At 65.1% G+C, this 57,671-nt stretch carries 53 protein-coding genes and 4 tRNA genes (2 of these 57 cut by a window edge); 48 read left to right on the plus strand and 9 right to left on the minus strand.

Going from position 1 to position 57,671, the window contains the following annotated elements:
• On the plus strand, positions 1 to 38 hold the final stretch of the coding sequence (gene holA / locus ACU4IU_RS17370) for a DNA polymerase III subunit delta (RefSeq protein ID WP_446657442.1). 946 nt of this gene lie to the left of the window's left edge; the window shows 38 of its 984 coding nt (coding positions 947-984); its start codon lies beyond the left edge, outside the window; the stop codon is at positions 36 to 38.
• A 130-nt stretch (positions 39 to 168) separates the two neighbouring features.
• Here holA and rpsT read toward each other — a convergent pair whose 3' ends face one another.
• The 3 genes from rpsT to ACU4IU_RS17385 form a co-directional block, all read right to left on the minus strand.
• Positions 169 to 429 (minus strand): 30S ribosomal protein S20, encoded by a 261-nt coding sequence (gene rpsT, locus ACU4IU_RS17375; protein WP_139467376.1) that lies wholly within the window; start codon positions 427 to 429, stop codon positions 169 to 171.
• Between the two features lie 245 nt (positions 430 to 674).
• Positions 675 to 1,289, minus strand: coding sequence for a type II toxin-antitoxin system PemK/MazF family toxin (locus tag ACU4IU_RS17380; RefSeq protein WP_446657443.1), 615 nt, complete (start codon positions 1,287 to 1,289; stop codon positions 675 to 677).
• A 102-nt stretch (positions 1,290 to 1,391) separates the two neighbouring features.
• Positions 1,392 to 2,156, minus strand: a complete 765-nt coding sequence (locus tag ACU4IU_RS17385; RefSeq protein ID WP_446657444.1) for an endonuclease/exonuclease/phosphatase family protein — start codon at positions 2,154 to 2,156, stop codon at positions 1,392 to 1,394.
• Positions 2,157 to 2,318: 162 nt separating this feature from the next.
• Between ACU4IU_RS17385 and lepA the strand changes: the two genes are divergently transcribed.
• Both lepA and hemW read left to right on the plus strand, forming a co-directional pair.
• Positions 2,319 to 4,187 (plus strand): translation elongation factor 4, encoded by a 1,869-nt coding sequence (gene lepA / locus ACU4IU_RS17390; protein ID WP_101547210.1) that lies wholly within the window; start codon positions 2,319 to 2,321, stop codon positions 4,185 to 4,187.
• Positions 4,188 to 5,417 (plus strand): radical SAM family heme chaperone HemW, encoded by a 1,230-nt coding sequence (gene hemW / locus ACU4IU_RS17395; protein ID WP_446657445.1) that lies wholly within the window; start codon positions 4,188 to 4,190, stop codon positions 5,415 to 5,417.
• A gap of 87 nt (positions 5,418 to 5,504) precedes the next feature.
• On the opposite strand, the gene ACU4IU_RS17400 is transcribed toward hemW, so the two are convergent.
• From ACU4IU_RS17400 to ACU4IU_RS17410, 3 genes are all read right to left on the minus strand, one after another.
• Positions 5,505 to 6,362, minus strand: coding sequence for a DUF4870 domain-containing protein (locus ACU4IU_RS17400; protein ID WP_446657446.1), 858 nt, complete (start codon positions 6,360 to 6,362; stop codon positions 5,505 to 5,507).
• An 85-nt stretch (positions 6,363 to 6,447) separates the two neighbouring features.
• Positions 6,448 to 7,122 carry a DUF4870 domain-containing protein gene (locus ACU4IU_RS17405; protein ID WP_446657447.1) on the minus strand — a complete coding sequence of 225 codons (675 nt, stop codon included), beginning with the start codon at positions 7,120 to 7,122 and terminating at the stop codon, positions 6,448 to 6,450.
• A gap of 151 nt (positions 7,123 to 7,273) precedes the next feature.
• Positions 7,274 to 8,137, minus strand: a complete 864-nt coding sequence (locus ACU4IU_RS17410) for a DUF3097 family protein (RefSeq protein WP_446657448.1) — start codon at positions 8,135 to 8,137, stop codon at positions 7,274 to 7,276.
• A gap of 160 nt (positions 8,138 to 8,297) precedes the next feature.
• Between ACU4IU_RS17410 and hrcA the strand changes: the two genes are divergently transcribed.
• The 8 genes from hrcA (at position 8,298) to zapE (ending at position 16,369) form a co-directional block, all read left to right on the plus strand.
• Complete coding sequence (hrcA, locus tag ACU4IU_RS17415; RefSeq protein WP_139908138.1) at positions 8,298 to 9,338, plus strand: heat-inducible transcriptional repressor HrcA; 1,041 nt, start codon at positions 8,298 to 8,300, stop codon at positions 9,336 to 9,338.
• A 122-nt stretch (positions 9,339 to 9,460) separates the two neighbouring features.
• Positions 9,461 to 10,573, plus strand: coding sequence for a molecular chaperone DnaJ (gene dnaJ, locus ACU4IU_RS17420; protein WP_446657449.1), 1,113 nt, complete (start codon positions 9,461 to 9,463; stop codon positions 10,571 to 10,573).
• Positions 10,570 to 11,331, plus strand: coding sequence for a 16S rRNA (uracil(1498)-N(3))-methyltransferase (locus tag ACU4IU_RS17425; RefSeq protein ID WP_446657450.1), 762 nt, complete (start codon positions 10,570 to 10,572; stop codon positions 11,329 to 11,331). The genes dnaJ and ACU4IU_RS17425 overlap by 4 nt, the downstream gene beginning before the upstream one ends.
• 100 nt (positions 11,332 to 11,431) lie before the next feature.
• On the plus strand, positions 11,432 to 12,466 hold the full coding sequence (locus ACU4IU_RS17430) for a PhoH family protein (protein WP_446657451.1): 1,035 nt from the start codon (positions 11,432 to 11,434) through the stop codon (positions 12,464 to 12,466).
• Positions 12,463 to 12,951: an rRNA maturation RNase YbeY gene (ybeY, locus tag ACU4IU_RS17435; protein ID WP_446657452.1), complete on the plus strand. Its 489-nt coding sequence runs from the start codon at positions 12,463 to 12,465 to the stop codon at positions 12,949 to 12,951. The genes ACU4IU_RS17430 and ybeY overlap by 4 nt, the downstream gene beginning before the upstream one ends.
• Before the next feature lie 8 nt (positions 12,952 to 12,959).
• Positions 12,960 to 14,267: a hemolysin family protein gene (locus ACU4IU_RS17440; protein ID WP_248283853.1), complete on the plus strand. Its 1,308-nt coding sequence runs from the start codon at positions 12,960 to 12,962 to the stop codon at positions 14,265 to 14,267.
• 1 nt (position 14,268) lies between these two features.
• Positions 14,269 to 15,207: a GTPase Era gene (era, locus tag ACU4IU_RS17445; RefSeq protein WP_172169757.1), complete on the plus strand. Its 939-nt coding sequence runs from the start codon at positions 14,269 to 14,271 to the stop codon at positions 15,205 to 15,207.
• A 154-nt stretch (positions 15,208 to 15,361) separates the two neighbouring features.
• Positions 15,362 to 16,369, plus strand: coding sequence for a cell division protein ZapE (gene zapE / locus ACU4IU_RS17450; protein WP_446657453.1), 1,008 nt, complete (start codon positions 15,362 to 15,364; stop codon positions 16,367 to 16,369).
• A 62-nt stretch (positions 16,370 to 16,431) separates the two neighbouring features.
• Here zapE and ACU4IU_RS17455 read toward each other — a convergent pair whose 3' ends face one another.
• Positions 16,432 to 16,908, minus strand: a complete 477-nt coding sequence (locus ACU4IU_RS17455; RefSeq protein ID WP_446657454.1) for a TIGR02611 family protein — start codon at positions 16,906 to 16,908, stop codon at positions 16,432 to 16,434.
• A gap of 136 nt (positions 16,909 to 17,044) precedes the next feature.
• Here ACU4IU_RS17455 and ACU4IU_RS17460 point away from each other — a divergent pair.
• The 17 genes from ACU4IU_RS17460 to ACU4IU_RS17540 all read left to right on the plus strand — a co-directional run bounded on the left by ACU4IU_RS17460 (position 17,045) and on the right by ACU4IU_RS17540 (position 33,866).
• A tRNA-Gly gene (locus tag ACU4IU_RS17460) sits at positions 17,045 to 17,117 on the plus strand.
• 26 nt (positions 17,118 to 17,143) lie between these two features.
• Positions 17,144 to 17,214, plus strand: a tRNA-Cys gene (locus ACU4IU_RS17465).
• Between the two features lie 30 nt (positions 17,215 to 17,244).
• Positions 17,245 to 17,316, plus strand: a tRNA-Val gene (locus ACU4IU_RS17470).
• 37 nt (positions 17,317 to 17,353) lie between these two features.
• Positions 17,354 to 17,425 (plus strand) — tRNA-Val (locus tag ACU4IU_RS17475).
• 255 nt (positions 17,426 to 17,680) lie between these two features.
• Positions 17,681 to 18,994, plus strand: a complete 1,314-nt coding sequence (locus ACU4IU_RS17480; protein ID WP_446657455.1) for a DUF4352 domain-containing protein — start codon at positions 17,681 to 17,683, stop codon at positions 18,992 to 18,994.
• A gap of 196 nt (positions 18,995 to 19,190) precedes the next feature.
• A complete protein-coding gene (thrS, locus tag ACU4IU_RS17485) occupies positions 19,191 to 21,197 on the plus strand; it encodes a threonine--tRNA ligase (protein ID WP_446657456.1) in 2,007 nt (668 codons plus the stop codon).
• Complete coding sequence (locus tag ACU4IU_RS17490) at positions 21,194 to 21,799, plus strand: HIT family protein (protein WP_446657457.1); 606 nt, start codon at positions 21,194 to 21,196, stop codon at positions 21,797 to 21,799. Before thrS ends, ACU4IU_RS17490 begins: the two co-directional genes overlap by 4 nt.
• Complete coding sequence (locus ACU4IU_RS17495; protein ID WP_446657458.1) at positions 21,796 to 23,838, plus strand: alpha/beta hydrolase family protein; 2,043 nt, start codon at positions 21,796 to 21,798, stop codon at positions 23,836 to 23,838. Before ACU4IU_RS17490 ends, ACU4IU_RS17495 begins: the two co-directional genes overlap by 4 nt.
• 130 nt (positions 23,839 to 23,968) lie before the next feature.
• Entirely contained in the window at positions 23,969 to 24,448 is a 480-nt protein-coding gene (locus ACU4IU_RS17500) for an NUDIX hydrolase (protein ID WP_062242804.1), read from the plus strand.
• 137 nt (positions 24,449 to 24,585) lie between these two features.
• Positions 24,586 to 25,338, plus strand: a complete 753-nt coding sequence (locus ACU4IU_RS17505; RefSeq protein ID WP_139467356.1) for a YebC/PmpR family DNA-binding transcriptional regulator — start codon at positions 24,586 to 24,588, stop codon at positions 25,336 to 25,338.
• The gene (gene ruvC, locus ACU4IU_RS17510) at positions 25,338 to 25,934 is read left to right on the plus strand and encodes a crossover junction endodeoxyribonuclease RuvC (protein ID WP_139908129.1); all 597 of its coding nucleotides are present in this window, start codon (positions 25,338 to 25,340) and stop codon (positions 25,932 to 25,934) included. Before ACU4IU_RS17505 ends, ruvC begins: the two co-directional genes overlap by 1 nt.
• Before the next feature lie 65 nt (positions 25,935 to 25,999).
• Positions 26,000 to 26,596, plus strand: a complete 597-nt coding sequence (ruvA, locus tag ACU4IU_RS17515; RefSeq protein ID WP_420097236.1) for a Holliday junction branch migration protein RuvA — start codon at positions 26,000 to 26,002, stop codon at positions 26,594 to 26,596.
• On the plus strand, positions 26,593 to 27,669 hold the full coding sequence (gene ruvB, locus ACU4IU_RS17520; protein ID WP_139908128.1) for a Holliday junction branch migration DNA helicase RuvB: 1,077 nt from the start codon (positions 26,593 to 26,595) through the stop codon (positions 27,667 to 27,669). Before ruvA ends, ruvB begins: the two co-directional genes overlap by 4 nt.
• 80 nt (positions 27,670 to 27,749) lie before the next feature.
• On the plus strand, positions 27,750 to 28,322 hold the full coding sequence (gene yajC / locus ACU4IU_RS17525; RefSeq protein WP_446657459.1) for a preprotein translocase subunit YajC: 573 nt from the start codon (positions 27,750 to 27,752) through the stop codon (positions 28,320 to 28,322).
• A gap of 38 nt (positions 28,323 to 28,360) precedes the next feature.
• Positions 28,361 to 30,535 (plus strand): protein translocase subunit SecD, encoded by a 2,175-nt coding sequence (gene secD / locus ACU4IU_RS17530; protein WP_446657460.1) that lies wholly within the window; start codon positions 28,361 to 28,363, stop codon positions 30,533 to 30,535.
• Positions 30,532 to 31,548 (plus strand): protein translocase subunit SecF, encoded by a 1,017-nt coding sequence (secF, locus tag ACU4IU_RS17535; RefSeq protein WP_139908127.1) that lies wholly within the window; start codon positions 30,532 to 30,534, stop codon positions 31,546 to 31,548. The genes secD and secF overlap by 4 nt, the downstream gene beginning before the upstream one ends.
• 20 nt (positions 31,549 to 31,568) lie before the next feature.
• The gene (locus ACU4IU_RS17540) at positions 31,569 to 33,866 is read left to right on the plus strand and encodes a RelA/SpoT family protein (protein ID WP_446657461.1); all 2,298 of its coding nucleotides are present in this window, start codon (positions 31,569 to 31,571) and stop codon (positions 33,864 to 33,866) included.
• Here ACU4IU_RS17540 and ACU4IU_RS17545 read toward each other — a convergent pair.
• Complete coding sequence (locus tag ACU4IU_RS17545; RefSeq protein WP_446657462.1) at positions 33,845 to 34,399, minus strand: hypothetical protein; 555 nt, start codon at positions 34,397 to 34,399, stop codon at positions 33,845 to 33,847. The two genes, ACU4IU_RS17540 and ACU4IU_RS17545, sit on opposite strands and share 22 nt — an antisense overlap.
• Before the next feature lie 122 nt (positions 34,400 to 34,521).
• The gene (locus ACU4IU_RS17550; protein ID WP_139467349.1) at positions 34,522 to 35,874 is read right to left on the minus strand and encodes a DUF349 domain-containing protein; all 1,353 of its coding nucleotides are present in this window, start codon (positions 35,872 to 35,874) and stop codon (positions 34,522 to 34,524) included.
• A 119-nt stretch (positions 35,875 to 35,993) separates the two neighbouring features.
• Between ACU4IU_RS17550 and ACU4IU_RS17555 the strand changes: the two genes are divergently transcribed.
• The 20 genes from ACU4IU_RS17555 to ACU4IU_RS17650 form a co-directional block, all read left to right on the plus strand.
• Positions 35,994 to 36,638, plus strand: a complete 645-nt coding sequence (locus ACU4IU_RS17555) for an MBL fold metallo-hydrolase (RefSeq protein WP_446657463.1) — start codon at positions 35,994 to 35,996, stop codon at positions 36,636 to 36,638.
• 151 nt (positions 36,639 to 36,789) lie between these two features.
• Positions 36,790 to 38,124: a histidine--tRNA ligase gene (hisS, locus tag ACU4IU_RS17560; RefSeq protein WP_139467347.1), complete on the plus strand. Its 1,335-nt coding sequence runs from the start codon at positions 36,790 to 36,792 to the stop codon at positions 38,122 to 38,124.
• Between the two features lie 58 nt (positions 38,125 to 38,182).
• A complete protein-coding gene (gene aspS / locus ACU4IU_RS17565) occupies positions 38,183 to 39,964 on the plus strand; it encodes an aspartate--tRNA ligase (RefSeq protein WP_446657464.1) in 1,782 nt (593 codons plus the stop codon).
• On the plus strand, positions 39,964 to 41,367 hold the full coding sequence (locus ACU4IU_RS17570; protein WP_446657465.1) for a replication-associated recombination protein A: 1,404 nt from the start codon (positions 39,964 to 39,966) through the stop codon (positions 41,365 to 41,367). Before aspS ends, ACU4IU_RS17570 begins: the two co-directional genes overlap by 1 nt.
• Positions 41,368 to 41,432: 65 nt before the next feature.
• Positions 41,433 to 43,022, plus strand: coding sequence for a cation:proton antiporter domain-containing protein (locus ACU4IU_RS17575; RefSeq protein ID WP_446657466.1), 1,590 nt, complete (start codon positions 41,433 to 41,435; stop codon positions 43,020 to 43,022).
• Between the two features lie 274 nt (positions 43,023 to 43,296).
• The gene (rpsD, locus tag ACU4IU_RS17580; protein ID WP_373270422.1) at positions 43,297 to 43,938 is read left to right on the plus strand and encodes a 30S ribosomal protein S4; all 642 of its coding nucleotides are present in this window, start codon (positions 43,297 to 43,299) and stop codon (positions 43,936 to 43,938) included.
• A gap of 437 nt (positions 43,939 to 44,375) precedes the next feature.
• A complete protein-coding gene (alaS, locus tag ACU4IU_RS17585; RefSeq protein ID WP_446657467.1) occupies positions 44,376 to 47,030 on the plus strand; it encodes an alanine--tRNA ligase in 2,655 nt (884 codons plus the stop codon).
• On the plus strand, positions 47,027 to 47,503 hold the full coding sequence (gene ruvX, locus ACU4IU_RS17590) for a Holliday junction resolvase RuvX (RefSeq protein ID WP_101544406.1): 477 nt from the start codon (positions 47,027 to 47,029) through the stop codon (positions 47,501 to 47,503). Before alaS ends, ruvX begins: the two co-directional genes overlap by 4 nt.
• Complete coding sequence (mltG, locus tag ACU4IU_RS17595; protein WP_139467342.1) at positions 47,500 to 48,636, plus strand: endolytic transglycosylase MltG; 1,137 nt, start codon at positions 47,500 to 47,502, stop codon at positions 48,634 to 48,636. The genes ruvX and mltG overlap by 4 nt, the downstream gene beginning before the upstream one ends.
• A 3-nt stretch (positions 48,637 to 48,639) precedes the next feature.
• Complete coding sequence (locus ACU4IU_RS17600) at positions 48,640 to 49,560, plus strand: shikimate dehydrogenase family protein (protein ID WP_446657468.1); 921 nt, start codon at positions 48,640 to 48,642, stop codon at positions 49,558 to 49,560.
• Positions 49,561 to 49,573: 13 nt separating this feature from the next.
• Positions 49,574 to 50,353, plus strand: coding sequence for a prepilin peptidase (locus tag ACU4IU_RS17605; RefSeq protein ID WP_446657469.1), 780 nt, complete (start codon positions 49,574 to 49,576; stop codon positions 50,351 to 50,353).
• Positions 50,354 to 50,363: 10 nt separating this feature from the next.
• The gene (aroC, locus tag ACU4IU_RS17610; RefSeq protein WP_446657470.1) at positions 50,364 to 51,563 is read left to right on the plus strand and encodes a chorismate synthase; all 1,200 of its coding nucleotides are present in this window, start codon (positions 50,364 to 50,366) and stop codon (positions 51,561 to 51,563) included.
• On the plus strand, positions 51,560 to 52,198 hold the full coding sequence (locus ACU4IU_RS17615; RefSeq protein ID WP_139467338.1) for a shikimate kinase: 639 nt from the start codon (positions 51,560 to 51,562) through the stop codon (positions 52,196 to 52,198). The genes aroC and ACU4IU_RS17615 overlap by 4 nt, the downstream gene beginning before the upstream one ends.
• A gap of 171 nt (positions 52,199 to 52,369) precedes the next feature.
• Positions 52,370 to 53,491, plus strand: coding sequence for a 3-dehydroquinate synthase (aroB, locus tag ACU4IU_RS17620; RefSeq protein ID WP_264801811.1), 1,122 nt, complete (start codon positions 52,370 to 52,372; stop codon positions 53,489 to 53,491).
• 147 nt (positions 53,492 to 53,638) lie between these two features.
• Positions 53,639 to 54,199 (plus strand): elongation factor P, encoded by a 561-nt coding sequence (gene efp, locus ACU4IU_RS17625; RefSeq protein ID WP_101544394.1) that lies wholly within the window; start codon positions 53,639 to 53,641, stop codon positions 54,197 to 54,199.
• A complete protein-coding gene (gene nusB / locus ACU4IU_RS17630; protein ID WP_139467336.1) occupies positions 54,200 to 54,610 on the plus strand; it encodes a transcription antitermination factor NusB in 411 nt (136 codons plus the stop codon).
• Positions 54,611 to 54,720: 110 nt separating this feature from the next.
• Complete coding sequence (gene pyrR, locus ACU4IU_RS17635) at positions 54,721 to 55,272, plus strand: bifunctional pyr operon transcriptional regulator/uracil phosphoribosyltransferase PyrR (protein ID WP_139467335.1); 552 nt, start codon at positions 54,721 to 54,723, stop codon at positions 55,270 to 55,272.
• Positions 55,269 to 56,249: an aspartate carbamoyltransferase catalytic subunit gene (locus tag ACU4IU_RS17640; RefSeq protein ID WP_446657471.1), complete on the plus strand. Its 981-nt coding sequence runs from the start codon at positions 55,269 to 55,271 to the stop codon at positions 56,247 to 56,249. Before pyrR ends, ACU4IU_RS17640 begins: the two co-directional genes overlap by 4 nt.
• Complete coding sequence (locus ACU4IU_RS17645) at positions 56,242 to 57,555, plus strand: dihydroorotase (RefSeq protein ID WP_446657472.1); 1,314 nt, start codon at positions 56,242 to 56,244, stop codon at positions 57,553 to 57,555. Before ACU4IU_RS17640 ends, ACU4IU_RS17645 begins: the two co-directional genes overlap by 8 nt.
• A protein-coding gene (locus ACU4IU_RS17650) for a PH-like domain-containing protein (protein WP_139467332.1) crosses the window boundary here: on the plus strand, positions 57,540 to 57,671 show its beginning. Its footprint extends 363 nt past the window's final position; the window shows 132 of its 495 coding nt (coding positions 1-132); the start codon lies at positions 57,540 to 57,542; the stop codon falls past the right edge of the window. The genes ACU4IU_RS17645 and ACU4IU_RS17650 overlap by 16 nt, the downstream gene beginning before the upstream one ends.

The following is a 57,671-nucleotide window of genomic DNA, read 5'->3' on the forward strand; positions in this document are numbered from 1 at the left end:
TCGTCTCAGAGGTCGCCCGCCTAGCCAAAACCCGCTAATTACTACCTGACGGCGGCCCAGCAACCTCGCGCGAGGTTGCTGGGCCGCCGTCAGGTAGTAATAGGGGAAGAGAACGGGGTCCGAACCGTGTGGTTCGGACCCCGTGAAGCTATAGCCTCAGTCGTGCGCTCAGAGAGCGTTGATCTGCGTGGCCAGGCGCGACTTGCGGTTCGCAGCGTTGTTCTTGTGCAGAACACCCTTCGAAACAGCCTTGTCGAGCTTGCGGGCAGCCACAGCATAAGCCTGCTGTGCCTCTTCCTTGTTGCCGGCAGCAATGTTCTCGCGAACGACGCGGACGTAGGACCGAACCTCGGACCGGACAGCCTTGTTGCGCTGACGAGCCTTCTCGTTGGTCTTGATCCGCTTGATCTGGGACTTGATATTAGCCAATTTCAACACTCTTTCGTGTTAGTGGTACATGGTCGTGAGGGCGCATCGAACCGACATGATCATCTCCGCGGGGAAACACATCGACGACATCGAATCCGACGGCGTCTTCACCCGACCTCGGCGAGACACACGCCTTGATGAAGACACAATCACCTATGATACAGGCTCTGGTCCCGGGCTGGAAATCCCTGCGCGCCCAGCAGCGCAGGGAAGATGAAGGCTTCGCTCGGCCGGGCTGCCGGTGCTCAGCCGGAGATGTGCTCGGCCACCCGGTCGAAGACGTCGCGGGGCATGATCGCGCCTTCCCTGCGGATCGAATCGGGATCGAGCCGGATGATGCGATCGAGGCGGAGCTCCGACGGCCGCCCCTGCGAGTCCCAGTCCCCGGTGCCGATGTTCATCCACTTCGCGTGGCGGTCCTGCCGGACCTCGCCGACGCCGCCGGGGATGTGATCCTTGCTGGTGAGCATGAGCGCGAGCACCCATCGGCCGTCACGTCCGACGACGAGGGACGGTCGATCCTTGCCTTGCGAGTGGTCCTCCTCGAAGGGGACCCACCCCCAGACGACTTCGCCCGGATCGGCGTCGCCGTCGAGGTCGGGGGAGTAGCTGACCGTGATCGTGCCCGTGTAATCGCCGGGATATGCACCGGATCCGCCCTGGCCGTCCGAGTCGGAACGATCGGCAGAACCCGCCGAGGCGGCACCTCCACCGGCGGACCGTGCCGGATTCGGCCGGCTGGCATCCGTCGGCTGCGATGCGCCTCCTGAGTCCTTCTTCGACTGCGATTGGCGCAGATAGCGCAGCCCTTCGCGGACACCGATTCTCGCGGCCCGATTGACCAGTGATCTCCAATTCATATGTCCAGCCTAAACGAGCCGGCTGTCACAGGCTGCAGAGAACTGTGTGCCGACCCGGTCTGGCGAGCGAGCCGTCACGGTTCGGTGAACGAGCCGTCACGGTCACGAGAATTCGAGGACCGCCTCGACGGGGAAATGGTCGGAAGGATACGTCCCGTCGACCTCGAACGTGTCGATGCGCGTGGACAGCGTGCGCAGGCCCGGGGTTGTGAGGATCCAGTCGATGCGCGGCTCGCCTGCCTTCGGACCCTTGTAGCGGTGGAAGGTGCCGATGTCCTCACCGGGGACCTCGGCGGCGGTGTCGGTGAGGCCGAGCTCGGTGCAGAAGAAGTCGTAGACCGGGGATCCGGTGGCGACGTTGAAGTCACCGGTGACCACGCAGGGATGGGCCGCCTCGGCGATGGTCTCTGCCATGATCCGACCGGACTCGAGACGGGCGCGCTCGGACTTGTGATCGAGGTGGGTGTTGAGCACACGCAGACGCCGGTCGGATTCGAAGTCGCGGACATCGACTGTCGTCAGGGTGCGCGCATGCGAGACTCCCCACGATTCCGAGGCCACGGTGTCGGGCTGTTCGGACAGCCAGCTGATGTCCACGGCTTCCACATCGAAGCGCTTCGAATCGAGGATCACGGCTGTGAACTCGCCGGAGTTGCCGCCGGAGTGGCCCTCTCCGAGCCAGATGTACTCCTCGGGCAGCAGGCTGATGAGCGTCTCGAGCTGGTCGAGTTCACCCTCTTGGGTGCCGATGAGGTGCGGACGTGCGCGCCGGATGAGATCGGCGGCGATGGGCAGCCGCTCGGCCACCGGATGACCGTCCATCGCGGGATAGCGGAGGTTGAAGCTCATGACCCGGAATTCGCTCATGAGACCATCTTCCCCGATCGGCACCGTTCGGCGGGGGCGAATCGCGAAAGATCCGGACGATCACGACGTGCACGCCCGTGGATTCCAGGTCCGCGCGCAAGTCATGAAACAATGGGGGATCCGGTCTGTCTGGGGACCTGGTCTGTCAAAGAAAGGGCGTTCATGTCACCTCAGGTGAATAAGGAAGCTGCAAAGCGGATCTCACCGTCTGCCACCTCACCCGAGCTGATTCGCAATTTCTGCATCATCGCTCATATCGACCATGGCAAATCGACCCTGGCCGACCGCATGCTCCAGATGACCGGCGTCGTCGAGAACCGCGATATGCGTGCCCAGTACCTCGACCGGATGGACATCGAACGCGAACGCGGAATCACCATCAAATCCCAGGCTGTCCGCATGCCGTGGGAGCACGAGGACACCCCGTACGCGCTCAACATGATCGACACTCCCGGGCACGTCGACTTCAGCTACGAGGTCTCGCGGTCCCTGGCCGCCTGCGAGGGTGCCCTGCTGCTCGTCGACTCCGCTCAGGGCATCGAAGCCCAGACGCTGGCCAACCTGTACCTGGCCATGGAGAACGATCTGACGATCATCCCCGTGCTCAACAAGATCGACCTGCCGGCTGCACAGCCGGAGAAGTACGCGGAAGAGCTCGCCAACCTCATCGGCTGCGAACCCGAGGACTGCCTGCTCGTGTCCGGCAAGACGGGCGAAGGCGTCGAGGAGGTCCTCGACCGCATCATCACCGATATCCCCGCGCCCGTCGGCGATGCCGATGCCCCGGCCCGCGCGATGATCTTCGACTCCGTCTACGACACCTACCGCGGCGTGGTCACCTATGTCCGCGTCATCGACGGCTCTCTGTCCCCACGCGAGAAGATCGAGATGATGTCGACCGGCACCACCCACGAGCTGCTGGAGATCGGCGCCTCCATGCCCGAGCCCAAGGCGACGAAGGGACTGGGCGTCGGTGAGGTCGGCTACCTCATCACCGGTGTCAAGGATGTGCGTCTGTCGAAGGTCGGCGACACCGTCACCGCCGCTGCGGGGCCCGCGACAGAGGCCCTCGGCGGCTACCGCGAACCCAAACCGATGGTGTTCTCCGGACTCTTCCCGATCGACGGGTCCGACTACCCGGTGCTGCGCGACGCGCTGGACAAACTCAAACTCAACGACGCCTCTCTCGCCTACGAACCCGAGACCTCGACGGCGCTGGGCTTCGGCTTCCGCTGCGGATTCCTCGGTCTCCTCCACCTCGAAGTCCTGCGCGACCGCCTGGAACGGGAGTTCGATCTCGACCTCATCTCCACCGCCCCGTCCGTGATCTATGACGTGACCATGGAAGACGGTTCGGAGACCGTGGTGACGAACCCGAGCGAGTACCCGACGGGCAAGATCAAGGAAGTCCGGGAGCCGATGGTGCAGGCCACGATCCTCACCCCCAGCGACTACATCGGCGCGGTCATGGAACTGTGCCAGGATCGCCGCGGCAAACTCCAGGGCATGGACTATCTGTCCTCGGACCGTGTGGAGATCCGCTACCGGCTGCCCCTGGCCGAGATCGTCTTCGACTTCTTCGATCAGCTGAAGTCCCGGACCAAGGGCTACGCCTCCCTCGACTACTCCGATGACGGCCAGGACGCCTCCGACCTCGTCAAGGTCGACATCCTGCTGCACGGCGACCAGGTCGATGCGTTCTCCGCAATCGTCCACCGCGACAACGCCTACTCCTACGGTGTGGCGATGGCCGGAAAGCTGCGCAAGCTCATCCCGCGCCAGCAGTTCGAGGTGCCCATCCAGGCGGCCATCGGCTCACGCATCATCGCCCGCGAGACCATCCGCGCCATCCGCAAGGACGTCCTTTCGAAGTGCTACGGCGGTGACATCAGCCGTAAGCGCAAACTGCTCGAGAAGCAGAAGGAAGGCAAGAAGCGGATGAAGATGGTCGGCACCGTCGAGGTTCCGCAGGAAGCGTTCATCGCGGCCCTGTCCTCCGACGAGCCGGAGACGAAGGACAGCAAGAAGTAAGTGCCCGCACAACCGACCGGTGAGGTCCCTCCGCGCGACGGTTCGCTGCCGACATCGGTGGGGATCGGGGCCGCGGAGCGGGGACTGAGCCTCTACATCCACGTCCCGTACTGCCGGGTCCGCTGCGGCTACTGTGACTTCAACACCTATACCGCCGACGATCTCGGCCCGGGCGCGTCCCGCGAGGACTACCGCAGCAATCTCGCCCGTGAGCTCGATCTGTCCGTGGCCACCCTCGCCGAGGCGGGGGCCGGCGACCGTGAGGTCTCGACGATCTTCTTCGGCGGGGGCACCCCGACCTTGCTCGCAGCGGATGTGCTCGCCGGGGTGATGGACGATGTCCGCGCCCGCTTCCGCCTGGCCGAGAATGTCGAAGTCACCACCGAAGCCAACCCCGACACCTTGGCCCCCGCCTACATCGCGACCCTTGCCGGAGCCGGTTTCAACCGGATCTCCATGGGTATGCAGTCGGCCGTGCCGCACGTGCTTGCGACCTTGGACCGCACCCACGATCCGGAGAAGATCCCCGAGGTGGCCCGCTGGGTCAAGGACGCCGACCTCGAGCTCAGCCTCGACCTCATCTACGGCACTCCGGGGGAGTCGATCGACGATTGGCGTCGCTCTCTCGACGTGGCCCTGTCCAACGAGGTCGATCACATCTCGGCATATTCCCTCATCGTCGAACCGGGAACGAAGATGGGCGCGATGGTTCGCCGCGGCGAACTGCCGATGCCCGATGAAGACGACTTGGCCGACAAATACGAGATCGCCGACGCTGCGATCTCCGCTGCTGGTCTGCACTGGTACGAAGTGAGCAATTGGTCGACCGGACCTGAAACCCGCTGTGAGCACAATATGGCCTATTGGCGCAATGCCGACTGGTGGGGATTCGGGCCCGGGGCTCACTCACACGTCGGAGGTGTGCGGTTCTGGAATGCCAAGCACCCCCGTGCCTGGGCCGATCGGCTGTTGGCGGGGGAGTCTCCGTCGATCGGTCGTGAGGTCCTCGACGTTCAGACTCGGGAGATCGAACGGATCATGCTGGCGGCCAGGATCGACCGCGAGCTGCGTCTCGATTCTCTGGCTCCAGGCAGCGAACAGGCGATCAGAACTTTCGTCCGGCAAGGTCTGCTCGACGCCGATGGCGCCGCGGCCGGCTGGTTCCAGCCGACTCTGCAGGGACGTCTCATGGCCGACTACATGGTGCGCATCCTCACCGAATACGTGTGAATGAGTCTCGCCCCGCCATTCGGGAACGAGTGGCGGGGCGAGCTGTTCAGCCAATCTGCCAGGGTGAGGCTGTCACTGCGCGTCAGATCACTTGATCCAGTTCGGCGTCATCGGAATGCGGTAGCCCTCACCGCGGTTGGCTGCCATGCCGGCGATGATCTCGATGACGATCATGTAGATCGAGAGCACCGGCAGGAGCAGGAGGATGAGGAAGCCGATGCCGACGATCGTGAGGATTCCGCCGATCAGCCCGATGCCGAACGCTGCGATGACGCCGACGATCAGCAGATTCAGCGACTGTGCGCCATGATGGCGGAGGAACGGCGACTTGTCCTTATTGATGATGAAGAGGATGAGCGTGACGATCCAGCCGACACCGACGACGTAGGTGGCGGCGTGAGCGAGGTGCGACCACAGTGCGGTCGTCCGTTCACTCTGATCCGCGTTCCAGAAGCCGAGCGAAGTCGGGCCGTAGGCCGCACCCGGCAATTCGGCCCCCATGGGCACTCCGGCGGCAGCCGACTGCGCCGAGGATGCTCCCTGGAATCCGTAACCGGGCTGAGAGTGTCCCTGCGGAGCGATGTACGCCTGCTGAGATCCGTACGGCTGCTGGGCGCCGTCCGCCTGATGTGAACCGTAGCCCGGCTGCGAACCATACGACTGCTGAGGATTCTGCTGCTGGGAGCCGTAGGCCGGATTCTGCTGCTGGGAGCCGTACCCGGCTTGCGGCTGCGAGCCATAGCCCGACTGCGATCCCTGCTGAGGGGTCTGCGGCTGCGAGCCGTACTGGGCCTGACCATCCTGCTGGGCCTGACCACTCTGCTGTGGCTGCGAACCCTGCTGTGGCTGCTGGGTGTACGGCTGCTGCGAGCCCGACTGCGGGGAATAGTTCGGAGGCATCGGCTGTGACTGTTCGTTGTTCGGCTGCTGCGGGTTGTCCGACATGAGAGTCCCTTCAGAGTGTGCGATCACTCCACACTAACCCAGAGAGTCCGGGCAGCCCCAGAGAATCCGGGGTGAGCGGGAATGGTCACTTCACGAAATTGATGGTGAGCGGGAACTTATACCCCTCACCCTTGTTCGCTGCGACGGCCGCGATGATGTAGAAGACGCAGTAGACGAGCGGAACGATGAGCGCCGCATACATGACGATGATGCCGATCCCGAAGGTCACCAGTGCCAGGATGAAACCGACGAAGCCGAAGACGAAGAGCGCACCGAAGGTGACGATCGTGTTCGTGATCATCGCGTTGAGACCCTGACGTGAGTGCTCGCGGACGAACGGCGATTCGTCCTTCTTCACAAGGAACATGATGAGCGGCATGAAGCCGAAGATGAGCGAGCCGAGGTGGGTCCACAATGCCGTGGTCCGGTCGGGTTCGTGGGCCATCCAGAACTGCTCGGAGCCGGGTCCATAGGCCTGCTCAGGCAGGGAGCGGGAGTCGAACATCGCCGGGTTGTGCATCTGCGGCATACCGTAGCCCGGCTGTGCGCCGTATCCCGGCTGGCCCCCGTAGTTCGGCTGAGCGCCGTACGCCTGCTGCGAACCATACCCCGACTGCCCACCGTAGCCCGGCTGACCGCTGTGCGTCTGCGGCTGCGAATACTGCTGGCCCTGCGGCGCGTAGGGCTGCTGCGAACCGGAGGCCTGGGAGTAGTTCGGCGGCATCGGTCGGCTGCCCGGCTGCTCGGGGTGGTACGACATGGGGATCCTTTCGAAGAGTGCTTGCCATTCACCCTAGCCGAGCCAGGTGTCCCGAGGATGTCGGGAAAGCCTCACTCCTGTGACAGATTCGGCACACGCCGACAGCTCCGCGTGACCATGACGCTCCACCGCGCCGCACCACCGACGACTCTCACCCGACGGTGACGAAGTCGATGAGCTCCTCGACGCGACCCGACAGCGTCGGTTCGACGTCGGCGATGGTGCTCACCTTCCCGAGGATGCGCACCCACCCGCGGGCAACATCCCGATGGTCGGCGTGCGGCCATCCGATGCGACGCAGTATTCCCGTCTTCCAATCCTCACCGCGGGGGACGACCGGCCATTCGCGGATGCCGACGACATGGGGCTTCACCGCCTGCCAGATATCGACGTACGGGTGACCGATGATGTGGACGACATCGCGGTAGCGCGGATCGGCACGGACCGCCTCGGCGATCTTCGATTCCTTCGTCCCACTCACCAGATGGTCGGCGAGGACACCGACCCGATGGTCCCGATCCGGACCGAAGGCCTCGAGCTTGTCGGCGACATCATCGAGACCGCCCAGGGGTTCGACGACGACGCCTTCGATGCGCAGATCATCGCCCCAGATCTTCTCGACGAGTTCGGCGTCGTGCTTGCCCTCGACCCAGATCCGCGACCCACGAGCCACCCGAGCCTTCGCGCCGACCACGGCGCGAGACCCCGAGGCCGTCCGTCCGGGCTGCTGCGCCTTCTTCTTCGGCAGCTGCACATCGACGGGCTGACCCTCGAGGAAGAAGCCCGGCCCCAGGGGAAAGGCACGTACCTTGCCGACGCGATCCTCGAGCTTGACGACGACACCGGCCGTGGTCTTCTCTGCGCCGACGACAGCGCCGACATAGCCGCTCATCGCATCCTCGAGAACCATGCCCAGGCCGAGCTCGACCTGACGGGACTTCTTCGGGCGGTGCGACGACGGGGAGGAACCGGAGAGCACATCGGGGCCATATCGATCAAAAGCATTCACGGGCACCCACCATAATCAAGGACGGACCCGCAGGCGTGCAGACCCGCAGGCCACCCCAGAAATGAATTCCGGGAACGAGAGGCGTAGAATTGGCACTCAGACTCACAGAGTGCCAAGCGCAGGCACGGGACCGCGATGGATCGGCGAGACGGAGAGGAGATCCGCGATGAACGACAGCAGACGTGCACAGGTGCTGCGCGCCATCGTCGAGGACTTCGTCGCCACCAACGAACCCGTGGGATCGAAGGCGATCGTCCAGCGCCACACCCTCGGCGTCTCTCCCGCCACGATCCGCAACGATATGGCCGCGCTCGAACAAGAGGGCTATATCGCCCAGCCCCACACCTCTGCCGGACGGATCCCCACCGACCTCGGCTACCGGATGTTCGTCGACCGGATCGACGAGTTCAAACCGCTGACCACCGCCGAGCGGCGCGCGATCTTCCAACTCATCGACGGCGACGTCGACCTCGACGAGATGCTCGACCGCACCGTCCGCGTCCTCTCCGGCCTCACCCGACAGGTCGCGCTCATCCAATACCCGACGGTGTCGCGGGCGCGCATCAAGCACATCGAGATCGTCGGTCTCGGACCCGGCCGGATCCTCGTCGTCCTCATCACCGATGCCGGCCAGGTCGAGCAGAAGACCGTGATCACCCCGAGCCCGCTCGACGAAGACGCCGTCCGCGGACTGCGCGATCAGATCAACGCCGAATTCGCCGGACGCACACTCGCGCAGGTCTTCGGATCGGCCCCCGCCGCCGAGGCGACCGCCACCGAATCGAGTGAGCCGACCGCTCGTGACGACTCCGGGCTCAAACAGGTCAGAGCCGCCGTCGTCGACCTCGTGGCCGCGACGCGTGAAGAGCGCATCATCATGGCCGGCACCGCGAACCTCGCCCGCTCCGGAAGCGAATTCGGAGAGAAGATGGCCCCGATCCTCGAAGCCTTCGAAGAACAGGTCGTCCTGCTCAGGCTGCTCACCTCGATGGCAGAAGACCACGAGGAGATCAGCGTGCGCATCGGGCGTGAGAATACTCACGAATCATTCAGCTCGACTTCCGTCGTCGCCGCCGAATATGGTCATGACGCGGGTTCCTCGGCCAGACTGGCAGTGCTCGGCCCGACCCGAATGGACTATCCGACGACGATCTCGGCAGTCCGTGCCGTCGCCAAATACGTGTCCTCGATCCTCGATCGAGGGTAGGTCCCTTGACATCGACCAGGGGCACCCGCAGACGGGCAGCGCAGAACCGGTGAGCGCCGCGCAGCAGCGCAGCCACCACCACGAACAGAGAAGACCACTACGTCAGGGAGAGAGAAGTTTCTGTGGCCGATCACTATGAAACACTCGGAGTGTCCAAAGACGCTTCCGCGGCTGAGATCAAGTCGTCGTACCGGAAGCTGGCACGCAAATACCACCCGGACGTCAATCCCGGTCACGAAGACGAATTCAAAGCCATCTCACTGGCCTACGATGTGCTCTCCGACCCGGAGAAGCGCCGCAACTACGATATGGGCGGCGGCGAGAACGGCCAGGGCTTCCCAGCAGGCGGCGGTTTCGGCGGATTCGGCGACATCTTCGAGACCTTCTTCGGCGGCGGCGGTCAGGCCGGGGGCCCGATCCCACGCACCCAGCGCGGCAAGGATGCCCTCGTCGGAGTCAATATCGACCTGAAGACCGCGGCCTTCGGCGGCACCGTCGACCTCGACGTCACCACTGCAGTTGTCTGCGACACCTGTTCGGGCGCCGGCACGCAGGAAGGCACGAAGATCGAGACCTGCTCGCTGTGCCACGGAGCCGGCAGCGTTCAGCGCATGACCCGGACCCTGCTGGGTCAGATGGTCACGAACCAGACCTGCAACTCCTGCCACGGCTTCGGCACCGTCATCCCGAACCCCTGCCTCAACTGCCAAGGCGACGGACGCGTGCGCAAACAGCGGACCATGAAGATCCGGATCCCCGCCGGGGTCTCCGACGGCACCCGCATCCAGCTGAGCAGCCAGGGTGAAGTCGGCCCCGGAGGCGGACCCGCCGGTGACCTCTTCGTCGAGGTCATGGTCACCCGCCACGAGGTCTTCCAGCGCGACGGCGACAACCTCCGGGCCGCCGTCTCCGTGCCGATGACCGCAGCGACCCTGGGTGCGACCATCCCGTTCGAGACCTTCGACGGCACTCAGGACCTCACCATCGCCGCCGGCACCCAGTCCGGCACCATCGTCAAACTTCCCGGGCTCGGAGCCGCCCGCCTGCGTTCGGAGACCCGCGGCGACCTGCTCATCACCGTCGACGTCCTCACCCCGGACAAACTCGACGACGAACAGCGCGAACTGCTCGAGAAACTCGCCGAACTGCGCGGCGAAGAGACTCCGCGCGCCCAGATCTCGACCGAGAACCGCGGAATGTTCTCCCGCATGCGTGAGAGGTTCGCCGGTCGGTGAGTCTTCCCGTCTTCCGTTCCGCCACCGCCGCCGAGGCGGTCGTCGGGTCCGCCCTCACCCTCGGTGAGGACGTGGCCGGGCATGCGGTGCGGGTGCGTCGGATCGGTCCCGGCGAGGAAATCGACATCGTCGACGGGGAAGGCACACGTGCGCGCGGAACCGTCACGGCCGCCTCGGCGAATGAGCTGACGATCGATGTCACCGAGGTGACGGTCGAGGAGCGCACGGGCCCGCGCCTCGTCCTCGTCCAAGCCCTGGCCAAGGGCGACCGGGACCTGCAGGCCATCGAAACAGCCACGGAGATCGGCGTCGACGACGTCATTCCCTGGGCCGCTGAACGCTCGATCGCCGACTGGCCGGCCAAGAAGCGGGAGAAGATGGCCGCGAAATGGGAGAACCTCCTCGGAGCGGCCTCCCTGCAGGCCAGACGAGCACGATTTCCCATCCTCCACGACCTCCTCCGCGGAGCCGCCCTGGCCAAGACCCTCAACGACGCCGATGCGGTCTTCGTCCTCCACGAGACCGCTCAGCGCAGGCTCTCCGAAGCGCTGAACGACCTGATCGCGAACGACTTGGCACAGCTGCCGGAGCGCATCGTCTTCGTCGTCGGCCCCGAGGGCGGCATCAGCGACGGCGAACTCGATGCACTGACCGGCCGTGGAGCAACCCCGGTGCTGCTGGGACCGACGATCCTGCGCTCGTCATCGGCGGGACCCGCCGGTCTCGTCCTGGCCCAGAATTCATTGGGCCGTTGGTGAGGCATCGGACTAGGATGGAAGCACACTCAGGCGCTGCCGGTGACGGTGCGCTCACTTGCAAAGGAACATTCTGGACATCACCCCACCGAACTCGAACTCCATGAACCCCACCGACTCGGACACCGGCATCATCGGCGACGGTGCCGCAGCCGATGACGCCGTGACGGACACCCAAGGTGCCGATCGTGACACCGTGCGATTGGTCATCCCCGACTCCATCGACCTCGTCGCGTTCTTCGGTCCCGGGGAATCGAACCTGCGCGCCCTGGAGAAGACCTTCGCCGACCTCGACATCCACGTCCGGGCCAATCAGGTCCAGGTCACCGGCGACCCGAAACGCGTCGAAGCTTTCGTCAGCGTCATCGGGGAACTCAAGAAACTCCACGCGGCCGGCCATCGCATCAACGAAGAGACGATCGAGAGGGTTACGACGTTCTCCTCCGAGGGAGCGGCCGCCTCGGCGGTGCTGGGCACGAACATCCTCTCCACCAGGGGAAAGTCGATCCGTCCGAAGACGATGGGCCAGCACGACTACGTCAGGGCCATCCGCAACCACACGATCACCTTCGGCATCGGTCCGGCCGGAACCGGCAAGACGTACCTGGCGATGGCCATGGCCGTCAACGCCCTCCAGCACAAAGAGGTCTCACGGATCATCCTCACCCGGCCGGCCGTCGAAGCCGGGGAGTCCCTGGGCTACCTGCCGGGCACGCTCAACGACAAGATCGACCCGTATGTGCGTCCGCTCTATGACGCCCTGCACGACATGGTCGACCCCGAGTCGATTCCGCTGCTCATCGAGACCGGAACGATCGAGGTCGCGCCCCTGGCCTATATGCGCGGGCGCACCCTCAACGACGCGTTCATCATCCTCGACGAAGCACAGAACACGACGGCCGAGCAGATGAAGATGTTCCTCACCCGCCTCGGCTTCGGGTCACGCATGGTCGTCACCGGTGACATCTCCCAGATCGACCTGCCGGGCAAGACCCGCAGCGGACTCAAGGTCGTCCGCGACATCCTCGACGGGATCGAGGATCTGCAGTTCTGCGAACTGGGCAGCAAGGACGTCGTCCGGCATTCGCTGGTGACGAAGATCGTCGAAGCCTACGACCTGTGGGGGAATGCCGAATGAACTCCGAGATCCTCAACGAGACCGACGCCGAGGTGGACCTCGACGAAGTCGTGGCCCTGACCGAATATCTCGGTGAAGCCCTGCACATGCACCCCGGTGCGGAGCTGGCCGTGACCATGGTCGACTCAGCGGCCATGTCCGAACTCCACGTCACCTGGATGGACCTCGAAGGACCGACCGACGTGATGTCCTTTCCCATGGATCAGCTCCACCAGGGCGAGCCGGAGAAGCCGACCGAAGGTCAGATGGGCGACATCATCATCTGCCCCGAGGTAGCCGAGGCTCAGGCTCGGGCGGCCGGTCATTCGACGATGGACGAGGTCCTTCTGCTGACCGTCCACGGATTCCTGCACCTGCTCGGCTACGATCACGGTGAGCCCGAAGCGCGGGAAGAGATGTTCGCTCTCCAGCGGCATCTGCTGCTGACTTTCTTCGCGGCTCGCTACGACGGTCGCACCGACATTCCCACCCCCACCGAGGTCTGATCGTGTTCATGTTCTTCCTCGGGGCGGCACTGTGCCTCATCATCGCGGCCACCCTCTCCGCCGTGGATGCCGCGCTGCTCAACGTCTCCCACCATGCGGTCGAAGAGGCGAAGGAGGACGGCAAGCGCTCAGCGGTGCGTGTCGAGAGGATCCTCGCGGACCTGCCGACGAACATCAACGTCATCATCTTCGTCCGCAACTTCCTCGAAGCACTCGCCACGGTGTTCATCGCCCTGGCCTACGATTCCTACTACTCCGTGGGACCGCTCATGGTCTTCCTCACGGTGATCACCGCCTCGGTGGCGGTCTTCATCATCGCCGGAGTCTCCCCACGTACGATCGGCAAGCGCCGGTCGCTGGCCGTCAGCCTCAACCTCAGCTGGGTCGTGCGCATCGTCCTCGTCGCGCTCAAACCGCTCACCCGCATCCTCGTCGTGCTCGGCAATCTGCTCACACCGGACCAGGTGTACAAGGACGGTCCGTTCGTGACCTCCGAACAGCTGCGCGACCTGGTCGAGCGGGCGAGCGAATCCGACATCATCGAAGACGGCGAACGCGAGATGATCCAGTCGGTGTTCAACCTCTCAGACACCTCGGCGAACGAGGTCATGGTGCCGCGCACCGACCTCATCACCGTCGATGCGGACGTGAGCCTGCAGAAGGCGATGAACCTGTTCTTCCGCTCCGGCTTCTCCCGCATCCCCGTCTGCGGGGAGGACCTCGACGACGTCCGCGGAGTCGCCTACCTCAAGGACGTCGCCCGCCGCCTCCACCTCCACCCCGAGGAGGCCGACCGTCCCGTGGGCAACCTGGCCCGCACCGTCCTGTTCGTCCCGGAGACGAAGCCGGCAGATGACCTGCTGCGGCAGATGCAGCTGGATTCGACGCATCTGGCGATCCTCATCGATGAATACGGCGGCACCGCAGGGTTGGTGACCATCGAGGACATCGTCGAAGAGATCGTCGGCGAGATCGAAGACGAATACGACAACGGCGATGACGAACTCGTCGCCGCCGAAGACGGATCGTTCATCATCAGCACCCGCATGTCGATCTCCGACTTCGCCGAATACTTCGATGTGCGCATTGACGAAGACGATGTCAACAGCGTCGGCGGACTGCTCTCGAAGCTCATCGACCGCGTGCCCATCGACGGCTCGCATGCGTCGATCGAGGGCCTCGAGATCGAAGCCATGGAGGGCCAGGGCCGACGTCACCGAATCACGCACGTGCGGGTCACCCGCACCCACGAGAACAGCAGACACGCACAGCGCACCGCCGCAGCCGAAGGTTCGGGGACGAAGGAAGAGGACTGAGATGGAATTTCGCACGGACTACCCCGATGACTATCGGGCCGGTTTCGCCTGCTTCGTGGGTCGCCCCAATACGGGCAAGTCAACCCTGACGAACGCCCTGGTGGGGGAGAAGGTCGCGATCACCTCGGCCAAACCTCAGACGACCCGGCATACGATCCGCGGAATCGTCCACAAGGACGACCATCAGCTCATCCTCATCGATACCCCCGGACTGCACAAACCGCGCACCCTGCTCGGTTCCCGACTCAACGATCTGGTGGCATCCACGCTGGGTGAGGTCGACGTCATCGGCTTCTGCCTGCCCGCCGATGAGCCGATCGGTCCCGGCGACCGCTATATCGCCTCCCAGCTGGCGCTGCTGGACGGACGGACCCCGATCGTCGCGCTCGTGACGAAGGTCGACCGGGTGCCCAAGGACAAGATCGCCGAGGCGCTGCTGGCCGTCGGCGAGCTCGCCGACTTCGCCGATGTCGTCCCGGTCTCCGCAGTCGAGGACTTCCAGGTCGACACCGTCGATTCGGTGCTCGCGGCGCATCTGCCGAAATCTCCTCCGCTCTACCCCGACGGCGACCTCACGGACGAGCCGGAAGAGAAGATGATTGCCGAGCTCGTACGCGAAGCGGCCCTCGAGGGAGTGCGTGACGAACTGCCCCATTCGCTGGCTGTGCAGGTCGAGGAGATGTACCCGCGGGAAGGACGCAGCGAGGACAATCCGCTGTGGAACGTCCACGTCAACCTCTATGTCGAACGTCCCAGCCAGAAGGCCATCATCATCGGCAAGGGCGGCAGCCGGCTGAAGACCATCGGGTCGGAATCCCGGCAGGGCATCGAGCGGCTCCTCGGTACGAAGGTCTACCTCGACCTGCATGTCAAGGTGGCCAAGGACTGGCAGCGCGATCCCAAACAGCTCGGCCGCCTCGGCTTCGACTTCAACAACTGATCTGCCGGGTCGGTCGCCGCTGGTGATGCGAACAGCTCGCCGGCGGGGCAGTGGACGGACGGCGGAAGCGCCGCGGATGCGCTGCTTGTGACGGGTCTCACCCTGAGAGGCCCGAGTTGAACCGGGCACTCGAGCCTGCCTTAGACTAGGCCGAGTGAATGCCGAGCAGACTCTGGTCGCACTGAGCGACCGATCCCCACAGGTTGCCCCCGAAGAGCTCATCGCAGGTCTCGTGCCGCCGCCTCAGTTCGAGGACGTGTCCTTCGACAGCTACCGCACCGACCCCGCGGAGCCCTCGCAGGAAGAGGCACGGAACAAGCTGCGGGAATTCACCCAGCGCTCGACCGACAAGGGATTCTTCGGCAAGCTGTTCTCGAAGGGAAGATCCGGTGCCAAGGGCGTCTACCTCGACGGCGGCTACGGTGTCGGCAAGACTCACCTGTTGGCTTCGGCCTGGCATGCCAACGAGAAGCCGGCGACCTTCGGCACCTTCGTCGAATACACGAACCTCGTCGGGGCCTTGGGCTTCGCCCGGGCTCGCGACGACCTGTCGAAGATGAAGCTCGTCTGCGTCGACGAATTCGAACTCGACGATCCCGGCGACACCGTGCTCATGTCCCGGCTGATGCGTGAACTCACCGACGCCGGAGTGAAGATCATTGCGACATCGAACACTCTGCCCGGGTCTCTGGGGGAGGGGCGCTTCGCCGCTCAGGACTTCCTGCGTGAGATTCAGGCGCTGGCCGATCAGTTCGAGGTCTATCGCATCGACGGCAAGGACTATCGTGCCCGTGAGCTGACAGCTCCAGCCGACCCGTTGCCGGAATCCGAACTCGATTCGGCCGCGAGCCAGCTTGACGGAGTTGTGGCTCGTGATGACTTCTCCGCGCTGCTCAGCCACCTGTCCACCGTTCACCCTTCACGTTACGGGCGGATGGTCGACGGAATCGACGCGGCTGTGTGGGAGAACGTGCGCACGATCGACAACGAGAGCGTGGCTCTGCGCTTCGTGGCGCTCGTCGACCGGCTCTACGATCGCAATGTGCACATCATCAACTCCGGTGCCGCTCTCGACAAGGTCTTCACTGAAGAATCGTTGGCCGGCGGGTACAAGAAGAAGTACATGCGCTGCCTCTCGCGACTGACCGCTCTGTCGTCCTGAGCCGAGAAACCATCGACGCCCGTCGCACCTCTGATGAAGGTGGGGCGGGCGTCGGTCGTCTCTCAGTGCAGGCCGATCACGTCGAAGAGACGCAGGTCCGGGACCCAATCGGGCAGGCCGGTGAGTTTCAGGGTGAGCCACACGATGACAGCCACGAAGGCGGCCGTCACGGCCCCGATGGTCCACCGCACCCACAGCCGCTGAGCCATGATCCAGTGCGTCCAGCGTTCGACGTTCACGCGCACGAAGTGCAGAAGCCGCTGAGCCCAGTGGAACTCGCTGGAGATGATGAACAGGCCGATGATGACGATGAGCCAACCGGGGCCGGGCAGCGGAACGAGAACGAGGCCGATGAGCACGACGAGTGTGCCGAGGCCGCCGACGACGGTGCGATAGAGGCGTGCGGTGTGAGGGTTGGCCAACACTGTGCGTCGCCAGCGGAGGAACCCTAGACGCAGTTTCCGCCACGGTCGGGGACCTTGCCGGTGGTGGCGTGACAACCAGCCTTTCGGGCGGGTCTGCGGGCTCTCTGCATTCACCCAACCACTATAAGATGGTGACCCTGAAAGCTTGATCGATGCGTGTGACCACGATCACCCGATTCTGATTTTGCGTAAGCCGCCACCTGCGTATAGAGTTATATCTCGTTGCCAGGGAAACCGGGCAGCGAGAAATGCGGATGTGGCTCAGTTGGTAGAGCATCACCTTGCCAAGGTGAGGGTCGCGGGTTCGAGTCCCGTCATCCGCTCGGAGGCGTCATGGCACTGCCTTGGCGGTGGCGTGGCCGAGAGGCGAGGCAGCGGCCTGCAAAGCCGTATACACGGGTTCGAATCCCGTCGCCACCTCGGATGACCGGCAGGAATGTCGGTTGACCAGCGCGATTGGCGCAGCGGTAGCGCGCTTCCTTCACACGGAAGAGGTCACTGGTTCGATCCCAGTATCGCGCACAGGGACCCTCGGGTTCCGGTGCAACAAATGAATAGAGCGCGATTGGCGCAGCGGTAGCGCGCTTCCCTGACACGGAAGAGGTCACTGGTTCGATCCCAGTATCGCGCACAGAAGAAGCCCCGAGTGATCCACTCGGGGCTTCGTGCATTCACGCTTGAGCTTCCTTCGCAATAGCTCACTTTTGGGTGAATAGCCTATGTTTGAAACAGGGCTGTTCACTCTAAGCTGGGCTGAACCCGCGAAACTGGATTGTGTACGTTTAGTTCACCGTGTTCCAGGACTGAAACGCGGTCAGCATGCGGTATCAAAGGGGTTTGCTAGTACGCTAGGTGTTGTACTAAACGACGATGACTCGGAGCACCTATGTCTACTCCTCAGAACCCGTACGGTTCGGGTGACGGTTCGCCCAACAACCCCAACGGGCAGAACCCGAACAACCAGCCGCCGAATGCCCCCAACTACGGCAACGATCAGAACGCCGGTCAGCAGCCCGGTCAGTACGGTTCGGGGCAGCCCGGTCAGCAGTACGGATCATCGGGCGACCAGCCCAATGGTTCGCAGCCGAACTACGGTCAGGGCGGCAACGACGGCTCGCAGCAGTACGGACAGCAGGCTCCCCAGTACGGCTCCCAGCCGAACTACGGTGCGTCGAACGATCAGAATCAGTATGGCCAGAACCAGTACGGCCAGGACCCGAACAATCAGAACCAGTACGGTCAGGGCCAGCCTGACCAGAATCAGTACGGGGACAACCACTACGGACAGAACCCCTACGACGCCAACGCGCAGGGATACGACGCCAACCAGTACGGTCAGCAGCCGGCCTACGCCGGTGCCGACGGATCCTCGGATCAGTTCATCCCGGCCAACCCGAACTCCGGCTACGGCCAGTACCCATCCGGGTCGGGCGGCAACACCTCGAAGAACATCTGGGGCATCCTCGCCCTCATCGGCGGCATCGTCGGCGTCCTCGGCGCGTTCGTCTTCGGCGGCGGCGCTCTCTTCGGCATCGCAGCGGTGATCTTCGGCTTCGTCGGACTCTCCGCGGTCAAGAAGGGCTTGGCCAGCAACAAGGGCCTCAACATCACCGGCATCATCCTCGGCATTGTGTCGGTCGTCATCTCGATCGCCGTCGTCATCTTCACCATCCTCGGCATCGGCATGCTCGGCAAGGCCATCGACGAAGCTGCCAGCTCATCCGCCCCCGCCGACCCGAGCCAGGGTGCGGGCCAGGACCCGAGCCAGGGCTCCGGCAGCTCCGACGGCGGAGCCGGCGCACCTGCTCAGGCCGGCGAGGTCGAGATCGGCACCGACGTCACTGCCCAGATCAGTGTCCGCGAGGGCACCGCATCGTCGTCCGCCTCCGGAGCCGAATCGACCAATGGTGAGATCGCCATCGTGACGATGACCGTGAAGAACAACTCGAGCTCCGATGTCGAGATGACTCTCACAAACCTGACTGCCAACAACGGCGGCAGCACGGAATATGACGACGTCTTCGACGGCGGAAACTACAAGGGCTCTCTGGCCTTCACCGATCCGGTTCCTGCCGGCGGCGAAACGACCTATGAATTCGCCTACGCCGTCCCCAAGGCCGAAATCGATGGCATGCACCTCAAGCTCGAACTCATCGACGACCTCGGCAAGGGCACTGACTTCGAGTTCTACAAGCAGTGACACCCTGTTCCCCGAGGTGACCAGGCCTTTTCGGCCCTGACGCCTCGGGTGCAGGCTTCGGCAGACTCAGTGTGGGTGGCAGTCATTCGACTGCCACCCAACTGATTTGTCACAAGCGAATTGGTACTAGAATCTGAGGGTGACCAGCCCACCGAAAGGGCCGGTCGAATGAACACATGACGAACGGAGAAGATCAGTGGCAGACAGCATCGACTGCGCGGGCGAAAGCATTCCCTGGAAAGAGGGTCTGACCGGAACGGAGATCTTCTCCACCGACCGCACAGTCGTCGCCATGTGGCTGAACGGCGAACCCGCCGACCTCAGCCGCGAGCTGCAGTCAGGAGACCGGATCGCTCCGATCACCATCGACTCCGACGCCGGACTCGACATCCTGCGCCACTCCACCGGTCACGTCACCGCTCAGGCCGTCCAGGAGCTCTTCCCCGGAACCAAGCTCGGCATCGGGCCCTACATCACCGACGGCTACTACTTCGATTTCGACGCTGCCGAACCCTTCACCCCTGAGGACCTCAAGGCGATTCAGAAGAAGGCCGCCCAGATCGTCAAGTCCGGTCAGACCTTCAACCGCGTCGTCGTCTCCGAAGAGGAAGCCCGCGAGCGGATGGCCGACGAACCGTACAAGCTCGAACTCATCAACGACAAGGGCAAGGGCGGCGACGAGGAGACCTCTGTCGAGGTCGGCGCCGGTGAACTCACCGTCTACGAGAACGTCGACCGCAAGGGCGAGGTCGTCTGGCAGGACCTCTGCCGCGGCCCCCACCTGCCCAACACCAAGCTCATCGGCAACGGCTTCGCCATCACCCGATCCTCGGCGGCCTATTGGCGCGGCGACCAGGCGAATGCGAGCCTGCAGCGCGTCTACGGAACCGCCTGGGCGTCGAAGGACGACCTCAAGGCCTACCAAGACCGCATCGCCGAAGCCGAGCGTCGCGACCATCGCAAGCTCGGTGCCGAGATGGACCTGTTCTCGTTCCCCGAAGAGCTCGGCTCCGGCCTGCCCGTCTTCCACCCCAAGGGCGGGGTCATCAAACGCGAGATGGAGGACTACGTCCGCGCCCGTCATATCGACGAGGGCTTCGAATACGTCGGGACCCCGCACATCTCGAAAGAGGCGCTGTACTACACCTCCGGACACCTGCCCTACTACGGGGAGAACATGTTCCCGGCGATGTCCGTCGACGAGGTCCGCGACGAGTCCGGCGAAGTCGTCAAGGAGGGTACTCCCTACCGGCTCAAGGCCATGAACTGCCCCATGCACAACCTCATCTACCGCTCCAGGGGCCGGTCCTACCGCGACCTGCCGCTGCGGCTGTTCGAGTTCGGCACCGTCTACCGTGACGAGGCCTCCGGAGTCATCCATGGCCTCACGCGGGTCCGCGCCCTGACCCAGGATGACTCCCACTCCTATGTGGCTCAGGAAGACGCGGGCAAGGAGATCCGACACCTGCTGAACTTCGTGCTCAGCCTGCTGCGCGACTTCGGCCTCGACGACTTCTACCTCGAACTGTCCACCCGCGACGAGGACGGAAAGAAGGCCGACAAGTTCATCGGCTCCGACGAACAGTGGGCCGAAGCCACCAGCGTGCTCGAGGAGGTCGCTCAGGAGACCGGGCTCGAGCTCGTCCCCGACCCGGGCGGCGCCGCCTTCTACGGCCCGAAGATCTCCGTCCAGGCCCGCGACGCCATCGGCCGCACCTGGCAGATGTCGACCGTCCAGCTCGACTTCAACCAGCCCGAGCGCTTCGGACTCGAATACGTCGCCGCCGACGGCTCCCGCAGACAGCCGGTGATGATCCATTCGGCGAAGTTCGGTTCCATCGAACGCTTCCTCGGCGTGCTCACCGAGCACTATGCCGGTGCCTTCCCCGTGTGGCTGGCGCCCGTGCAGGTGACCTGCATCCCCGTGGCCGATGAGTTCAACGACTACCTCGCCGAGGTGGCCGACCAGCTGCGCAGGTCCGGGGTCCGCGTCGAGATCGACGACAGCGACGACCGATTCCCGAAGAAGATCCGCAACGCCTCGAAGTCGAAGGTGCCCTTCACCCTCATCGCCGGCGGAGAGGACCGCGACGCCGGTGCCGTGTCCTTCCGCTTCCGCAACGGCGAACAGGAGAACGGCGTCCCCGTCGCCGAGGCGGTGCGACGGATCCTCGACGCGATAGAGACCAAGGCCCAGGTATGAGCGGAGGCGACGACAGCCGAACCGCAGCAGAGAACTCGGACGGCCGCCTCGGCGAAGGGATTCCCTACCCCGAGGCTGCCGTCGGGTTCCCCGGGGAACCCGACGGATTCCAGCGTCTGTGGACCCCGCACCGGATGGTCTACATCGACGGACAGGACAAACCGAAGGACGACCGCGCCGAGGAGTGCCCGTTCTGCACTGCGCCGTCGAAGACCGACGAGGACGGACTCATCGTCGCCCGCGGCCAGCACGTGTACGCGGTGCTCAACCTCTACCCGTACAACCCGGGCCACCTGCTGATCTGCCCCTATCGTCACGTGGCCGACTACACGGATCTGACCCAAGAGGAGACCGTCGAACTCGCCGAGTTCACGCAGAAGGCGATGCGCGTCATCCGGGCGGTATCCGGTCCTCACGGATTCAACCTGGGCATGAACCAAGGACCCGTGGCCGGCGCAGGCATCGCCGCCCACCTGCACCAGCACGTCGTCCCACGCTGGGGCGGAGACGCGAACTTCCTGCCCGTGATCGCCCAGACCAAAGCCCTGCCGCAAGTGCACGCCGATGTGCAGGCACGGCTCAAAAAGGAATGGAACAGATGAATCCTGAAGACCTCGGCACTCTTGCCGAGTACTCCTCACCCGTGCTGCGCGGCGACGACGCCGTCATCACGATCCGACGACCCGACCTCGAGTCCAACAGCTACCTCTCCCAGCTGTTCTCCTTGAGCGACGACAACTCCAGACGGCTGTCTCACTCATGGTCGGACTCGAATCCAGAGTGCGGCCTGAATTGGTCCGGTTATCTGAGCGCGGAGAAGAAAGCCGCCCCGCAGCTCTTCGTCGGCGACAGCCTGGAGACGGCACACCAGATCACGGACAACCACCTCGGCGTGTCCGAATTCGCCCTCGACGACACCCGTTCCAGGGCCCTCTACGTCGCCCGCGTCGCCGAACCCGGACGCTACGGGCTCGACGATGCCATTCCGGCGGCCGAAGAAGCTCCACGCCGGATCACCACGGCCTCCTACCTGGCCAACGGCCTCGGCTATACGAACGACCGTCCGGCCCGCGCCTTCCTCGTCGACCTCGCCGAACCCGGTCTCGGCACCGTGGGCCTGCGCGGGGCCTCCGAAGTTCCGCTGTCGACTCTGCTGACGACCCCGGACAGCGACGTCCACGATCCGCAGTTCTCCCCGGACGGCACGCGAGTGTCCGTGGTCTCCGCGCTTCACCCCGACCAGGGGCAGCCCGATCTGCGCTCGACGGTCTGGCTGCTCGGGGGAGAGGCGCCGACACCACTCGAGCTGCCGTCCATGGGCGTCGGTCTGCACCGGTGGCTCGACGAAGACACCGTTGTGCTGATCGGCAATGCGCTGACCCGTGACGAACTCGACTTCGTCGGCCAGATGCCCGGGCTCTTCATCCACACCGTATCGACCGGCTCCACGAGGCGGCTGACCGACCCGGAGACCGTGGCGCTGGCGCCGATCCCGCTGCAGATCCACGGGGGAGCGGTCATCGCCGCCGTCGACACAGACGGGGCCACCCGGATCGTTCGCATCGGCCTCGACGCCGCAGAGATCGGCGTGGATGACCTCGAGTTCCTCACCGACGACATCACTGTCGTCAACGGCTTCGACGCCGACGAGGAAACGCTCGTCTTCACCGGATCGACCCCGCACTCTCCGGCCGTGCTCGGCCGCATCGCCTTCGGCGGGCCCACTGAGTCCGGGGCCGCCTCGGCGCTGGGGTCCTCTGTCATCGTCAAGGAGCATCCGGCGCCGGCGAACTCCGTCCTGCCCCAGGTGCTGCGGGTGCCCGGCGTTTCGGGGACGATCACCGGCTGGCTGGCCAAACCGCACGGAGACGGGCCGTTCCCCGTCATCCTCAACATCCACGGCGGGCCCTTCGCCCAGTACACGCATTCGTGGTTCGACGAGACCCAGGTGCTCACGTCCGCAGGTTACGCCGTCGTGTTCTCGAACCCGCGCGGATCCGGTGGCCGCACCCGCAGCTGGGGGACCGCCGTCCAAGGTGACATGGCGGCACCGGCGATGGCCGATGTGCTCGCCGTCCTCGACCATGCCCTCGACCTCGATCCCTCCCTCGATCGCAGCCGTCTGGGCATCCAGGGCGGATCGTATGGGGGATATCTCACAGCCATGACGATCGCCGCGGACCATCGCTTCCGCGCCGCCATCGTCGAACGCGGCTACCTCGACCCCGACAGCTTCGTCGGGACCTCCGACATCGGCCGCTTCTTCACCGAGGAGTACACGAGCCGCAGCAGTGAGGCGATCGCGGCCCAATCACCTCTGGCCCACGCTCCACAGGTCGGCACACCGACCTTGGTGATGCACTCGGAACTCGATCTGCGCTGCCCGCTGGAGCAGGCACAGCAGTACTATGCGGCCCTCCAGAGAGCCGGGGTCGACACCGAGATGCTCATCTTCCCCGGGGAGAACCACGAGCTCTCCCGGGCCGGGCAGCCCCGCCACCGCAGGCAGCGCTTCGAAGCCATCCTCGATTGGTGGGATCGCCGTCTGGGCGGCGAAGATCGGGAACAGTCACAGGATGGCCGACATCGTCCTGAGGCAGCTGATCCCGCTGTGGCCGCAGCGGCCGACTCCGCGTCATGAGCGCCGAGTTGGCCGGGACCGCGCAGAGCCGATATCGTTCTCTGGGCCGCTGTCGCGCTCTTGCCGAAATCCCCCAGCGTCATTATTCTGCAAACACTTGCCTCCCTTCGCCGCCGACCACTGGAGAAACATGAAACCTCGTAAAGCCTCACGGGTCGTATTACTCAATGAGCGCGACGAGGTTCTCCTGATCCGTGCCCAGGATCTGCTGACCCCCAGCCACCAATGGTGGATGACCTGCGGAGGCGGTTCCGAACTCGGCGAGTCGGCCGCGCAGACGGCGGCCCGGGAACTGGCCGAGGAGACCGGGATCGAATGCGAACCTCACGAACTCATCGGTCCCTTGGCCACGCGCGACGAGGTCTTCGAATTCACGGAGAAGTCGCTGCGCCAGGTCGAAACCTACTTCGCGTTCCGCACCAGCGAGGACATCGAGCTCGAAGACGCGGTCTGGACGGACATCGAGAAGCGCAGCCTGCTCGAATTCCGCTGGTGGACCCGGGAGGAGCTTCTGGCCACGACGGAGACGATCTATCCGAAGAACCTCCTCGGCCTCATCGACCTGGCCACCGCCGGGTCCGTTCCCGACGTGCCGCTGGTCATCGACTGAGCGCACGATCGCGCTCCGTAACAGGTCCGCAGTGCGGTCCGGTGGGAGTGCGCACGGAATCGCGAACGGGAAGTCTGCACGAGTCGGCGCGGTCAGCGTATAGACTTGAGAGGCTGTAACTACAGGAAGGAACACCAGTGTCAGGTCATTCCAAATGGGCAACGACTAAACACAAGAAGGCTGCCATCGATGCCAAGCGCGGCAAGCTCTTTGCCAAGCTGATCAAGAACATCGAGGTGGCCGCACGCAACGGTGGACCCGACCCCGACGGCAACCCGACGCTGTTCGATGCGATCCAGAAGGCGAAGAAGAACTCGGTTCCCGCGGACAACATCACCCGTGCGGTCAAGCGCGGCGGCGGTCTCGACGGCTCCGGAGTCAACTACGAGACGATCATGTACGAAGGCTACGCCGCCGGCGGTGTGGCACTGCTCATCGAATGTCTCACCGACAACCGCAACCGCGCCGCCTCCGAGGTGCGCGTGGCCGTGACCCGCAACGGCGGTTCGATGGCCGATCCCGGTTCGGTGACGTACAACTTCAACCGCAAGGGCGTCATCACCGTGGGCGCCGAGGAGACCGACGAAGAGGCCATTCTGCTGGCGACCATGGACGCCGGAGCCGAAGAGGTCAAGGAAGTCGGCGAGAAGTTCGAGATCATCTGCGAGGCCACCGACCTCGTGGCCGTGCGTACGGCCCTCGTCGACGCCGGCATCGACTACGACTCGGCCGAGGCCTCCTTCGTGCCCGAACTCGAGGTCAGCCTCGACGCGGAGACAGCGAGCAAGGTCTTCTCCCTCATCGATGCGCTCGAAGACAGCGACGAGGTGCAGAACGTCTACTCGAACGCCGATGTCAGCGATGAGGTCCTCGCCGAACTCGATGCCTGATGCGCATCCTCGGCGTTGATCCCGGACTGACCCGGTGCGGGCTCGGTGTCATCGACACCCTGCCCGCCCGGAAGGCGAAGATGGTCGCCGTCGACGTTCTGCGGACTCCTTCCGCCGATTCCGTCGACCTTCGTCTCGGCGCCATCGCCGAGGCGTTCGACAGCTGGTTGGACACGTACCGTCCCGATGTCGTGGCCATCGAACGCGTCTTCGCCCGCAACGATGTGTCCACGATCATGGGCACCGCCCAGGCATCGGGACTGACCATGGGATTGGCTGCCCGACGCGGGCTGCCCGTGGCCATGCACACCCCATCCGAGGTCAAAGCTGCGATCACCGGTTCGGGCCGTGCGGACAAGAAGCAGGTCACCTCGATGGTGACGCGGATCCTCGGACTCGACGCACCGCCGAAGCCCGCCGACGCCGCCGACGCCCTCGCGATCGCGATCTGCCATTCCTGGCGCGGGGCGCTGTCGGCCCAATCGACGCCGGGGGCAAATAAGGATCTGACCGAACGCAAGGCCGGCGGGAGGCAGGGAAGCGGACTGACGAAGGCCCAGCAGCAGTGGGCCGAGGCCATGCGGCGCGCCAAGTGAGCATGGGGGAGCGGGTGCCTGCTAACCTGGATTCGTACACGTGTTCCCCTTAAGAAAGGCTGTCCGTGATCAGTTTCCTCAGCGGTACGGTGCATCGGATCGCAGCTGACCACCTCGTCGTTCTCACCCACGGTGTCGGCCGGAAGGTCCACGTCACCCCCGATACTCTGGCTGGGACTCGGCACGGCGCCGAGATCGAACTGGTCACCAGCCTCGTGGTGCGCGAAGACTCGATGACGCTCTACGGCTTCGGCACCGAAGACGAGAACCACACCTTCGAGGTGCTGCTGTCGATCTCCGGAATCGGTCCGCGTCTGGCGATGGCGATCCTCTCGGTGATGGGACCTGACGAACTTGCCGCCGCGATCACGAATCAGGATGCCAACGCGCTCACCCGTGTCCCCGGAATCGGGAAGAAGGGCGCCTCGCGCATCATCCTCGAGCTGGAGAACAAACTGCCGAAGCTCACCGCTGCCTCTCCCGGACCCACTCTGTCCTTCGGCGGCGGCAACCAGCAGGTCGTCGACGCTCTTGTGGGTCTCGGGTGGAAGGAAGCGCAGGCTGAGGACGTCGTCGCCGACGTCGTCAAGGAGACCGGTGCTGATGCCGGCACCTCCGCGGTCCTCAAGGCCGCTCTGAAGGTTCTGGGTGCGAAGAGATGACAGGCTCGTTCGACCCCGACTCCTATGAGGTGGACTTCGGTGATCAGGACCTGACCGGAGCCGAACAGGAGAGACTCGTCTCCGGTCGTGCCGAGACGGCCGAACGCGATGCCGAGGCGGCGCTGCGTCCGAAGGGCCTGGCCGACTTCATCGGCCAGCCGCAGGTGCGTGAGCAGCTCTCCCTCGTCCTCGACGCGGCGAAGGCCAGACAGAAGGCACCCGACCATGTGCTGCTCTCCGGTCCTCCCGGGCTCGGCAAGACCACGCTGGCGATGATCATCGCCCACGAGATGAACTCGAGCCTGCGAGTGACGTCCGGCCCGGCCGTCCAGCACGCCGGTGACCTCGCAGCCATCCTGTCCTCCCTCGAAGAAGGCGAAGTCCTCTTCATCGACGAGATCCACCGCATGGCCCGGGCCGCCGAGGAGATGCTGTACGTGGCGATGGAGGACTTCCGAGTCGACGTCATCGTCGGCAAAGGACCAGGTGCCACCGCCATCCCGCTCGACCTCCCGCAATTCACCCTCGTCGGGGCGACCACCCGATCCGGTCTGCTGCCCGCGCCGCTGCGTGACCGCTTCGGCTTCACCGCCCTGCTCGACTTCTATTCGAGCGCCGATCTGCTCACGGTTCTCAAGCGTTCGGCCAGGATGCTCGGCATCGAATCCGAACTCGCCGGGCTCGAAGAGATCTCCACACGTTCCCGCGGAACACCGCGAATCGCAAACCGACTGCTGCGCCGCGTCCGCGACTGGGCCCAGGTGCGGGGGAGCGGAATCATCGACGAGGAGGCCGCCACCAACGCCCTGCGCGTCTACGAAGTCGACGAGCTCGGTCTCGACCGCCTCGACCGGTCGGTTCTGCAGGTTCTGTGCAAGCGCTTCGGCGGAGGCCCGGTGGGATTGGGAACCCTCGCCGTCTCCGTCGGCGAAGAAGCGGATACAGTCGAAACCGTGTCCGAGCCCTACCTCGTCCGAGAGGGACTGATCAGTCGCACCCCACGCGGCCGCGTGGCCACCACGGCGGCCTGGAAGCACCTGAAAATGCAGATCCCAGCAAACTATGAGTTCTGACCGTGCCTTTGAGTTCGCTATGAGAGGTGAGGACGAACTAAGCTGGTTCACTGATTCATTCATATGAAAGGCTGATATCTGTGGATTTGCTGATCCCTCTTGCGCTTGCCGCGCTGCTGATCTTTTTCCTGTTCAATTCTCGGCGTAAGCAGAAGGCGCGTGCGGAGCAGATCAAATCGGGCCTCGTGCCCGGCGCGACCGTGATGACGACCTTCGGTGTCTTCGGCACCGTGCTCTCCATCGACGAAGAGAACAACCAGGTGACCATCGAGTCGGGCCCCGGCACGGTTCTGCGCGTCCACCGCCAGGCCATCGGTCAGATCGAGAACAACCAGGCCGCGGCTCCCGTCGACGCTCCCGGTGCCGCAGTTCCCGCCGCCGATGCCGATGTCGACGCAGACGAGAAGCCGGCCATCACCGACGCCGAGCTCGATGCCATGAACGAACGCAAACGCGCCGAGAAGGACACCCCGGACGACCCATCCGATGACGTCATCGCCGATGAGTCCCCTGCGAAGACCGAGGACGCCGACGCCGAGGCAGTCTCTGAGACCGAGGACGTCGATGCCGAGGCCGCCGCTGAGACCGATGCCGACTCCGCCGCTGCGGAGTCCACGGACCCGACTGATTCGGATTCCGACAAGAAGAACTGAACCGTTCTCGCACTCTTCTCCCGACTGAAAGCTGAAACGTGTCCGATATCGAAGAAAAACCACGCCCTGGTTTGCGCTTCCTGTGGCTGACCATCATCACTCTGGTGCTGGCCGCAATCATCGCCGGCGGTGTCATCTGGTCGAATGCCACGACGACTCCGAAGCTCGCGCTCGACCTCGAGGGTGGAACGTCGATCATTCTGGAACCGCAGGTGTCCAAGGGCACGGACATCAGCAAGGAGCAACTCGATCAGGCCGTGGCGATCATCCGCCAGCGCGTCGACTCGACCGGTGTCTCCGAAGCCGAGATCACGACGCAGGGCGATCGCAACATCGTCGTGAATCTGCCGGGCAACCCCGACGAGGAGACCCGAAACCTCGTCCGCTCGTCTGCTCAGCTGGTCTTCCGTCGTGTGGCGCTGGTCGGTGACCCGCGTTCACAGGAACAGATCCAGAAGGAACAGGAGAAGAGCGGCGAGGAATCGGGTGGCGATGACGGGCTGAGCGACGAAGAGCGCAAACGTCTCGAGGACCTCACCGGCGCCGACTCGCAGGGCGATGGACAGAGCGAGGACCAGGCCCCGTCCGGCGGCGGCGAAGTCGTCAATGCCGGCGGCGAGACGAAGAAGACGGCCGAGTCCTCCGAGGAGACGAAGTCGTCGGAGTCGGAGAGCCAGGACGCGGAGAAGTCCGGAGAAGGCAGCGGATCGAGCGACAGCACGAAGGTCACCGACTCGACTCCTCGGCCCCTCTTCGATCCGGAGAAGGACGCCTCCGAATGGCAGTCCGACAAGATCATCAAGGAGTACACCGAGCTCGACTGCACGAACAAGAAGAACCGGACGGGCGGCCAACAGCAGCCCTCGGACGAACCGGTCGTCTCGTGCTCCGAAGACGGACAGGCGAAGTACATCCTCGGGCCCGTCGAACTCTCCGGCGATCACCTCGCCGATGCCAGTGCCGGCTATGCCGCAGGAGCCAATGGCGTGCAGACCAACAACCCTGCCGTCAACCTCTCCTTCGACTCCACCGGTCGTGAGATCTTCAAGCAGATCACCTCGGACATCACCGGCAAACAGCAGCCCTACAACCAGTTCGCGATCGAACTCGACGGTCTCGTGCTGTCGGCTCCGTCTTCGAACGCGGTGATCAACGACGGCAACGCCCAGATCACCGGCGACTTCTCCCTCGATGAGGCACAGACTCTGGCCAACCAGCTCAAGAACGGCTCGCTGCCGCTGAGCTTCCAGGTCCAGAGCGAGGACCAGATCTCGCCGACCCTGGGTTCGAACTACCTCAAGATCGGTCTGCTCACCGGCCTGGTCGGACTCCTCCTCGTCGTCGTCTACTCGCTGCTGCAGTACCGGGTGCTCGGCCTCGTCACCGTCTCGAGCCTCGTCGTCGCCGGTGTGCTCACTTACCTGCTGCTGCTCTTGGCATCGTGGAGATACGGCTACCGACTGTCCCTGGCCGGTGTCGCCGGTATCATCATCGGAATCGGCATGGCGGCGGACTCGTTCATCGTCTACTTCGAACGTGTCCGAGACGAACTGCGCAGCGGTCGCAATCTGCTCTCCGCGGTCGAGGTCGGCTGGGACCGTGCCAAGCGCACGATCTACGCCTCGAAGGCAGTGAACATGCTCGCCGCGGTCATTCTCTACATCCTGGCCGTCGGCTCGGTGCGAGGCTTCGCCTTCACCCTGGGCCTGACCGTGATCATCGACGTGCTCATCGTCTTCCTGTTCACCCACCCGATGCTGCAGTTCCTGGCCCGCACGAAGTTCTTCGGCGAGGGCCACCCGATGTCCGGAATGGATCCGCGTCTGCTCGGAGTCAAACCCGCCGCCTACCGCGGAGCGCTCAACCTGTCCATCGACGACAAGGACAAGACTCCCGAAGCCAAGCGGCGCGAGAAGGCACGGATGCGCAAGGCCGGGATGAGCACAGACGACAGCTCCGATACGACTGCTGCAGCAGCTGCGTCCGAGTCGGGGGAGACCACGACGACGTCCGAGACGGACAAGGCCGCGACCGGCAGGTCCACGACCACGAAGTCGAAGGCCACGAAGTCGAAGAGCACGAAAGCGGCGAAGTCCGCTGCTGCGACGGGCGGAATGACCATCGCCGAGCGGAAGGCCGCGGCCCGACGGGCCGAGGAAGACGATGCCGTCACAGACTCGACGGCTGACGACGGCAAGGAGGCTGACAAGTGAAACGGTTCTTTGCCTGGGGCAACCGCCTGCACAGCGGCGAATCATCGATCCCCTTCGTCGGCAAGGCGAAGCTGTGGCTGGCCATCTCCGGAGTCCTCGTCCTCCTGTCCCTGCTCGTCCCGCTCATCTTCGGCTTCAACTTCGGCATCGCCTTCAAGGGCGGTTCGCAGTTCCAGGTCGACCATGTCAGCGACACCTCGGCCGCCAAGGGGGAAGGCATCATCAACGATGTCGTCTCCGGTTCTGAGCCGCGCCTGACGCCGACCAGCGACACGGCCGTCCAGATCGAGACGAACCAGCTCACCGACCCGCAGATGCAGGAAGTCCGAGACGCTCTCGTCTCCGGCTACGACGTGAAGGTCGAAGACGTCACCTCGACGTTCGTCGGACCCGAATGGGGTCAGGACGTGACGTCGAAGATGATCCGCGCACTCGTCATCTTCGTGGCCATCGCCCTCGTCGTCATGGCCCTGTACTTCCGCACGTGGAAGATGTCGCTCGCGGCGATCGTCGGCCTCTTCGTCGTGATGATCGTGACGATGGGCATCTACTCGGCCACCGGCTTCGAAGTCACCCCGGAGGCCATCATCGGCTTCCTCACCGTGCTCAGCTTCTCGCTCTATGACACGGTGGTGGTCTTCGACAAGATCCGAGAGAACACGACGAGATTCGAGGAGAAGCGGAATCTCAAGTTCTCCGAACTCGTCAACCTCGGTGTGAATCAGACGACCGTGCGCTCGATCAACACCTCAGTGGTGTCGGTGCTCCCGATCGCCTCGATCCTCTTCATCGGTGTGTTCCTGCTCGGCGCGGGAACACTGGTCGACATCTCACTGTCCCTGTTCATCGGTACTATAGTGGCAGCCGCTTCGACGCTGTTCGTCGCGAGCCCCCTCTACGCCCTCCTCCGTGCAAATGAACCGGCGGTCAAGGCACAGGAGGAGGCCGTGCGTGAACTACGCTTGAAGGATGGGGGAGCAGACGTCCCACCGGTGACACACGCCGAAGTCTGATTCCCGAGAGAGGAGATGTTGTGGCTTCGTCCGCTGATTCGCGCCGTCCGCGAGGCATCTCCCGCTTAGCCTGGTGGGCGGCCAGGGCACAGAACAACCCTGGCTACCCGCGAGTGCTCGGCCCGATGATCCGGGCCCTGCAGTCGAACCATCCGAAGGCGGACATCGACCTCGTCGTCCGGGCCTACAAGGTCGCCGAGGAGGCCCACCGAGGGCAGACTCGCAAGTCCGGTGATGCCTATATCACCCACCCCATCGCGGTGGCGACGATCCTTGCGGAGATCGGCATGCTGCCGGTCACGCTCGCCGCCGCTCTGCTGCACGACACCGTCGAAGACACCTCGTACTCGCTCGACGAACTCACCGAGGAATTCGGCTCCGAAGTCGCGGCCATGGTCGACGGGGTGACGAAGCTCGACAAGCTCACGTACGGGCAGGCCGCGCAGTCCGAGACCGTGCGCAAGATGATCGTGGCGATGGCCAAGGACATCCGCGTCCTCGTCATCAAGCTCGCAGACCGCCTGCACAATGCGCGCACCTGGCGCTTCGTGCCCGCCTCGTCAAGCACGAAGAAGGCTCGCGAGACCCTCGACATCTTCGCTCCGCTGGCACACCGGCTGGGCATGAACACGATCAAATGGGAGCTCGAAGACCTGTCCTTCCAGGTCCTCCATCCCAAGGTCTACGACGAAGTGGTCCGACTCGTCGCGGATCGGGCTCCCGAGCGTGAGAAGTATCTGGCCACGGTCTCCGAGGAGCTCCAGGGCGAACTCAAGGAATCCGGAATAGACGCCTCCATCACGGGGCGCCCCAAGCACTACTATTCGATCTATCAGAAGATGGTCGTGCGCGGACACGAGTTCGCCGACATCTACGATCTCGTCGGAGTCCGCGTCCTCGTCGAATCCGTACGCGAATGCTACGCCACCCTCGGCATCGTCCACGCCCGCTGGAATCCTGTTCCCGGACGGTTCAAGGACTATATCGCGATGCCGAAGTACAACATGTACCAGAGCCTGCACACCACGGTGATCGGGCCGGCCGGCAAGCCCGTCGAAATCCAGATCCGGACCCACGAGATGGATCGCCGTGCAGAATTCGGCGTCGCCGCTCACTGGAAGTACAAGGATCTCAACAAGTCGTCGAAGGCCGTGACCTCGAACACCGCGCGTTCGGTGAAGGTCTCCGACGCCGGTGAGGTCGACGACGCCGCCTGGCTGCGACAGCTGCTGGACTGGCAGCGAGAGGTCTCCGACCCCGACGAATTCCTCGACAACCTCCGCTACGAGGTGAACTCGAAGGAAGTCTACGTCTTCACGCCCAAGGGCGAGGTGATGAGCCTGCCGTCGGGAGCCACCCCCATCGACTTCGCCTACGCAGTGCACACCGAGGTCGGGCACAAGACGATGGGCGCCCGCGTCAACGGTCGCCTCGTCGCTTTGGACACGGAGCTGAAGAACGGGGACTCCGTCGAGGTCTTCACCTCGAAGGACGAGAACGCCGGCCCCAGCCGCGACTGGCTCGGCTTCGTCAAGAGTCCACGTGCCCGCAGCAAGATCCGGCAGTGGTTCTCGAAAGAGCGCCGCGAAGAGGCGATCGAGAACGGTCGCGAACAGCTCGCCCGGGCGATGCGCCGCCATACGATCTCCGCCGCTTCGCTGATGAGCCAGGAAGCTCTCCAAGTCGTCGCCACGGAGATGCGTCTGCCCGATGTCAGCGCCCTCTATGCCGCGATCGGCAACGGCGTGTCTTCGGCTCAGCACGTCGTCGATCTGCTGGCCAAGGAAGTCGGGGAGGACGACGAGTCGGTCGTGCTGCCACCGGAGCCTCGCAACCGCACGGGACAGTCCTCAGGGCACCATTCCTCGTCCGAAGGCGTCATCGTCAAAGGCGTCGACGATGTGCTCGTCAAACTGGCTCGCTGCTGCACCCCGGTGCCGGGAGACGAGATCCTCGGTTTCGTCACCCGCGGTTCGGGAGTCTCCGTGCATCGCGTCGACTGCCCGAACGTCACCTCACTCAAACGTGAACCCGAACGCATGGTCGAGGTCTCGTGGGGCGAGAAGACGAGCGGAATCTACCTCGTCCAGATCCAGGTCGAGGCCCTCGACCGTGCCGGTCTGCTCTCCGATATCACCAAGGTGCTCACCGAGACCCATGTGAACATCCTGTCGGCGTCGGTCGGCACCTCCCGGGCCCGCGTGGCGCAATCGAAGTTCGTCTTCGAGATGAGTGACGCCAGCCATCTCGACACTGTGCTCTCGGCCGTGCGCAAGGTCGAAGGCGTCTTCGACGTCTACCGCATCTCCGGCGGCTGATCCTCTCTGTCCAGCGCCGCGCGCATCTGAGCGACGAACGGTCGACGGGTCACCTCGGTGAGGTAGTCCCGGAGACGGTGGCGAAGACCGCTGGGAATCTCCGCAATGATGCCCTTGAGCGCCCGCGGCGACTCCGCGGTCCAGTTCCGGAAGTGCGGGAAGAGCAGATCGTAGAGCGTGCGTTCCTCCGTGGTGATCGGCAGCCCGTCGATGAGGCACCAATCATCTTGCACCAGATTCGTCTCGTGGACGTCGAAACCGTCATCGGCGATCCACCGGCGCCTGGGCAGCGTGATGAAGCTCAGCGGAGCGGGAGCCCGGCCGAGTCCGCGGTGCACCCACCAAGCGCTGTCGTGGGAGAGCGCGAGTCCGGGCGGGATGAGCGAATGCAGGGCGGCCATCCGCTCAGCGGGGGAGAGGATCGCACCCTTGCGCACCCAGGTCGATTCGGTCAGTCGGATGAGCAGACCGTCGAGGGTGAGCTCGGTGAGCTGCTCGTACCCGAAGTCCCGCAGATGAAACAACGCCTCCATACCCGAACTATCGTCGGATGTGGAGGCGTTGACAAGACTTCGGAGAGCGCCTGTGGACAGGTGCTGACTCGAACGTCAGAAGCTGTGGACGAGCGCTGCGGCCTCAGCCGAGCACTGCGGCCTCAGTCGAGTTCTGCGGCTGTCTGGGCGAGCTGATCCCGCCAGGCGCGGCGAGCGTCGAGAGCTTCCTGCGCCTCGGCGACGGACTTCTCATCGCCCCCGGCCTTCGCGGCCTCGAGCTTCTTCTCGAGGTCGACGATCGACTCGTCGAGCTGACTCAGCGCACCCGAGGTGCGGGCCTTCGTCTCCGGGTTGCTGCGCTGCCACGCGGCTTCCTCGGCATCGGCGAGCGCGCGTTCGACATCGCGCAGACCGTTCTCCATCCGCGAGACATCGGCGCGAGGGACCTTGCCGGCTTCCTCCCACTGGTCCTGGATGGTGCGCAGCTCGCGCTTGGCCGCCACCGGGTCGGTGATCGGCAGCAGCGCCTGAGCCTTCTTCAGCAGCTCTTCCTTGACGACGAGGTTGCCCTTGAACTCCTCGTCCAGAGCGGCATTCTCCGCATCACGGGCGGAGAAGAACACGTCCTGTGCTGCACGGAACCGTGCCCACAGCGCATCATCGTCCTTGCGCGAAGCACGCGGGGCGCGCTTCCACTGGCTCATCAGGTCCTTGTACTTCTGCGACACGGTGCGGAAATCGGTCGAGGCCGACAGCGACTCCGCCTCGGCGACGATCTTCTCCTTGATCCGCTTGCCCTCGGCATTGACCTTGTCGAGCTCGGCGAAGAACTCTTTGCGCTTGTGTTCGAAGGTGTTCCGAGCCTGCGAGAACCTGCCCCAGAGCTCCTGATCGACGGCACGCGGCAGACGGGGTCCGCTGCGCTGCATGTCCTTCCACTGGGCGAAGAGCTCACGCAGACGCGCGCCCGACTGCTTCCACTGGATCTTCGACGGATCCTGCTTGGCCAGGGTCTCGGCCTCGACGACGAGAGCCTCACGATCCTCGGCAGCGGCGAGTTTCGCGGCCTGCGCCCGGGCCGCCTGACGGGACTCTGTGGCCTCGGCATCGGAGATGAGGGTGTCGAGAGTGGCGCTCAGCCCCTTGAGATCACCGACGACGTTGGCTTCCGGCAGTGATTCCTGCAGCGTCTTCGCCGCAGACACGACCTCACGGCCGGGAGCGCCGGCGGAGAGACGATTGCGCAGCAGGACCGCGCTCTCGGCGAGTTCGACGTACTTCTTCGCGAAGTACTCGAGAGCCTCCTCGGGAGTGGCGTCCGGGTACTGACCGACGGCACGTTCGCCCTCCGGGGTGGTGACGAACACATTGCCGTCCGAATCGGCACGACCATGAGTCACCGCGCGTGCCACCTCGGCGTCGTGGTCGATATGGCTGGCATTGACCACCTGTGCCGCCTGCGGACGCGGCAGCGACGACGGACGGGGGGTCGGCTTCGGTGTCGGGGTCGACATGGTTCTCACCTTGTTTCCATCGGTCGAACCGGCAGGTCATTCCACCCGCCGATCACTCGATTGTGGGATAGACGTTATCCCAGCATAACCATCGGCGGGCGTGTAGATAGACTTTGCACATGGATGTGTTCTCGACCAACGCCGAATTCCTCGACGTCAACTGCTATGCCGTGCGCGCAGACGGCTCCAGCGACTGCATTCTCATCGACTCCGGATACGACTGCGCCCCGGGCCTCGAGAAGCTGCTCAGCGAAGAGGGACTCGAACCTCAGGCGATCTTCCTCACCCACGGCCACCCCGACCATATTCTGGGCCTGACCAACGTGCTCGCCCGCTGGGACGTGCCCGTCCACCTCGGTGCCGCCGACCGTTACCGCCTGGATTCACCGGCCACGACGCTCAATCCGCAGTTCGCGGCAATGCTGGCGCCGCTCGTCGCAGACTGGAATGCCCCGGCAGCCATTGACGTCAGTGACGGTGAGAGCTTCGAGATCGCCGGACTCAGTGTCACGGCAGTCTCCGCACCCGGGCATACGGAAGGTTCCATGCTGCTGCGAGTGAAGGACGGGGACGAGGAAGTCATCTTCACCGGTGACGTCGTCTTCGCCGGAGCCATCGGCCGCGTCGACCTGCCCGGGGGAGACCCTCAGGCGATGTCCGAATCCCTGCGGGCATTCGCGACACTGCCGGACGTGCCGATCTATCCTGGACACGGCCCGGCCTCTCGCGTGAGCACAGAACTCGCGACGAATCCGTTCTTCTGAGGTCTGAGCGACCGAAGTCTCGGGTCTTCCTGCCCGAGGCGGTTGCGCAATCCCGGACGACACCACACTATTCAGACCCCACCCGATACAGACACGACACTATTCAGCGGCGCCGCACGGCACCGCAACCGCACCGAAAGCAAGGAGCACCATGGCGAAGTCAGCCCGTCTGTCCGGATTCCCGGAACGACTCCCGGCCGAACGCGTGATCGAGAAGACCATCATCGACACCCTCGAACACACCTTCGCCCTGCACGGGTTCTCCGCACTCAACCACCGCGCCGTCGAACCGATCAGCCAGTTGGCCAAGGACGGCGAGATCGACAAGGAGATCTTCGCCGTCTCCCGCCTCCACTCCGAGGGTGCCGAACGCAACCCGCTGGGACTCCACTTCGACCTCACGGTGCCCCTGGCCCGCTATATCGCCGACAATGCGAACGAACTGAGCTTCCCGTTCAAGGCCGCTCGCGTCCAGCCTGTCTGGCGCGGCGAACGGCCGCAGGCCGGTCGCTACCGTGAGTTCATCCAGGCCGATATCGACGTCATCGCCGATGGGGAGCTGCCCGGACACTTCGAGGTCGAGATCCCTCTGGCCGTGGCCGATGCATTCTCCCGGCTCGCCCCGCTCGGCGTGCCCGGAATCAAGATCGTCGTCAACGACCGCAGGCTGCTCGAGGGCTTCGCCCGCGGAATCGGGCTGACGAACATCCAAGCCGTGCTGCGCTGCCTCGACAAATACGACAAGATCGGCCCCGCCGAAGTGGCGAAGCTGCTGGCCGCCGAAGCCGACGCCGATGAGGAGCAGCAGCGCCTGTGCCTGGAGCTGGCCGCCATCGAATCCGACTCCCCGGACTTCGCCGACGAGGTGCGCGCCCTCGGCGTCGACCACCCCCTGCTCGAAGCCGGACTCGAATCGCTGACGACTCTGCTGCGAGCCGCAGCCGAACGCGCGCCCGGAGTCGTCGTCGCCCAGCTCAAGATCGCCCGCGGCCTCGACTACTACACGGGCGCGGTCTACGAGACCCAGCTGATCGGCCACGAAGAACTCGGTTCCGTATCCTCCGGCGGTCGCTACGACTCGCTGGTCACCGTGGGCAAGAAGAACTATCCCGGGGTAGGCATGTCCATCGGCGTCTCCCGCCTCATGGCGTTCATCCTCGGCGAGACCTCGGAGATCCGTGCCACCCGCGGTACCCCCTCGGCCGTCGTCATCGCCGTCACCGAGGAGGCCCGACGGGCTGACGCCGACGCCGTGGCCGCGACGCTGAGGTCCCGGGACATCCCGTGCGAAGTCTCGCCGAACGCTGCGAAGTTCGGCAAGCAGATCCGCTACGCGGAACGCCGCGACATCCCGTTCGTCTGGTTCACCGACGGTGAGTCCGGCCACGAGGTCAAGGACATCCGCTCGGGAGAGCAGACCACGGCCGACCCGGACACGTGGACGCCCGCGGAAGACGACCTCTGGCCCCGCGTGTATCGGAGCTGAGCGCGGGGCGACTATCATTGTTCAGGCGCTAGACCACAACATCACAAAGGAGCCCTAGGTGCTGCGAAGCCACGAAGCCGGAAGCCTGCGAGCCGCGAACGCAGGAGAAACCGTCACCCTCACCGGGTGGGTCGATCGTCGTCGCGATCACGGAGGTGTGGCCTTCATCGATCTGCGCGACGCTTCGGGAATCGTGCAGGTCGTCGTCCGTGAGGACGATGCCCACCAGCTGCGCAACGAAACCGTCGTCAAGGCCACCGGCACCGTCTCGGTGCGCCCCGAGGGCAACACGAACCCGAACCTGCCCACCGGCGAGATCGAGATCATCGACACCGCCGTCGAGGTGCTCTCCGAAGCAGCGGCCCTGCCGTTCCAGGTCTCCGACCACGCCGAGGACTCCGGCGCCGTGGGCGAAGAGACTCGTCTGCGCTACCGCTACCTCGACCTGCGCCGTTCGGGCCCGGCAAAGACGATCCGTCTGCGCTCCGATGTCAACAAGGCCGCACGGTCGGTCCTCGACGCCCACAGCTTCGTCGAGGTCGAGACTCCGACCCTGACGAAGTCGACTCCGGAAGGTGCCCGCGACTTCCTCGTCCCGGCCCGCCTCAAGCCCGGCTCCTGGTACGCCCTGCCGCAGTCGCCGCAGCTGTTCAAGCAGCTGCTTCAGGTCGCCGGCATGGAACGCTACTACCAGATCGCCCGCTGCTACCGCGACGAGGACTTCCGCGCCGACCGCCAGCCCGAGTTCACCCAGCTCGACATCGAAGCCTCCTTCGTCGAGCAGGAGGACATCATCGCACTGGCCGAAGAGATCCTCACCGCACTGTGGAAGCTCATCGGCTACGAGATCACCACGCCGATCCCGCACATCACCTACCACGAGGCGATGGAGAAGTACGGTTCGGACAAACCGGACCTGCGCTTCGGCCTCGAGCTGCACAACCTCACCGAGTTCTTCGCCGACACCCCGTTCCGCGTCTTCCAGTCGCCCTATGTCGGCTCCGTCGTCTACCCCGGCGGCGGCTCGCTGCCGCGTCGTCAGCTCGACGGCTGGCAGGACTGGGCCAAGCAGCGCGGGGCGAAGGGTCTGGCCTATGTGCTCATCGGCGAAGACGGAACCCTGTCCGGTCCGGTGGCCAAGAACATCTCCGATGAGGAGAAGGCGGGACTCGCCGAGGCGGCCGGTGCGCAGCCGGGCGATGCGATCTTCTTCGCCGCAGGTGATCGCAGTATGCGTGCCCTCCTCGGTGCCGCCCGCAATGAGATCGCCGAACGCACGGGTCTCATCAAGGACGGAGACTGGGCCTTCGTGTGGGTCGTCGACGCGCCTCTGTTCGAATCGGCCGCCGAAGCGCAAGCCGCCGGAGACGTCGCCGTCGGCGGCGGACAGTGGACAGCCGTCCACCACGCCTTCACCGCTCCGAAGCCCGAATTCCTCGACACCCTCGAAGAAGACCCGGGTGCCGCTCTGGCCTATGCCTACGACATCGTGTGCAACGGCAACGAGATCGGCGGCGGCTCGATCCGCATCCACCGCAAGGACGTCCAGGAACGGGTGTTCGAGATCATGGGAATCTCCGCCGAAGAGGCCGAGGAGAAGTTCGGCTTCCTCCTCGAAGCATTCAAATTCGGCGCACCCCCGCACGGCGGCATCGCCTTCGGCTGGGACCGCATCGTGTCTCTGCTGGCCGGCGTCGACTCGATCCGTGAGGTCATCGCCTTCCCGAAGTCCGGCGGCGGATTCGATCCGCTGACCCAGGCACCGGCCCCGATCACCGACGCCCAGCGCGCCGAGGCCGGAGTCGACTTCGAACCGGAAGACGACGACTCCGAGGCCTGATGAGCCACGAACCCAATCTGTTCTCCGACGGCCCGGACCAGGATTCCCCTGGTCCGGGCTTCGCCGGTTCCTCCGGGACCTCCTCGGGCAGGGCCCTGGACCCGCTTGCGGTGCGGATGCGTCCCCGGACCCTGGAGGAAGTCGTCGGTCAGGAGCACCTGACCTTCCCCGGGTCCCCGCTCAACCAACTCGTCGAAGCCAGCGGGGGAGACCGGGCGGGAGCATCCTCGGTGATCCTGTGGGGTCCGCCCGGAGTCGGAAAGACCACGCTGGCCCATGTCATCTCCCATGCCCCGGGCCGTACCTTCGTCGAGCTCTCCGCCATCACCGCGGGCGTCAAGGACGTGCGCCAGGTGATCGAGAGCGCCCGCCGCGAACGGGAGATGTACGGACGCACCACCGTTCTCTTCCTCGACGAGATCCACCGGTTCTCGAAGGCCCAGCAGGATGCCCTGCTGCCGGCGGTGGAGAACCGGCTCGTCGTGCTCGTGGCCGCCACCACGGAGAACCCGTCGTTCTCCGTCATCTCACCCCTGCTGTCGCGGTCGCTCATGCTCACGCTGCGTCCGCTCGACGACGAGGCGGTCGGCAATCTGCTCGACCGTGCCGTCGAATCCGATCGCGGCTTGGCCGGACAGTTCACCCTCACCGAGGAGGCCCGGAACTTCATCGTCCGCATCGCCGGGGCCGACGCCCGCCGATCACTGACCGTCCTCGAAGCTGCCGCCGGAATCGCCGCCGCGCAGTCGGAGGAGGCGGGCGACGAACCGATCGCGATCACCGAATCGGCCTGCGCCGAGGCGAGCAGCGAAACCGTTCTGCGCTACGACAAGAACGGCGACCAGCACTACGACGTGGTCTCCGCGTTCATCAAATCCATCCGCGGATCCGATGTCGACGCGGCTCTGCACTATCTCGCGCGGATGATCGTCGCCGGTGAGGACCCGCGCTTCATCGCCCGTCGCGTCGTCATCTCTGCGGCCGAGGACATCGGCATGGCCGACCCGCAGGCGCTGCCGATCGCCGTGGCCGCCTCGACCGCGGTTGCCAACATCGGCATGCCCGAAGGACGGATCCCCCTCGCCGAGGCGGTCACCTACCTCGCGCTGGCCCCGAAGTCGAACGCGAGCTACCGCGCCCTGGACGCCGCGATCGCCGATGTGAAGAACGGACTTGCCGGAGAAGTGCCGATGCATCTGCGCGACGCCCACTATCCGGGGGCGAAAGAGCTCGGTCATGGTGAGGGCTACAAATACTCGCACGACTATCCGCACGGGGTCGCCGATCAGGAGTACCTGCCGGAGTCGCTGCGTGGGAAGGCCTACTATTCTCCGACGGGCAACGGAATGGAACGCAGCATGGCTGAGAGGCTCGAGAACCTCAGGCGGCTGCTGCGACCCTGATAGCTTTGGAACAGACGCGGTGACGGGCAGAGACGTCGTCGGCGGCGCTGATCGAGGAGGACGGCATGGCAGACATCGTCATCACGATCGCCGCCGCGCTGGCGCTGGGACTCATCGCCCATGAGCTGCGCATTCCGCCGCTCGTCGGATTCCTCGCGGCCGGATTCCTCCTGCACGTCTTCGGCTTCACCGCCTTCGCAGGACTGCAGCAGGTATCGGACATCGGAGTCGTCCTGCTGCTGTTCACAATCGGACTGAAATTCGATCTGCGCTCCCTGCTCCAACCCGAAGCCCACGGCACCGCTGCGCTGCACATGATCACGGTGGTCCTCCTCGGTGCCGGGACGATCGGAGCTGCCGCAGCCATCGGCATCGTCAGCGTCGGCGGGGGACTGGGCACCTTGGCGCTGCTCGGCTTCGCCCTCTCGTTCTCCTCCACGGTGCTCGTGGTCAAAGTGCTCGAAGACCGCTCCGACGACGGGTCCTACTACGGGCAGATCGCGATTGCGATCCTCGTCCTCCAGGACCTCGCTGCGGTCGCCTTCATCACGATCGCAGGCGAAGAGTCGCCGAGTCCCTGGGCGTTCGCGCTCGTCCTGATCGTTCCCGTGGTCTGGGTGCTGCGACGGCTCCTCGACCGCGTCGGACGCGGTGAGCTGCTCGTCCTCTTCGGCGTCGTCATGGCCTTGGGGCCCGGCTATGTCGCCTTCGAATCAGTCGGCATCCACGGCGACCTCGGAGCGCTGGTGCTCGGACTTCTCTTCTCCACCCACCCGCGAGCCGTGGAGATGTCGAAGTCGCTGTTCAGCGTCAAAGAGCTCTTCCTCGTCGGGTTCTTCGTCGTCATCGGGCTCCAAGCGGTCCCCACCTGGTCGGATCTGCTCATGGCGCTGGCCCTGTGCGTCGTGCTGCTGCCGTTCAACTTCGCGAGCTTCTACCTCATGGGTCGCCTCTTCGGCCTGCGCAACCGCACCAGCGTGCGCACCAGCCTGGCCCTGAGCAACTTCTCCGAATTCGCACTCATCGTCGTCGCCGTCGGAGTCGACCACGGACTCTTCGAGGGCAACTGGCTGACCATCACCGCCCTCGCCGTGGCACTGGGGATGATCGGCTCCTCCCTGGCGAACGCCTACAGCCTCCAGATCGTCGCGAAGCTCGACGCGATCCTGCCGGACGAGAACGAGAGCCGGCTGCGGGCCAACGATCGGCCGCTCGACACCGGAGATGCGGAGGTCGTCGTCCTCGGCATGGGCCGCATCGGTCGCGGAGCCTACGAGCGCTTCGTCGAACGCGGCGACCGCAGCGTCATCGGCATCGACAACGACCACACAGTCATCGAAGCCCTGCACGCCGACGAGTTCACAGTGCTCGAAGGCGACGCCACCGACCACGAATTCTGGCACCGCCTCGTCGTCGGGGGCAGCGCCCACACCGTCGTTCTCGCCATGGCCCTGCACGACTCGAACACCTTCGCTCTTGAACAGCTGCGCATCGCCGGCTTCCCCGGGACCATCGCCGCGGTCGTCCAACGCCCCGATCAGGCCGAGCACTTCGCCCGTGCCGGGGTCCACGCGGTGATCAACATCTACAGCGGGTCAGGAGCGGCCGTGGCCGATGCCGCGATCGACAGCCACGAAGACGACTGTCGGAAGTGACAGCGGGCTGCCGGCAGTGACAGCGGTGCCTGCGGATCGGTCGGCCGGCAAGGGCGGACGGTTCGCCTCAGTCGGCAAGATCACAGCGGCGAGGCCGCCGATCGGCTTTGCGACGGGCGGTGTGCACCCGCTAAGATGGACAGCTGTTGTGCCTGCACCCTAAAGGCGGTCGGTGCGAGCGGATCTCGACGCTCAATCCCTCTTTCCCATCCGGGGAAACAACAGTCGCGTTCGGGGCGAGAACCGCAGAGGCCCACCGCGGCAGAACACATTGATGAAAGGTAATACAGTGCCAGCACCAGCACGTAATCGCCGTATGACGCGCCTCTCGCGCGCCCTCGGCATTGCTCTGACACCCAAGGCCGAGAAGTACTTCGAGCGTCGCCCGTACCCTCCAGGTGAGCACGGTCGCGCCCGTCGTCGCAACGACAGCGACTACTCGGTCCGCCTCAAGGAGAAGCAGCGTCTGCGCGCGCAGTACGGCATCCGTGAGGCCCAGATGCTCAAGACCTACAAGGAAGCCAACCGTCTGCCCGGTCTGACCGGTGAGACAATGGTCGAGCTCCTCGAATCGCGTCTCGACGCCCTCGTCCTGCGTTCGGGATTCGCCCGCACCATGGCCCAGGCCCGTCAGTTCGTCGTCCACCGTCACATCACGGTCGACGGACAGCGCGTGGACCGTCCCTCCTTCCGCGTGAAGGAAGGCCAGACCATCCAGGTGCACGAGCGTTCGGCTTCGATGGATCCGTTCCAGGTCGCCGCCGCCGGTGGTCACAAGGACGTTCTGCCCGCAACGCCGGGATACCTCAACGTGAACCTCGAGGGCCTGCAGGCAACTCTGCTGCGCACCCCGAAGCGCGAAGAGGTGCCGATCACCTGTGACGTTCAGCTCGTCGTCGAGTTCTACTCGCGCTGATCTGCTGAACACAGCGCATCGCGCCACCGCGACTGCCCGGGACCGCACGGTTCCGGGCAGTCGCGCATTCACGGCACGGGCGTCCACTGTACGGCGCGTGCACCCGCAGGTTCGGCGCGGGCGTCAGCGGGTTCGGCTTCGGCCCACTCAAAGGCGAATAGCACTGTTTCAAACAGGGGCTATTCACCTGAAAGTGGGCTGTTCGGTTAGAAACTCCGCAGGACGCACGTCGCGGGGGCGGAAGTGGTCCGCCGAACGGAGTGGGAGCGGCGGACTCGGGGAGCAGTCGACTCTGACCCACCCGGCACGCCGCGCCACATCGCATATTGCGGCGGAGCCATTAAACTGGTCCCTGTTAAGTGCGGGTACGCACGAGTAAGTGTCGCGCCGGGCTCATCCGCCCGGCGGAGCACAGGCAATATCTGAAAGGCCTTGGATTGAAGACGGCAGAGATCAAACAACGCTGGTTGGACTACTTCGAAGCGAACGGGCACACCGTGGTCCCCTCGGCGTCGGTGATCAGCTCCGATCCGTCCATCCTGTTCAACATCGCGGGAATGGTCCAGTTCATTCCCTACCTCACCGGCCGGGAGCCGGCCCCGTTCAACCGCGCCACCAGCGTCCAGAAATGCGTGCGCACCGGAGACATCGAAGAGGTCGGCAAGACGACCCGCCACGGCACCTTCTTCCAGATGAACGGCAACTTCTCCTTCGGCGACTACTTCAAGCGCGATGCCATCAAGTTCGCCTGGGGACTGCTGACGACCCCCGTCGCCGAGGGCGGCCTCGGCTTCGACCCGGAGCTGCTGTGGGCGACAGTGCACGAGGACGATCTCGAGACCATCGACATGTGGCTCGAGGAGACCTCCGTTCCCCGTGAGCGCATCCAGCTGCGCGACAACGAGGACAACTACTGGCACACCGGCCAGCCCGGCCCCGGCGGCTACTGCTCGGAGATCTACTTCGACCGCGGCCCCGCCTACGGCGTCGACGGCGGACCCGTGGCCGACGAAGACCGCTACATCGAGATCTGGAACCTCGTGTTCATGGAGTTCGAACTCTCCGAGGTTCGCTCGAAGGTCGACTTCGACGTGGCCGGCGAGCTGCCGGCGAAGAACATCGATACCGGCATGGGACTCGAACGTGTCGCCTTCCTGCTCCAGGGCGTGGAGAACATGTACGAGATCGACGAGGTCTTCCCCGTCATCGAGGCCGCCAGCCGTCTGGCGGATCGGACGTACGGAGAGGACGAGCACGCCGATGTGCAGCTGCGCGTCGTCGCCGACCATGTCCGTTCGGCCCTGATCATCATCGGCGACGGGGTCCGCCCCGGCAACGAAGGCCGCGGCTACATCCTCCGCCGCCTGCTCCGCCGTGCCGTGCGTGCCATGCGTCTGCTCGGAGTCAAGGAAGAAGTCCTGCCCGAGCTGCTGCCCGTCTCCATGCAGGCCATGAAGCTGTCCTACCCGGAACTCGAAACGGACTTCGACCGCATCTCCCGGGTCGCCTACGCCGAGGAGAAGGCGTTCCTGCGCACCCTCGAATCCGGCACTCAGCTGTTCGCCAATGCCGCGAAGTCACTCGACGGCGCGGACAAGACCATCAGCGGGGACATCGCCTTCGCTCTCCACGACACCCACGGATTCCCCATCGACCTCACTCTCGAGATGGCGTCCGAAGCCGGACTGAGCGTCGACGAGGCCGGGTTCCGTGAGCTGATGAGTGAACAGCGCACCCGCGCCAAGGCCGATGCCAAGGCGAAGAAGGGCGGCGGCCACACCGACCTGTCCGCCTATTCGGCGCTGCTCGACGAAGGTGCCAGCGAATTCGTCGGCTATGACCGACTCGAGTCCGACTCCCGCGTGCGAGGAATCGTCGTCGATGGGGTCGCCGCCGAGGTGCTCACCGCCGGTCAGAGCGGCGACGTCGTCCTCGACCTGACCCCGTTCTACGCCGAATCCGGCGGTCAGCGCGCCGACGTCGGCCTCATCTCCGGCCATGGCTTCACCGCCCGGGTCAGCGACGTCCAGAATCCGGTCAAGGGACTGCCTGCCCACCGGGTCGAGGTGATCGACGGAGAGCTGCGCGTCGGTGACGAGGTGCTCGCCGCCGTCGACCACGACCACCGGTTCCAGGGCGCACAGGCCCACACCGCCACCCACCTCGTCCACGCTGCGCTGCGCGAGATCCTCGGCAGCCACGCCGTGCAGGCCGGTTCGCTCAACCAGCCCGGATACATGCGCTTCGACTATTCGTTCCCCGAAGCCCCGAGCACCCAGATGCGGGCCGAGATCGAAGAGGTCGCGAACCTCGCGGTGCGCTCGAACTACGAAGTCGGCACCGAATACATGTCCTTCGACGACGCGAAGAAGTCCGGTGCCATGGCGCTCTTCGGCGAGAAGTACCCGAACGTCGTGCGCGTCGTCGACATCGGCGGACCCTTCTCTCGCGAACTCTGCGGCGGCACCCACGTCGGTGCCTCCGCGGAGGTCGGCCCGATCTCCGTGCTCTCCGAAGCCTCCGTCGGCTCCGGAGTCCGGCGCATCGAAGCCGCTGTCGGCATGGACGCCTTCCGGTCCCTGGCCGCCGAGCGGACCATCGTGTCCTCACTCTCGGAGATGCTCAAGGTCCCCGGCACCGACGTCACCTCACGCGTGTCCGACCTGATGAGCCGGCTCAAGGACGCCGAGAAGGAGATCGCTCGCCTCAACGCCCAGCAGCTGCTGGCCTCTTCGGGCAAGTTCCTCGATGAGGCGCAGACCGTGGGCCAGACGCTGTTCGTGCAGGCCGAACTCGGCGACATCGCCAATGCCGGAGACATCCGCACACTGGTCACCGATCTGCGCAACCGGGTCGCCGACCGTCAAGCGGTGATCTTCGGCATCGGAGTCAGCAGCGGAAAGCCCGTCGTCGTCATCGCCACCACCGAGGCGGCCCGTGCCGCCGGTCTGCAGGCAGGAAAGCTCGTGGCGCTGGCCTGCGGCGAACTCGGCGGCGGAGGCGGCGGCAAGCCCGACCTCGCCCAGGGCGGGGGCAGCAACCCCGCGGCGATCCCGTCAGCCATTGCGGCGGTCAAGGCAGCCATCCAGTGAGTTTCCGCCGAGGTCGCCGGCTGGGTCTCGACATCGGTTCCGTGCGGATCGGTGTCGCCTCCAGCGACCCCGACGGGATTCTGGCCACCCCGCTCACCGTCGTTCGTCGAGCAGATGAACCGGCGGCGCTGCGGCAGCTGCGCGACATCGTCGACGAATACGAACCCATCGAACTCCTGGTGGGGGACCCGAAGTCCCTCGACGGCGCCGCCCGGGCCGCAGCCACCTCGGCGTTGGAATTCGCCCGCCGGATCGCCGCGGCCACAGGCACACCCGTCCGTCTCGTCGACGAACGCTTCACCACCGTCGAGGCCCACCAGGCTCTCGCCGCAGCCGGGAAATCGTCACGCCAGCGACGCGAGATCGTCGATGCCCAAGCCGCCGTGATCATCCTCCAGAACGCCCTCGAATACGAACACAACACCGGTGTCCCCGCCGGCCGTGAGATGCCCGACGAGGAGAACGACGTATGAGCCCGATCACCGAAGAGTTCTCGACCGACGAAGGACTGTCCCGCGCAGAGATCCGCGCGAAGAAACGGCGCAGAATGATGCGCCGGCGACGGACGACGACGATCGTGATCATCTGCATCCTCGTCTTCGGCGTCGGGGGCTTCTTCGGCGTGCGTGCGGCCGGGGGAGTCTTCGACGACCTGTTCGGACCGAAAGGCGACTACGAGGGTCAGGGCACGAACGAGGTCTCGATCGAGATCGCTCCCGGATCCTCGGCGCGCACCGTGGCCAACCAGCTCGTCGAAGCCGGAGTGATCATGAACTCCGAGCCCTTCCTCGACGAGATCGAACGCCGTGAGGCGACCATCCAGGCCGGGACCTGGACGATGCGGGAGAAGATGAGCTCGAAGGCCGCGGTCGAAGCGCTCATCAACCCCATCGCCCCGCCGAAGATCACAGTCGCCGAAGGCAAACAGGTCGAAGAGATCAAGGCGATCATGATCGAATCGGGGATGAACGCCGACGAGGTCGACAAAGCCATCGACGATAAGACCCCGAAGGACTACGGACTCGAGATCGACGCGCCGAGCCTCGAAGGCTATCTGTACCCGGCGACCTACGACCTCAACAAGCAGAAGACCGCCGAGGACATCGTTCAGGAGATGGTCGACAAGACCGAGACCGAACTCGACGAACTGGGAATCGAGAGCAAGGACGCCAACCGCATCCTCACGCTGGCCAGCCTCGTGGAGAAGGAATCCCCGGGAGACCCCGAGGTGCGATCGAAGGTTGCCAGGTCCTTCCTCAACCGCATCTCCGACAAATCGCAGACCGGGGGACTGCTCCAATCGGATGCGACCGTGGCTTATATCCACGGTGCCCGCTCCGACCTGACGACGACGAAGAAGGAACGCCAGTCCGACTCGCCGTACAACACGTACAAGAAGAAGGGTCTGCCTCCCGGGCCCATCAACTCGCCGAGCAAGGGCGCCGTCGAGGCGGCGCTCGAACCCGCCGACGGTGACTGGCAGTTCTTCGTCGCGACGAACCCGGACACGGGGGAGACCAAGTTCGCAGACAATTACGAGGACCACAAGAAGAACGTCGAGATCTACCGCAAGTGGCTGCGCGAGCACAGCAAGGACGACGGATAGCCGGTGAGGATACTTGCCGCAGTGCTCGGTTCGCCGATCGCACACTCGAAGTCCCCGCTGCTCCACCGCGCCGCCTTCGCAGCGTTGAACCTGGAATCCAGCGAGTACTCCCGGTACGAAATCGGCTCGGAGGAGCTCGAGGAATTCCTCGACTCCCACCCCGATCACACCGGCTTCTCGCTGACGATGCCGTTGAAGGACCGACTCGTCACACTCGCCGCCGAACGCGGGTGGAACCTCGACGAGACGGCGACACTGACGGCCGCCGGCAACACCCTTGTGCGCTACCGCGGAGAGGTGCAGGTGGCGAACACCGACGTCGAGGGCATCGTGCGTGCCATCGCCCCGCACAGGGAATCAGGACCGTCCGTGGCCGGTGGTGCGGGAGCCGGTCGCGCGACGATCCTCGGCGCCGGAGCCACGGCCGCCTCGGCGCTCGTGGCCTGCCGCGATCTCGGGATCGCACACGTGGACTTCCGCGTCCGCAGCCCGGACCGTGCCCGCCGGGTCCTCGACCTGGCCGAGCGGATCGGTCTGACCGCCTCGGTGGGCGACCTGACCTGGATCGGTCCATCGGAGATCGTCGTCTCGACCCTGCCCGCCGAGGCGGCGCCCGACCCGATCTGGGATGACTCCTTCGCTCGCGGTGCGATCGTCCTCGACGTCGCCTACGCCGCCGATTCGAGCTTCCTCGCCGCGGCCGCCGCTCGCGGTCTGCGCCCCGTCGCGGGAACCGCCATGCTCGTCGAGCAGGCCGTCGCCCAGTTCGAGATGTTCCTCGCCGCAGCCAGGGCCGACGACGCATCGGAGGTGGACAATCTGTCGACGTCGAAGACCCTGCCGGCAGCAGACGACCTGTCCGGGCGGGTCGCGGCGGCCATGTACGCAGCACTCGAGGTTCCGCCGGTCCGGGCGCAGGACTGAACCGGCGATCGCGATGGACACCGGAGTGCTGCACGGGATGACCATCGGAGTCACGGTTCTGGCCGCTCTGGCCTGCGGTCTCATCCTCGCCGTGACCCCACGGGCCTGGCTCAACGACTCCGCGCACCTGCAGCGGTGGCAGTCATCCAGATGGGCTCGCGGCATGGGACCGATGCTGCTCGGCCCCATCATCGCCGCGGCAGTCGCCGTCGTATTCACCCTCTTCGTGCTCGCACCACTGGAGACAGGGTGGAGCGCCTATGCGCCGCTGGGCGGAACGACGTTCGCCCCGGGCCAGCCGAACTCCGCCGATCGCATCGTCTCCGCCCTGTTGCTGGGTCTCATAGCAGGCGCCACATCATTCCTCGTTACCGCGGATGTCAGCGTACGCAGGCTGCCTGATCGGATCGTCATCCCCCTGTCTCTGGTCGCACTCGGACTCATCATCACAGGGTCCGTGCTCGGAGCGCTGCCGATGTGGTTCTGGTCATTCTTCGCCGGACTCCTCGGACTGGGCGCCTTCGCTGCGCTGCACCTGGTGGGTCGAGCGCTGCGGGCGCGGACGATGGGGCTCGGGGACGTCAAGCTCGCGTTCATCGTCTTCGCCGTGCCCGGTCTCTTCGATCCGTGGGCACCTGCGCTCGTGCTTGTCGCCATGATGCTCATCAGCGGGGCCTGGGCGCTCATCGGAGCGATCCGAGCCGGGCGGGTGCGCGGGGTGACCATCGCCTTCGGACCGGCCATGCTTTCCGGCATGTGGCTCGGGTGCCTGTTCGCCCCAATACTTTTGTAGAATCGGTGGAATGTTGAGATGGCTGACTGCAGGCGAATCCCACGGCGAAGCGCTGACTGGGATCATTGAGGGGCTTCCCGCCCATGTACCGATCACCAGGGACGATATTCGTGCGAGCCTGGCTCGCCGCCGACTCGGCTATGGCCGCGGCGCACGGATGAAGTTCGAAGCCGACGAGGTGCGTCTCCTCGGCGGTGTCCGACACGGTCAGACCTTGGGCTCACCGGTGGCGATCGAGGTCGGCAACACCGAATGGCCGAAGTGGGAATCCGTGATGAGCCCGGATCCCGTCGACTCGTCAGAACTCGAGGGTCTGGCGCGCAATGCCCCGCTGACTCGGCCGCGTCCGGGCCATGCCGATATCGTCGGCATGCAGAAGTACGGCTTCGACGAAGCCCGCCCCGTGTTGGAGCGCGCCTCGGCGCGTGAGACCGCGATGCGCGTGGCACTGGGCACGGTGGCCGCGAAGTTCCTCGGCGAATTGGGCATCACCCTCGTCTCCCACACCGTGGCCATCGGCGGCGCCGAACACGCTGCCGATACGCTGCCTGCGCTGCCGACCGCGTCCGATGTCGAAGCCCTCGACGCCGATCCGGTCCGCTGCTTCGACGCCGACCTCTCGGCGGCGATGGTCACCGAGATCGACGCGGCGAAGAAGGCCGGGGACACCCTCGGCGGAGTCGTCGAAGTCCTCGCCTACGACCTGCCTCCGGGGCTGGGCTCCCACGTGCATTGGGACCGTCGTCTCGACTCCCGTCTGGCCGGTGCCCTCATGGGCATCCAGGCGATCAAGGGCGTCGAGGTCGGAGACGGATTCCTCACCACGAAGCGTCCCGGCTCGCAGGCCCATGACGAACTGGAAGTCGGACCCGACGGATTCCGTCGCACGAGCAATCGTGCCGGCGGCACGGAAGGCGGAATGTCCACGGGCGGTCCGCTGCGGGTGCGGGCGGGGATGAAGCCGATCGCCACGGTGCCGCGTGCCCTGGCGACGGTCGACGTCGAAACCGGTGAGGCCGCGAAGGCGAACCATCAGCGTTCCGACGTGTGCGCGGTTCCCGCCTCGGGAGTCGTCGCGGAAGCCATGGTGGCACTGGTGCTCGCCGAAGCCGTCGCCGAGAAGTTCGGCGGAGACTCCGTTGCCGAGACGAAGCGGAACCTGGAAGCCTACGTTGCGGCCATTCCGGAGAACCTCCGCATCGGACGATGAACCACACCCCGCTGCCCAAACCGGTTCCGCCCTTGGAACCGGTCCCCGCCGCGCTCTCGCGCATCGTGCTCTCCGGTCCGCCGGCGGCAGGGAAATCGACGATCGGTCGGCTGCTCGCCGACCGGCTCGGCCTGCCGCTGACGGACACGGACGCGAACATCGTCGACAAGTACGGGGTCATCTCGGAGATCTTCGTCGAACGCGGCGAAGACCACTTCCGACGCATCGAACGCGAGGTCGTGCGCAGAGCACTGCGTCGTCTGCTCGATCGTCCGGGCATCGTGTCCCTGGGCGGGGGAGCGATCCTCAACCCCGGCACCCGGGCCCAGCTGCGACATCCGGCGATCAAGGTCGTGCACATCGATATCGACGTCGACACAGTGTCCCAGCGGCTGACCGCCCCGCACCGACCGCTGCTGCGCGGTGCCGGCAGCCCGGTGGAGAACTGGCTGGCCCTGGTCAACGAACGCGAACCGCTGTACGAACAGGTCGCGACCTTCCGGGTTCAGGCCTCGAACTCACCGCCGTCGACGGTGGTCAACCGAGTCGTCGACGTCCTCACCGGCCTGCAGCGAGCCGAGGAGTACGCGAAATACGCCGATCCCGACGACGACGGATCCGGCCAACAGCGCTGAGCACAGGCCCTGCGGTGAGACGTCCGCGACCACATCGGTCACCCGTTTCGCCGCCGGGAGCCGGTGAGGGCTAGGCTGGATCCGGCCCACGGAACAGGTGCCTCGACTCCGAGCACTCACCGGGCGGCCGAGCCTTGAGAGAAGACGATGAACGATCAGGAAGACGGACGAATGAGCCTCACACGCATCAATGTGGACGCCGGCGGGAACTACCCCGTCCTCGTCGGCCAGGGACTGCTCGGCGAACTGCCCGAGCTGCTCGGAAACCGCGTCGAGAAGGTCCTCGTCATCCACCCCCGCGCACTGCGCACCACCGGTGAGACCGTTCGCGACGACCTTGCCGCAGCCGGTCTCGAGGCCGTGGCCGCGGAGATCCCCGACGCCGAAGAGGCCAAACACGTCCAGGTCGCCGCATTCTGCTGGCAGGTCCTCGGCCAATCCGACTTCACCCGCACCGACGCGATCATCACCGTCGGCGGGGGAGCGGTGAGCGACCTCGGCGGATTCGTCGCCGCCACCTGGCTGCGCGGAATCAAGGTCATCCACATCCCCACCACCGTGCTCGGCATGGTCGACGCCTCCGTCGGCGGCAAGACCGGGATCAACACGGCCGAAGGCAAGAACCTCGTCGGCTCCTTCCACGCACCCGCCGGTGTCCTCGTCGACCTCGACACGCTCGGAACCCTGCCGGAGAACGAACTGTTCACCGGCCTCGCCGAGGTGGTCAAGACCGGATTCATCGCCGACCCCGCGATCCTCGATCTCGTATCGAACCACTCGAAGGACGAGATCGCCGATGTGCACGGCCCTGTGCTGCGCGAACTCATCGAACGTTCCATCCGGGTCAAGGCCGATGTCGTCTCCGGAGACTTCAAGGAGTCCGGACGCCGGGAGATACTCAACTACGGCCACACCCTCGGCCATGCGATCGAGCACAAGGAGCGCTACCAGTGGCGTCACGGTGCCGCCGTATCGGTGGGCATGGTCTTCGCCGCCGAGGTGGCGTCGATGATCAAGAGCCTGCCCTATGAAGTCGTCGACCTCCACCGTGAACTGCTCGGCAAACTCGGACTGCCGGTGGGCTACCGTTCCGATGTGTGGCCGCAGCTGCTGGACACGATGAAGAGGGACAAGAAGGCCCGCGGGGCGATGCTGCGGATGGTGCTGCTCAGTGATATCGGCGAACCGAGCACCGTCGAGATCCCCGATGCCTCCATCCTCTTCACCGCCTACCAGGAGATCGGCGAGGATTCGCCGACGGTTCCCCTCGGCATCGGCCTCGGCCTCGACTGACCCCGCCCGGATGGAAGCGTCCCGCTGGGCTTGCTAGACTTGCCCAGTGGCGCGTTCGTCGACCCCGCACCTCGGGGTCCTCCGACGCGTCGTGCCGACTGCGATCACCATTCGGTGATCAGGACTGAACCGAAGAAGGACGAATTAGTGGCGACAACGAACGACCTGAAGAACGGCCTTGTGCTCAACCTCGACAACCAGCTGTGGCAGGTGCTCGAATTCCAGCACGTCAAGCCCGGAAAAGGACCGGCCTTCGTCCGCACCAAGCTGAAGAATGTCATCTCCGGCAAGATCATCGACAAGACCTTCAACGCCGGCACCAAGGTCGAGACCGCGAATGTCGACCGCCGCGATATGCAGTACCTCTACCATGACGGCACCGACTACGTGTTCATGGATGCCAAGGACTACGACCAGGTCAACATCTCCGCAGACCTCGTCGGCGACGCCGCGAACTACATGCTCGAGAACCAGGATCTGCAGATCTCCTTCCACGAGGGCACCCCGCTCTCTGTCGAGCTGCCGCCCTCGGTGGAACTGACCATCACCCACACGGAACCCGGACTCCAGGGCGACCGTTCGACCGGTGGTTCGAAGCCCGCGACCCTCGAGACCGGCTACGAGATCCAGGTGCCCCTGTTCCTCGAAGAAGGCGTGAAGGTCAAGGTCGACACCCGCAGCGGCGACTACCTCGGTCGCGTCAAGTAAGTGGCGTCCGCACGTACCCGAGCCCGTCGCCGGGCTCTCGAGCTGCTCTTCGAAGCCGGGCAGCGTCGACTGGCCATGGACGAACTCGTCACCATGCGGTCGAACGATCCCGACTACCCGATGAAGGAATACGCGGTCGAGATCGTCAAGGGCATCACCGAGAAGCAGGCGGAGATCGACGAGATCATCTCCACCTACTCAGAAGGCTGGACCCTGGATCGGATGCCGGCCGTCGACCGGTCGCTGCTGGAGATCGGGACCTGGGAGATGCTGTACAACGACGAGGTACCCGACAAAGTGGCCATCGACGAAGCAGTGTCCCTGGCCAGACAGTTCTCCACAGATGACTCTCCCGGCTTCGTCTCGGGGTTGCTCTCCCGCATCCTCGACGTCAAACCGACACTCATCTGAGGCGGCGGGTCCGCACTCCGGACCCGCCCGCCGGTGGGCACCGCACCGGGTTTACAATCGAATCGAACCACTCCTTTAACCACCGTCCAGAGAGGCGGAGAAGGGGAAATATGACACAGCGAACAGTGCTGGACGCCCCCGATATCTCGCGGGCGATCACCCGCATCGCGCACGAGATCATCGAATCCAACAAGGGCAGCGACGACCTCGTCCTCCTGGGCATTCCGCGCCGCGGAGTCCCGCTCGCCCACCGACTCGCCGAGGCGATCGCCTCCATCTCCGGCCGGCCCGAGACCGCAGGCGAACTCGCCGGCAGCCTCGACATCACCATGTACCGTGACGATCTGCGCGGCGGCTCCTACCGGGCGCCCGAACCCACCACCATCCCGAGTGCGGGAATCGATGCGAAGACCGTCGTCCTCGTCGACGATGTGCTCTTCTCCGGACGCACCATCCGCGCCGCCCTCGACGCCCTTGCCGATGTCGGTCGGCCCGCCAAGGTCCGCCTCGCCGTCCTCGTCGACCGCGGCCACCGGGACCTGCCGATCCGTGCCGACCATGTCGGCAAGAACCTTCCGACCTCTAGCAGTGAACGCGTCAACGTCTCCCTGACCGAAATCGACGGAGACGACTCCGTGAGCATCTCGGGAGGCCGCGAATGAAACATCTGCTCGACACCGCATCGCTGAGCCGAGACGACGCCATCGGCATCCTCGATATCGCCGAGGAGATGACTCTCGTCTCCGAACGCGAGGTCAAGAAGCTCCCCGTGCTGCGGGGACGCACAGTGGTCAACCTGTTCTTCGAGGACTCCACACGCACCCGACTGTCCTTCGAGGCCGCAGCCAAACGGCTCTCGGCCGATGTGCTCAACTTCTCCGCCAAGGGCTCCTCCGTGTCGAAGGGTGAGAGCCTCCAGGACACGATCCAGACGATCTCGGCGATGGGCGCCGATGCCATCGTCGTCCGCCATTCCGGAGCGGGCACCGCCCACCGCCTCGCCCATACCGGGTGGATCGACGTCCCCGTCGTCAACGCCGGCGACGGCACCCACGAACACCCCACCCAGGCGCTCCTCGACGCTTTCACCCTGCGTCGGGCACTCGCCGGAGTCCCCGCCTCGGGGCCGGTGCAAGGGGGACCCCGCGGTCAGGGACTCGACGGAGCGAAGGTTGCCATCGTCGGAGACATCCTGCACTCCCGAGTGGCTCGGTCGAACGTCCACCTGCTCGCCCGCCTCGGCGCGGACGTCCACCTCATCGCACCACCCACCCTGCTGCCCTGGGGAGTGTCGAACTGGCCGGTGACCATCCACTTCGACTTCGATTCGGCGCTGAGCGCCGAGGACTTTGCAGCCGTGATGATGCTGCGCGTCCAACACGAGCGGATGCACGAATCCTTCTTCCCCAACGAACGCGAATACGCCCGCCTGTGGGGACTGAGCGCGGCTCGTCTGGCCAAACTGCCGGAGACGAGCTTCATCATGCACCCAGGGCCCATGAACCGCGGCTTCGAAATCTCCGCTGCCGCAGCGGACTCACCCCGCGCCCTCGTCCTCGACCAAGTCGAGAACGGAGTGTGCGTGCGCATGGCGGTCCTCTACCGTCTGCTGACCGGTCAGGAGGAGACCAATGACTGATTACCTCATCCGCGGTGCCGATGTGCTCGGACGCGGAGTCGCCGATATCGCGATCCAGGACGGTCGCATCGTCGACCCCGAACTGCTGAGCACAAGCGACTATGAAACAGTCGACGCCGCAGGACTCGTGGCCCTGCCGGGACTCGTCGACATGCACACCCACCTGCGCGAACCCGGCAAGGAAGACGCCGAGACCGTGCTCACCGGATCACGCTCAGCCGCCTCGGGAGGGTTCACCTGCGTTCACGCCATGGCGAACACCGCGCCCGTGGCCGACACCGCCGGTGTCGTCGAACAGGTTCACCGCCTCGGCCGCGCCGCCGGGTTCACCGAAGTCGTACCCGTCGGCGCCGTGACCACCGGACTCGAGGGAAAGCAGCTCGCCGAGCTGGGAGCCATGGCGCGCTCCGGAGCTCGCGTGCGGATGTTCTCCGATGACGGAATCTGCGTCTCCGATCCGCTGCTCATGCGCCGCGCCCTCGAATACGTCAAGACCTTCGACGGGATCATCGCCCAGCACGCACAGGAACCTCGCCTGACCGAAGGCGCACAGATGAACGAGGGAACGGTCTCGGCCGAACTCGGACTGCCCGGCTGGCCAGCCGTCGCCGAGGAGTCGATCATCGCCCGCGATGTGCTCCTGGCCGAACACGTCGGGTCCCGACTCCACATCTGCCACGTCTCCACGGCCGGCAGCGTCGACCTCATCCGCTGGGCCAAGGCACGGGGGGTCGCCGTGACCGCCGAGGTCACACCGCACCATCTCATGCTCACCGACGAACTCGTGCGCACGTTCGACCCCGTCTACAAGGTCAACCCGCCGCTGCGCACCGACCGCGACGTGCAGGCACTCCGGGCTGCACTGGCAGACGGCACGATCGACGTCGTCGGCACTGACCACGCCCCGCACACCGCCGAACACAAGTGCAGCGAATGGACCGCAGCGGCCATGGGTATGGTCGGCATGGAATCCGCCCTGTCGATCGTCGTCGCCGCCATGGCCGACCACGACTTCGACTTCGGCGATGTGGCGCGCGTGATGTCCTCGGCTCCGGCCCGGATCACCGGAGCCTCCGGGCACGGCAGCCTCGAGCTCGGAGCGAGTGCGAACATCGTCCTCGTCGACCCGGCAGCACCGCACCGCATCGAACCCGCCGACCACGCCACAAAGGGACGCAACAACCCCTTCGCCGGCGTCGAAGTCACCGCGCAGGTCACCGACACCTTCTTCTACGGCCACCGGGTCTTGGCCGCAGGGGCACTCACCACACCCCACCCGGCAGGAGCAACATGGACACAACAATAGGCACACTCATCGTCGCGGCAGTCATCCTCCTCGTGATCGTCGCGATCGCCTGGGGATGGAGCCGACGCAAACGGGCCCAGTCAGAGGTCGTCACCCCGCCGAAGCCCCATATGGGC

The organism is Brevibacterium sp. CSND-B09, from assembly GCF_052906525.1.

What these genes read in the sequence shown, in the direction of transcription:
- ACU4IU_RS17550 (WP_139467349.1), bottom strand. Translation starts at nt 35,874, where the DNA reads ATGTCGACCCCGACACCGAAGCCGACCCCCCGTCCGTCGTCGCTGCCG.
- ACU4IU_RS17640 (WP_446657471.1), top strand. Translation starts at nt 55,269, where the DNA reads ATGAAACATCTGCTCGACACCGCATCGCTGAGCCGAGACGACGCCATC.
- aroB (WP_264801811.1), top strand. Translation starts at nt 52,370, where the DNA reads ATGAGCCTCACACGCATCAATGTGGACGCCGGCGGGAACTACCCCGTC.
- ruvC (WP_139908129.1), top strand. Translation starts at nt 25,338, where the DNA reads ATGCGCATCCTCGGCGTTGATCCCGGACTGACCCGGTGCGGGCTCGGT.
- ACU4IU_RS17555 (WP_446657463.1), top strand. Translation starts at nt 35,994, where the DNA reads ATGGATGTGTTCTCGACCAACGCCGAATTCCTCGACGTCAACTGCTAT.
- hisS (WP_139467347.1), top strand. Translation starts at nt 36,790, where the DNA reads ATGGCGAAGTCAGCCCGTCTGTCCGGATTCCCGGAACGACTCCCGGCC.
- ACU4IU_RS17490 (WP_446657457.1), top strand. Translation starts at nt 21,194, where the DNA reads ATGAGCGGAGGCGACGACAGCCGAACCGCAGCAGAGAACTCGGACGGC.
- hrcA (WP_139908138.1), top strand. Translation starts at nt 8,298, where the DNA reads ATGAACGACAGCAGACGTGCACAGGTGCTGCGCGCCATCGTCGAGGAC.
- aroC (WP_446657470.1), top strand. Translation starts at nt 50,364, where the DNA reads ATGTTGAGATGGCTGACTGCAGGCGAATCCCACGGCGAAGCGCTGACT.
- ACU4IU_RS17440 (WP_248283853.1), top strand. Translation starts at nt 12,960, where the DNA reads ATGTTCTTCCTCGGGGCGGCACTGTGCCTCATCATCGCGGCCACCCTC.
- ACU4IU_RS17405 (WP_446657447.1), bottom strand. Translation starts at nt 7,122, where the DNA reads ATGTCGTACCACCCCGAGCAGCCGGGCAGCCGACCGATGCCGCCGAAC.
- lepA (WP_101547210.1), top strand. Translation starts at nt 2,319, where the DNA reads ATGTCACCTCAGGTGAATAAGGAAGCTGCAAAGCGGATCTCACCGTCT.
- ybeY (WP_446657452.1), top strand. Translation starts at nt 12,463, where the DNA reads ATGAACTCCGAGATCCTCAACGAGACCGACGCCGAGGTGGACCTCGAC.
- ACU4IU_RS17575 (WP_446657466.1), top strand. Translation starts at nt 41,433, where the DNA reads ATGGCAGACATCGTCATCACGATCGCCGCCGCGCTGGCGCTGGGACTC.
- ACU4IU_RS17605 (WP_446657469.1), top strand. Translation starts at nt 49,574, where the DNA reads ATGGACACCGGAGTGCTGCACGGGATGACCATCGGAGTCACGGTTCTG.
- ACU4IU_RS17400 (WP_446657446.1), bottom strand. Translation starts at nt 6,362, where the DNA reads ATGTCGGACAACCCGCAGCAGCCGAACAACGAACAGTCACAGCCGATG.
- ACU4IU_RS17645 (WP_446657472.1), top strand. Translation starts at nt 56,242, where the DNA reads ATGACTGATTACCTCATCCGCGGTGCCGATGTGCTCGGACGCGGAGTC.
- ACU4IU_RS17495 (WP_446657458.1), top strand. Translation starts at nt 21,796, where the DNA reads ATGAATCCTGAAGACCTCGGCACTCTTGCCGAGTACTCCTCACCCGTG.
- ACU4IU_RS17500 (WP_062242804.1), top strand. Translation starts at nt 23,969, where the DNA reads ATGAAACCTCGTAAAGCCTCACGGGTCGTATTACTCAATGAGCGCGAC.
- ACU4IU_RS17380 (WP_446657443.1), bottom strand. Translation starts at nt 1,289, where the DNA reads ATGAATTGGAGATCACTGGTCAATCGGGCCGCGAGAATCGGTGTCCGC.
- mltG (WP_139467342.1), top strand. Translation starts at nt 47,500, where the DNA reads ATGAGCCCGATCACCGAAGAGTTCTCGACCGACGAAGGACTGTCCCGC.
- ruvB (WP_139908128.1), top strand. Translation starts at nt 26,593, where the DNA reads ATGACAGGCTCGTTCGACCCCGACTCCTATGAGGTGGACTTCGGTGAT.
- ACU4IU_RS17385 (WP_446657444.1), bottom strand. Translation starts at nt 2,156, where the DNA reads ATGAGCGAATTCCGGGTCATGAGCTTCAACCTCCGCTATCCCGCGATG.
- era (WP_172169757.1), top strand. Translation starts at nt 14,269, where the DNA reads ATGGAATTTCGCACGGACTACCCCGATGACTATCGGGCCGGTTTCGCC.
- ACU4IU_RS17480 (WP_446657455.1), top strand. Translation starts at nt 17,681, where the DNA reads ATGTCTACTCCTCAGAACCCGTACGGTTCGGGTGACGGTTCGCCCAAC.
- ACU4IU_RS17430 (WP_446657451.1), top strand. Translation starts at nt 11,432, where the DNA reads ATGAACCCCACCGACTCGGACACCGGCATCATCGGCGACGGTGCCGCA.
- ACU4IU_RS17545 (WP_446657462.1), bottom strand. Translation starts at nt 34,399, where the DNA reads ATGGAGGCGTTGTTTCATCTGCGGGACTTCGGGTACGAGCAGCTCACC.
- ACU4IU_RS17615 (WP_139467338.1), top strand. Translation starts at nt 51,560, where the DNA reads ATGAACCACACCCCGCTGCCCAAACCGGTTCCGCCCTTGGAACCGGTC.
- ACU4IU_RS17570 (WP_446657465.1), top strand. Translation starts at nt 39,964, where the DNA reads ATGAGCCACGAACCCAATCTGTTCTCCGACGGCCCGGACCAGGATTCC.
- rpsD (WP_373270422.1), top strand. Translation starts at nt 43,297, where the DNA reads ATGAAAGGTAATACAGTGCCAGCACCAGCACGTAATCGCCGTATGACG.
- pyrR (WP_139467335.1), top strand. Translation starts at nt 54,721, where the DNA reads ATGACACAGCGAACAGTGCTGGACGCCCCCGATATCTCGCGGGCGATC.